Source organism: Pseudomonas sp. T1.Ur, assembly GCF_023516725.1.
In the GTDB taxonomy this organism is placed as follows: Bacteria; Pseudomonadota; Gammaproteobacteria; order Pseudomonadales; family Pseudomonadaceae; genus Aquipseudomonas; species Aquipseudomonas alvandae.
The window spans coordinates 1,644,680-1,702,350 of sequence record NZ_JAMGSN010000001.1 but is presented as its reverse complement, the minus strand read 5'-3'; the positions used below and the strand labels follow the sequence as shown (position 1 = coordinate 1,702,350).

General features: G+C 61.9%; 47 protein-coding genes and 1 pseudogene (2 of these 48 running past the window's edge). 36 read left to right on the top strand and 12 right to left on the bottom strand.

Annotated features, from left to right (window positions below; all coding sequences use genetic code 11):
- Both M8Q45_RS07910 and infA read left to right on the top strand, forming a co-directional pair.
- A protein-coding gene (locus M8Q45_RS07910; protein WP_030141338.1) for an arginyltransferase crosses the window boundary here: on the top strand, positions 1-603 show its 3' portion. The gene continues 105 nt to the left of window position 1, outside the view; only the last 603 of its 708 coding nucleotides appear in the window; its start codon lies beyond the left edge, outside the window; it ends in the stop codon at positions 601-603.
- A gap of 301 nt (positions 604-904) precedes the next feature.
- Positions 905-1,123, top strand: coding sequence for a translation initiation factor IF-1 (gene infA / locus M8Q45_RS07905; protein ID WP_002553999.1), 219 nt, complete (start codon positions 905-907; stop codon positions 1,121-1,123).
- Positions 1,124-1,404: 281 nt separating this feature from the next.
- Here the strand turns inward: infA and clpA are convergent, their stop codons facing one another.
- Together clpA and clpS are read right to left on the bottom strand one after the other, a co-directional pair.
- Complete coding sequence (clpA, locus tag M8Q45_RS07900) at positions 1,405-3,675, bottom strand: ATP-dependent Clp protease ATP-binding subunit ClpA (RefSeq protein ID WP_249874214.1); 2,271 nt, start codon at positions 3,673-3,675, stop codon at positions 1,405-1,407.
- A 28-nt stretch (positions 3,676-3,703) separates the two neighbouring features.
- A complete protein-coding gene (gene clpS, locus M8Q45_RS07895) occupies positions 3,704-4,066 on the bottom strand; it encodes an ATP-dependent Clp protease adapter ClpS (RefSeq protein WP_030141336.1) in 363 nt (120 codons plus the stop codon).
- A 243-nt stretch (positions 4,067-4,309) separates the two neighbouring features.
- Here clpS and cspD point away from each other — a divergent pair, with 243 nt between their 5' ends.
- On the top strand, positions 4,310-4,600 hold the full coding sequence (cspD, locus tag M8Q45_RS28390) for a cold shock domain-containing protein CspD (protein ID WP_283939020.1): 291 nt from the start codon (positions 4,310-4,312) through the stop codon (positions 4,598-4,600).
- Positions 4,601-4,669: 69 nt separating this feature from the next.
- On the opposite strand, the gene icd is transcribed toward cspD, so the two are convergent.
- The gene (gene icd, locus M8Q45_RS07885) at positions 4,670-5,926 is read right to left on the bottom strand and encodes an NADP-dependent isocitrate dehydrogenase (protein WP_030141334.1); all 1,257 of its coding nucleotides are present in this window, start codon (positions 5,924-5,926) and stop codon (positions 4,670-4,672) included.
- A gap of 484 nt (positions 5,927-6,410) precedes the next feature.
- Between icd and M8Q45_RS07880 the strand changes: the two genes are divergently transcribed.
- From M8Q45_RS07880 to aceA, 9 genes are all read left to right on the top strand, one after another.
- Positions 6,411-8,636: an NADP-dependent isocitrate dehydrogenase gene (locus M8Q45_RS07880; protein WP_249874213.1), complete on the top strand. Its 2,226-nt coding sequence runs from the start codon at positions 6,411-6,413 to the stop codon at positions 8,634-8,636.
- 158 nt (positions 8,637-8,794) lie between these two features.
- On the top strand, positions 8,795-9,241 hold the full coding sequence (locus M8Q45_RS07875; RefSeq protein WP_249874212.1) for an NUDIX hydrolase: 447 nt from the start codon (positions 8,795-8,797) through the stop codon (positions 9,239-9,241).
- 59 nt (positions 9,242-9,300) lie between these two features.
- Complete coding sequence (gene mnmA / locus M8Q45_RS07870) at positions 9,301-10,425, top strand: tRNA 2-thiouridine(34) synthase MnmA (protein WP_249874211.1); 1,125 nt, start codon at positions 9,301-9,303, stop codon at positions 10,423-10,425.
- On the top strand, positions 10,422-11,045 hold the full coding sequence (gene hflD / locus M8Q45_RS07865; RefSeq protein WP_030141330.1) for a high frequency lysogenization protein HflD: 624 nt from the start codon (positions 10,422-10,424) through the stop codon (positions 11,043-11,045). Before mnmA ends, hflD begins: the two co-directional genes overlap by 4 nt.
- A gap of 379 nt (positions 11,046-11,424) precedes the next feature.
- On the top strand, positions 11,425-12,795 hold the full coding sequence (gene purB / locus M8Q45_RS07860; protein ID WP_030141329.1) for an adenylosuccinate lyase: 1,371 nt from the start codon (positions 11,425-11,427) through the stop codon (positions 12,793-12,795).
- An 84-nt stretch (positions 12,796-12,879) separates the two neighbouring features.
- The gene (locus M8Q45_RS07855) at positions 12,880-14,046 is read left to right on the top strand and encodes a ribosomal protein uL16 3-hydroxylase (RefSeq protein ID WP_249874210.1); all 1,167 of its coding nucleotides are present in this window, start codon (positions 12,880-12,882) and stop codon (positions 14,044-14,046) included.
- Positions 14,039-14,464 (top strand): GNAT family N-acetyltransferase, encoded by a 426-nt coding sequence (locus M8Q45_RS07850; protein ID WP_030141327.1) that lies wholly within the window; start codon positions 14,039-14,041, stop codon positions 14,462-14,464. The genes M8Q45_RS07855 and M8Q45_RS07850 overlap by 8 nt, the downstream gene beginning before the upstream one ends.
- Positions 14,465-14,730: 266 nt before the next feature.
- The gene (locus tag M8Q45_RS07845) at positions 14,731-15,492 is read left to right on the top strand and encodes a secretin N-terminal domain-containing protein (protein WP_249874209.1); all 762 of its coding nucleotides are present in this window, start codon (positions 14,731-14,733) and stop codon (positions 15,490-15,492) included.
- Positions 15,493-15,997: 505 nt separating this feature from the next.
- Entirely contained in the window at positions 15,998-17,323 is a 1,326-nt protein-coding gene (gene aceA / locus M8Q45_RS07840; protein ID WP_030141325.1) for an isocitrate lyase, read from the top strand.
- Between the two features lie 110 nt (positions 17,324-17,433).
- On the opposite strand, the gene M8Q45_RS28570 is transcribed toward aceA, so the two are convergent.
- Positions 17,434-18,138 (bottom strand): methyl-accepting chemotaxis protein, encoded by a 705-nt coding sequence (locus tag M8Q45_RS28570; protein ID WP_502940546.1) that lies wholly within the window; start codon positions 18,136-18,138, stop codon positions 17,434-17,436.
- 198 nt (positions 18,139-18,336) lie between these two features.
- Positions 18,337-19,221: pseudogene (locus M8Q45_RS28565) on the bottom strand (methyl-accepting chemotaxis protein); the annotation flags it as partial.
- Positions 19,222-19,989: 768 nt separating this feature from the next.
- Here M8Q45_RS28565 and M8Q45_RS07830 point away from each other — a divergent pair.
- The 23 genes from M8Q45_RS07830 (at position 19,990) to M8Q45_RS07720 (ending at position 48,576) form a co-directional block, all read left to right on the top strand.
- Positions 19,990-20,403: an NADH-quinone oxidoreductase subunit A gene (locus M8Q45_RS07830; protein ID WP_030141323.1), complete on the top strand. Its 414-nt coding sequence runs from the start codon at positions 19,990-19,992 to the stop codon at positions 20,401-20,403.
- A 10-nt stretch (positions 20,404-20,413) separates the two neighbouring features.
- Entirely contained in the window at positions 20,414-21,088 is a 675-nt protein-coding gene (locus M8Q45_RS07825) for a NuoB/complex I 20 kDa subunit family protein (protein ID WP_249874207.1), read from the top strand.
- Positions 21,089-21,161: 73 nt separating this feature from the next.
- Positions 21,162-22,946: an NADH-quinone oxidoreductase subunit C/D gene (gene nuoC, locus M8Q45_RS07820; RefSeq protein WP_030141321.1), complete on the top strand. Its 1,785-nt coding sequence runs from the start codon at positions 21,162-21,164 to the stop codon at positions 22,944-22,946.
- Between the two features lie 2 nt (positions 22,947-22,948).
- Positions 22,949-23,446, top strand: coding sequence for an NADH-quinone oxidoreductase subunit NuoE (gene nuoE / locus M8Q45_RS07815; RefSeq protein ID WP_018609201.1), 498 nt, complete (start codon positions 22,949-22,951; stop codon positions 23,444-23,446).
- Complete coding sequence (gene nuoF, locus M8Q45_RS07810) at positions 23,443-24,801, top strand: NADH-quinone oxidoreductase subunit NuoF (RefSeq protein ID WP_181287771.1); 1,359 nt, start codon at positions 23,443-23,445, stop codon at positions 24,799-24,801. The genes nuoE and nuoF overlap by 4 nt, the downstream gene beginning before the upstream one ends.
- Positions 24,802-24,943: 142 nt before the next feature.
- Entirely contained in the window at positions 24,944-27,658 is a 2,715-nt protein-coding gene (nuoG, locus tag M8Q45_RS07805) for an NADH-quinone oxidoreductase subunit NuoG (RefSeq protein WP_249874206.1), read from the top strand.
- Positions 27,655-28,650 (top strand): NADH-quinone oxidoreductase subunit NuoH, encoded by a 996-nt coding sequence (nuoH, locus tag M8Q45_RS07800; protein WP_249874205.1) that lies wholly within the window; start codon positions 27,655-27,657, stop codon positions 28,648-28,650. The genes nuoG and nuoH overlap by 4 nt, the downstream gene beginning before the upstream one ends.
- A gap of 3 nt (positions 28,651-28,653) precedes the next feature.
- Entirely contained in the window at positions 28,654-29,202 is a 549-nt protein-coding gene (gene nuoI, locus M8Q45_RS07795; protein WP_003180051.1) for an NADH-quinone oxidoreductase subunit NuoI, read from the top strand.
- 9 nt (positions 29,203-29,211) lie between these two features.
- The gene (gene nuoJ / locus M8Q45_RS07790) at positions 29,212-29,712 is read left to right on the top strand and encodes an NADH-quinone oxidoreductase subunit J (RefSeq protein WP_249874204.1); all 501 of its coding nucleotides are present in this window, start codon (positions 29,212-29,214) and stop codon (positions 29,710-29,712) included.
- Positions 29,713-29,716: 4 nt separating this feature from the next.
- A complete protein-coding gene (nuoK, locus tag M8Q45_RS07785) occupies positions 29,717-30,025 on the top strand; it encodes an NADH-quinone oxidoreductase subunit NuoK (RefSeq protein WP_003180046.1) in 309 nt (102 codons plus the stop codon).
- The gene (gene nuoL, locus M8Q45_RS07780) at positions 30,022-31,875 is read left to right on the top strand and encodes an NADH-quinone oxidoreductase subunit L (RefSeq protein ID WP_249874203.1); all 1,854 of its coding nucleotides are present in this window, start codon (positions 30,022-30,024) and stop codon (positions 31,873-31,875) included. The genes nuoK and nuoL overlap by 4 nt, the downstream gene beginning before the upstream one ends.
- 39 nt (positions 31,876-31,914) lie before the next feature.
- The gene (nuoM, locus tag M8Q45_RS07775) at positions 31,915-33,447 is read left to right on the top strand and encodes an NADH-quinone oxidoreductase subunit M (protein WP_030141315.1); all 1,533 of its coding nucleotides are present in this window, start codon (positions 31,915-31,917) and stop codon (positions 33,445-33,447) included.
- A 7-nt stretch (positions 33,448-33,454) separates the two neighbouring features.
- On the top strand, positions 33,455-34,918 hold the full coding sequence (nuoN, locus tag M8Q45_RS07770; RefSeq protein WP_217859904.1) for an NADH-quinone oxidoreductase subunit NuoN: 1,464 nt from the start codon (positions 33,455-33,457) through the stop codon (positions 34,916-34,918).
- A 316-nt stretch (positions 34,919-35,234) separates the two neighbouring features.
- On the top strand, positions 35,235-37,625 hold the full coding sequence (locus M8Q45_RS07765) for a type VI secretion system Vgr family protein (RefSeq protein WP_249874202.1): 2,391 nt from the start codon (positions 35,235-35,237) through the stop codon (positions 37,623-37,625).
- 11 nt (positions 37,626-37,636) lie between these two features.
- Positions 37,637-38,401 (top strand): toxin Tle1 chaperone Tla1, encoded by a 765-nt coding sequence (gene tla1 / locus M8Q45_RS07760; protein WP_349654637.1) that lies wholly within the window; start codon positions 37,637-37,639, stop codon positions 38,399-38,401.
- Positions 38,402-38,512: 111 nt separating this feature from the next.
- Positions 38,513-39,037, top strand: a complete 525-nt coding sequence (gene tli1a, locus M8Q45_RS07755; protein WP_502940242.1) for a Tli1a family immunity protein — start codon at positions 38,513-38,515, stop codon at positions 39,035-39,037.
- A gap of 38 nt (positions 39,038-39,075) precedes the next feature.
- Positions 39,076-39,582, top strand: coding sequence for a Tli1a family immunity protein (gene tli1a, locus M8Q45_RS07750; protein WP_249877285.1), 507 nt, complete (start codon positions 39,076-39,078; stop codon positions 39,580-39,582).
- Positions 39,570-41,951 (top strand): T6SS phospholipase effector Tle1-like catalytic domain-containing protein, encoded by a 2,382-nt coding sequence (locus tag M8Q45_RS07745; protein WP_249874200.1) that lies wholly within the window; start codon positions 39,570-39,572, stop codon positions 41,949-41,951. The genes tli1a (M8Q45_RS07750) and M8Q45_RS07745 overlap by 13 nt, the downstream gene beginning before the upstream one ends.
- Positions 41,948-42,211 (top strand): PAAR domain-containing protein, encoded by a 264-nt coding sequence (locus tag M8Q45_RS07740; protein WP_249874199.1) that lies wholly within the window; start codon positions 41,948-41,950, stop codon positions 42,209-42,211. The genes M8Q45_RS07745 and M8Q45_RS07740 overlap by 4 nt, the downstream gene beginning before the upstream one ends.
- Positions 42,208-43,329, top strand: coding sequence for a KPHS_23130 family T6SS system protein (locus M8Q45_RS07735; protein ID WP_502940241.1), 1,122 nt, complete (start codon positions 42,208-42,210; stop codon positions 43,327-43,329). The genes M8Q45_RS07740 and M8Q45_RS07735 overlap by 4 nt, the downstream gene beginning before the upstream one ends.
- Positions 43,316-46,693, top strand: a complete 3,378-nt coding sequence (locus M8Q45_RS07730) for an ImcF-related family protein (RefSeq protein ID WP_249874198.1) — start codon at positions 43,316-43,318, stop codon at positions 46,691-46,693. Before M8Q45_RS07735 ends, M8Q45_RS07730 begins: the two co-directional genes overlap by 14 nt.
- Before the next feature lie 98 nt (positions 46,694-46,791).
- Positions 46,792-47,901: an NAD(P)/FAD-dependent oxidoreductase gene (locus M8Q45_RS07725; RefSeq protein ID WP_249874197.1), complete on the top strand. Its 1,110-nt coding sequence runs from the start codon at positions 46,792-46,794 to the stop codon at positions 47,899-47,901.
- Between the two features lie 198 nt (positions 47,902-48,099).
- On the top strand, positions 48,100-48,576 hold the full coding sequence (locus M8Q45_RS07720; RefSeq protein WP_249874196.1) for a PA2171 family ribosome-binding persister protein: 477 nt from the start codon (positions 48,100-48,102) through the stop codon (positions 48,574-48,576).
- A gap of 51 nt (positions 48,577-48,627) precedes the next feature.
- On the opposite strand, the gene M8Q45_RS07715 is transcribed toward M8Q45_RS07720, so the two are convergent.
- The 7 genes from M8Q45_RS07715 to M8Q45_RS07685 all read right to left on the bottom strand — a co-directional run bounded on the left by M8Q45_RS07715 (position 48,628) and on the right by M8Q45_RS07685 (position 55,439).
- Positions 48,628-49,506 carry a LysR family transcriptional regulator gene (locus M8Q45_RS07715; RefSeq protein WP_249874195.1) on the bottom strand — a complete coding sequence of 293 codons (879 nt, stop codon included), beginning with the start codon at positions 49,504-49,506 and terminating at the stop codon, positions 48,628-48,630.
- A gap of 254 nt (positions 49,507-49,760) precedes the next feature.
- Positions 49,761-50,390, bottom strand: coding sequence for an isochorismate family cysteine hydrolase YcaC (gene ycaC / locus M8Q45_RS07710; RefSeq protein ID WP_030141308.1), 630 nt, complete (start codon positions 50,388-50,390; stop codon positions 49,761-49,763).
- Between the two features lie 143 nt (positions 50,391-50,533).
- Positions 50,534-52,372 (bottom strand): amidohydrolase, encoded by a 1,839-nt coding sequence (locus M8Q45_RS07705; protein WP_249877283.1) that lies wholly within the window; start codon positions 52,370-52,372, stop codon positions 50,534-50,536.
- Between the two features lie 118 nt (positions 52,373-52,490).
- Positions 52,491-53,129 carry an antibiotic biosynthesis monooxygenase gene (locus M8Q45_RS07700; RefSeq protein WP_249874194.1) on the bottom strand — a complete coding sequence of 213 codons (639 nt, stop codon included), beginning with the start codon at positions 53,127-53,129 and terminating at the stop codon, positions 52,491-52,493.
- Positions 53,122-53,535, bottom strand: coding sequence for a DoxX family protein (locus tag M8Q45_RS07695; RefSeq protein WP_030141305.1), 414 nt, complete (start codon positions 53,533-53,535; stop codon positions 53,122-53,124). Before M8Q45_RS07695 ends, M8Q45_RS07700 begins: the two co-directional genes overlap by 8 nt.
- Positions 53,532-54,485 carry a LysR family transcriptional regulator gene (locus M8Q45_RS07690; RefSeq protein WP_249874193.1) on the bottom strand — a complete coding sequence of 318 codons (954 nt, stop codon included), beginning with the start codon at positions 54,483-54,485 and terminating at the stop codon, positions 53,532-53,534. The genes M8Q45_RS07695 and M8Q45_RS07690 overlap by 4 nt, the downstream gene beginning before the upstream one ends.
- A 132-nt stretch (positions 54,486-54,617) precedes the next feature.
- Positions 54,618-55,439 carry an alpha/beta fold hydrolase gene (locus M8Q45_RS07685; protein ID WP_249874192.1) on the bottom strand — a complete coding sequence of 274 codons (822 nt, stop codon included), beginning with the start codon at positions 55,437-55,439 and terminating at the stop codon, positions 54,618-54,620.
- A 378-nt stretch (positions 55,440-55,817) separates the two neighbouring features.
- Between M8Q45_RS07685 and M8Q45_RS07680 the strand changes: the two genes are divergently transcribed.
- Positions 55,818-57,671, top strand: the 5' portion of a protein-coding gene (locus M8Q45_RS07680; protein ID WP_249874191.1) for an ATP-binding protein. It continues 957 nt past the right edge of the window; 1,854 of the gene's 2,811 nt are visible here — the first part of the coding sequence; its start codon is at positions 55,818-55,820; the stop codon falls past the right edge of the window.

The window sequence follows — 57,671 nt, the reverse complement described above, 5'->3', positions numbered from 1 at the left end:
ATGGATGTGCATGTCTACGCAGATCTGTCGGAGATGGGCTTTCGTCGCAGCGGCGATCACCTCTACCGGCCCCATTGCCAGCATTGCAATGCGTGCGTTCCGGCGCGCATCCCCGTGGCCCGATTCACCCCCAACCGGCAGCAGAAGCGTATTTTCAAGCGCAACGCCGACGTACAGGTCCGCCCCGCCAAGCCGCAGTTCACCGAAGAATATTTCGACCTGTACCAGCGCTACATCGAACAACGCCACGCCGACGGCGACATGTACCCGCCCAGCCGGGACCAGTTTTCGACCTTTCTGGTACGCGACCTGCCGTTCTCACGTTTTTATGAGTTCCGCCTCGAGGGTCGGCTGGTGGCCATCGCCGTCACCGACCTGCTGCCCAACGGACTCTCGGCGGTCTACACCTTCTATGAGCCCGACGAAGAAAAGCGCAGCCTCGGACGTTACGCGATCCTCTGGCAGATCAATGAATGCCGACGCCTGGGCCTGGAAGCGGTGTACTTGGGCTACTGGATCAAAAACTGCAAGAAAATGAACTACAAGACCCAATATCGGCCCATTGAATTACTCATCAACCAGCGGTGGGTTGTCCTGAACTAGGGTTTGTACGAAAAGTCGCCGAGCGGCGATCAGGTAAGGCGAAAACAGGCGAGGAAGCGGAGTTGACTGGTTGTCAATGAGCATTCCGAGCCTGTTTTCAACGCAGCATGATCGTCGCGCAGGCACTTTTCGGACAAAGCCTAGGGGCCGCTCGTAGTCTGCGCCTTATCCACGCGCCGCATTCATTGAGTAACTCCGAAGAACCCCTTGGCTTGCCCCCCCTTTTTCGGGCACAATGCACGCCGCTTTTGCCTGGCGCAGTTGCACCGGGCCATTCACTGGATACCGAGGGCTTTACTGCATGTCGAAAGAAGACAGCTTCGAAATGGAAGGCACTGTCGTCGACACCCTGCCCAACACCATGTTTCGTGTGGAGTTGGAAAATGGGCACGTCGTAACCGCGCATATCTCCGGCAAGATGCGCAAGAACTACATTCGTATTCTTACCGGTGACAAAGTGCGCGTCGAGCTGACGCCCTATGACTTGAGCAAAGGGCGCATCACTTACCGCGCTCGCTAACAAGTCAATACAAAACGCCCGGCTCATGTCGGGCGTTTTTGTTTGCCTGCTATTTGCTCCAATCTTCAGAAACACACGCCCCCCTGTGGGAGCGAGCTTGCTCGCGAAGGCGGCGGCACAAGCACCGTTGATGCAAGCTGCCCCACCGCTATCGCGAGCAAGCTCGCTCCCACAGGGACTGGTGATGAAACCCAATCTTGTGCCATGCCCACAGCAGCGCATGGTGTGGGCACAGCAAAAAGGCGCCTTTCGGCGCCTTTTTGCCTTGTTGCAGCTAACGATCAGGCCATTTCGGCCGTGGTTTCGAAGTCGAAGGTCAGCTCGCCGTCCTTGATGTCGATGTGAACCACACCGCCATGCTCGGCCAGTTCGCCAAACAGGATCTCCTCGGCCAGTGGACGCTTGATCTTGTCCTGGATCAGGCGAGCCATCGGCCGCGCACCCATCGTCACGTCGTAACCACCTTCCGCCAGCCAGCTGCGCGCCGCATCGGTGACTTCCAACAACACACGCTTGTCTTCGAGCTGCGCCTGAAGTTCGGTAAGGAACTTGTCCACCACGCTCTTGATGACCTCATGGCTGAGGCGACCAAACTGGATAATGGTGTCCAGGCGGTTGCGGAATTCAGGCGTGAAGCTCTTCTTGATCACTTCCATCGCATCGGACGAGTGGTCCTGATGGGTGAAACCGATCGAAGCGCGCGCCGCGGTCTCGGCACCGGCGTTCGTGGTCATGATGATGATCACGTTGCGGAAATCCGCCTTGCGCCCGTTGTTGTCGGTCAACGTACCGTGATCCATGACCTGCAGCAGCAGGTTGAAGACTTCCGGATGCGCTTTCTCGATCTCATCGAGCAACAGTACGCAGTGAGGTTGCTTGGTGATCGCCTCGGTCAACAGGCCGCCCTGGTCGAAACCGACATAGCCCGGAGGCGCACCGATCAGACGCGATACGGTATGACGCTCCATGTATTCGGACATGTCGAAGCGAACCAGCTCGATGCCCAGCGCCTTGGCCAACTGCCGCGCCGCCTCGGTCTTGCCGACACCGGTAGGCCCGGCGAACAGGAAGGAACCGACCGGCTTGTCTGGCGACTTGAGCCCGGCACGGGACAGCTTGATGGCGGTCGAGAGCGAGTCGATGGCCGCATCCTGGCCGAACACCGTCAGCTTCAGGTCACGCTCCAAGTTACGTAGCAGTTCCTTGTCGGAGCTGGTGACGTGTTTTGGCGGAATCCGCGCGATTTTGGCGACGATGTCCTCGACTTGCGGCACCTCGATACGCTTGACGCGATTCTCCACCGGCTGCAGCCGCTGGTAGGCGCCCGCCTCGTCGATGACGTCGATGGCCTTGTCCGGCATGTGCCGATCATTGATGTAGCGTGACGCCAGCTCGGCAGCGGCGCGCAATGCCTCGTCGCTGTATTCGATGTTGTGGTGCAGCTCGAAACGCCCTTTCAGGCCACGCAGGATACCAATGGTGTCTTCCACCGACGGCTCCGACACGTCAACCTTCTGGAAACGCCGCGCCAAGGCACGGTCCTTCTCAAAGATCCCACGGAATTCCTGGAACGTGGTCGAGCCGATGCAACGGATATCACCCGAGGACAGCAGCGGCTTGAGCAGGTTCGAGGCATCCATGACGCCACCCGAGGCAGCGCCCGCACCGATGATGGTGTGGATCTCGTCGATGAACAGGATCGCTTGCGGGCGTTTTTTCAGCTCGCCGAGCAGCGCCTTGAAGCGCTTCTCGAAATCGCCACGGTATTTGGTACCGGCCAGCAAGGCGCCCAGGTCGAGGGAATACACCACGCTGTTGGCCAGCAGATCCGGCACCTGGTTGTCGACGATGCGCTTGGCCAGGCCTTCGGCGATCGCGGTCTTGCCCACGCCAGCCTCACCCACCAGCAACGGGTTGTTCTTGCGGCGCCGGGCGAGAATCTGCGCAACGCGTTCGACTTCCGCCTCGCGCCCAACCAGCGGATCGATGCGGCCCTGGCGGGCCAGCTCGTTCAGGTTGCTGGCATACGCGTCCAGCGGATTGCCTGAGGAAGAAGACTCACCGCCCTCGTCGTCCTGCATATCCTGTTCACCCTCGGAATGATCGCCATGCCCCGGCACTTTGGAAATGCCATGGGCAATGTAGTTGACGACATCGATACGCGCGACGCTCTGCTGCTTGAGCAGGAACACCGCCTGGCTTTCCTGCTCACTGAAGATGGCGACCAGCACGTTGGCCCCGGTCACTTCACGCTTGCCCGAGCTCTGCACATGGAAGACAGCACGCTGCAACACCCGCTGGAAGCCCAGGGTTGGCTGGGTTTCGCGGTCCTCGTCGTGAACGGGGATCAGTGGCGTGGTGGAGTCGATGAACTCCTGCAAATCGTGCTTGAGTTTGTCGAGGTTCGCGCCGCAGGCACGCAAAACGGTGGCGGCAGCCTCGTTATCCAGTAGGGCCAACAGCAGGTGTTCGACAGTCATGAACTCATGACGCTTCGAACGGGCCTCCTTGAAGGCAAGATTGAGGGTGACTTCGAGCTCGCGGTTTAACATGGTTCACCTCATACCCAAGTGGTCGGCGTTAACCGTCCTTCTCGATTTCACAGAGTAGCGGATGCTGGCTTTCCCTGGCGTACTGGTTGACCTGCATGGCCTTGGTTTCCGCGATGTCGCGGGTAAACACACCACACACTGCCCGTCCCTCTGTATGAACGGCCAGCATGACCTTGGTCGCCAGCTCACGATTCAGGTTGAAAAACACCTCGAGCACTTCGACGACGAAATCCATCGGTGTGTAGTCATCGTTGAACAAAACCACCTTGTACATCGGTGGAGCCTGTAAAGCGGGCTTTGATTCCTGAACAGCAATGCCCGCTGAATCGTCGTCATGTTGATCCGGGCGATCCTGATTGAATGTTAGTCGAATCTGGCTGATTGCATGCATGGAAAGAAAGGTTCGTTTAGTTGGCAAATACAGTGATGGGGCCGCTTGCGGGCGATTTCAACCGCTACCGCCCGATCACCTTGACTAACGGCAAATCGGTGTTACAACCAATAGAGCCCACCGTGGGTTAAAAAGGTCCGCGAAGTCAATCCGATTTCCATTGATCGACGGCGGATGATCAGGATGATACTCCGTTGCCGGGGTGTGTTGCAGAGGGAAATTGGTATGTCAGGTACCACCAGCATGCGAGTCAAGGGAAAGGTCAAATGGTTCAATAATGCCAAGGGCTACGGTTTCATTATCCAGGACGGGAAGGACGAAGACCTCTTCGCTCATTACTCCGTCATCCAGATGGACGGCTATAGAACCCTGAAGGCTGGTCAGCCGGTGACGTTCAGCATGATACAAGGGCCAAAGGGTATACATGCCGTTGAAATTCGTCCGGTCGCCGTCGACGCCGAGAGCACTCCGGCCAGCGAAAAGCCAGAGCCGACCAGGGTCCACATCAACCCTCGGGTCACCGAAGACCACTAAACCTGCCCCACCCATGAAAATGCCCGGTTTCGATCGCTCGAACCGGGCATTTTTGTGTCCAGGCTTCGCTTACATATGGGAAATCAGCGCATCGCCGAAGCCGGAAGACGACACCAGCTTGGCACCGTCCATCAGGCGTTCGAAGTCATAGGTCACGGTCTTGGCCGAAATCGCGCCGTTGGTGCCCTTGATGATCAGGTCGGCCGCTTCGGTCCAGCCCATGTGGCGCAGCATCATTTCCGCCGACAGGATCAGCGACCCCGGGTTGACCTGGTCCTTGCCTGCGTATTTGGGCGCGGTACCGTGGGTGGCTTCGAACATAGCCACGGTGTCGGACAGGTTGGCGCCCGGCGCGATGCCGATACCGCCCACTTCCGCCGCCAGGGCATCGGAGAGGTAGTCGCCGTTGAGGTTCAGGGTGGCGATCACGTCATATTCAGCCGGACGCAGCAGGATCTGCTGGAGCATGGCGTCGGCGATGGCGTCCTTGACCACGACATTCTTGCCGGTCTTCGGGTTCTTGAACTGCATCCATGGCCCGCCGTCGAGCAGGGTCGCGCCGAACTCTTCGGCCGCCACTTCGTAGGCCCATTCCTTGAAGGCACCTTCGGTGAACTTCATGATGTTGCCTTTGTGCACGATGGTCAGCGAGTCGCGGTCGTTATCGACGACATATTGCAAGGCCTTGCGCGCCAGGCGCTTGGTGCCCTGCTTGGAAACCGGCTTGACACCAATGCCGCAATCTTCATCGAAGCGGATCTTGGTGACGCCCATTTCTTCCTTGAGGAACTTGATGACTTTGGTGGCTTCGGCCGAACCGGCCTTCCACTCGATGCCGGCATAGATGTCTTCGGAGTTCTCGCGGAAGATTGTCATGTCCACGTCGCCAGGCTTCTTGACCGGACTGGGTACGCCTTCGAACCAACGCACCGGGCGCAGGCAGACATACAGGTCGAGCTGCTGGCGCAGCGCCACGTTCAGCGAGCGGATACCGCCACCGACCGGCGTGGTCAGCGGACCCTTGATGGAAACCACGTAGTCCTTGACTGCGTCCAGGGTTTCCTGGGGTAGCCAGGTGTCCTGGTCGTAGACCTGGGTGGCTTTTTCACCGGCGTAGACTTCCATCCAGGAAATCTTGCGCTTGCCGCCGTACGCCTTCTCGACCGCGGCGTCGACCACCTTGATCATGACCGGACTGATATCAACGCCAATGCCGTCGCCTTCAATGAAGGGGATGATCGGATTGTCGGGAACATTAAGAGAATGGTCTGCGTTGACGGTGATTTTGTCACCGACGGCCGGAACCTGAATCTTTTGATACCCCATGCTGAACTCCATTGCTTGGATTGAACATCTGGCTTGCGTTCGAGCGTAACCCAGTTGAATCGGCACGCAAACCCTACGTTAGGCTCATCAAGGACGAAAGTGCCGCAGTTCGCGATGTACAAGCCTGAAAACCAAGGGAAAAGCGCCAAACATGAGCATAGTCCACCGCCCTTGGCATGCGACGTTTAGACCAATGGACGTGTACGGAAGTCTATGAACCGTCGGCAGATCGCCAGCTACCTATGTATAATGCCGCCGCTGACCACAGGGTCACGACGGCTGACGGCTCTATAACGAGACTTTCCGCCATTTTGAAAGCCGGACCGTTACCGCGGCCCGACCGCTTGACGCTCGACTGATGCACCCAACATCACCGCGAAGAAACCTCGACATTCGGCTCACGGATGACTTTGAACGAACGCGCTTACCCGGCGCCCCTCGAGTTTCTGCGCATGCTTTAGCAAAGAAGAGAGTTAATCCGAATATGCCCACCCGCTCGAAGATCATCTATACCTTCACCGACGAAGCGCCTGCCCTCGCCACCTATTCGCTGCTGCCGATCGTCGAAGCCTTCACCGCTTCGGCCGACATCGCCGTGGAGACCCGCGACATCTCCCTCGCAGGGCGCATCCTGGCCAGCTTCCCCGAGCAACTGGGTGACAAAGCCGTAGCCGACCACCTCGCCGAACTGGGCGACCTGGCCGTCACGCCTGAAGCAAACATCATCAAGCTGCCGAACATCAGCGCCTCGGTGCCGCAACTGCAGGCCGCGATCAAGGAGTTGCAGGCCCAGGGCTACGCACTGCCGGACTACCCGGAAACCGTGACCACCGACGCCGAGAAAGAAGCTCGCGCTCGCTATGACAAGGTCAAGGGCAGCGCCGTGAACCCGGTCCTGCGCGAAGGCAACTCCGACCGCCGCGCACCGCTGTCGGTCAAGAACTATGCCCGCAAGCACCCGCATAAAATGGGCGCCTGGGCTGCCGACTCCAAGTCCCACGTCGCTCACATGAGCGCCGGCGATTTCTACGGCAGCGAAAAAGCCGCCCTGATCGACGCCGCGGGCAGCGTGAAGATCGAGCTGATCGCCAAGGACGGCACCGCCACCGTCCTGAAGGAAAAAACCACCGTACAAGCCGGTGAGATCCTCGATTGCGCCGTGCTGAGCAAGAATGCCCTGCGCAACTTCATCGCCGCTGAAATCGAAGACGCCAAGCAAAAAGGCGTCCTGCTGTCGGTCCACCTGAAAGCCACCATGATGAAGGTCTCCGACCCGATCATGTTCGGCCAGATCGTGGCCGAGTACTACAAGGACGCGCTGGCCAAGCACGCCGAAGTGCTGGAGCAGATCGGTTTCAACCTGAACAACGGCATCGGCGACCTGTACGCCCGCATCAAGGCCCTGCCGGCCGAGCAGCAGGCCCGGATCGAAGCCGACATCCAGGCGGTCTACGCCATTCGTCCAGCACTGGCGATGGTCAACTCCGACAAGGGCATCACCAACCTGCACGTGCCGAGCGACGTCATCGTCGACGCCTCGATGCCAGCCATGATCCGTGACTCCGGCAAGATGTGGGGCACCGACGGCCAGCTGCACGACACCAAGGCCGTGATCCCGGATCGCTGCTACGCCACCATCTACCAGGCGGTGATCGAAGACTGCAAGCAACACGGCGCCTTCGATCCGACCACCATGGGCAGCGTGCCAAACGTTGGCCTGATGGCCAAGAAAGCCGAAGAGTATGGCTCCCACGACAAGACCTTCCAGATCAAGGCGGACGGTGTGGTCCGTGTCTCGGACAACAACGGTCGCACCCTGCTGGAGCAGAACGTCGAGGCTGGCGATATCTTCCGCATGTGCCAGACCAAGGACGCGCCGATCCAGGATTGGGTCAAGCTGGCCGTCAACCGTGCCCGCGCCAGCAGCACCCCGGCGATCTTCTGGCTCGACCCGATGCGCGCCCATGACGGCGTGATGATCGAGAAGGTCCAGGTTTACCTGAAGGACCACGACACCAGCGGCCTGGACATCCGCATCATGTCGCCTGTCGACGCGATGAAGTTCACCCTGGCCCGCACGCGCGAAGGCAAGGACACCATTTCGGTGACCGGCAACGTACTGCGCGACTACCTGACCGACCTGTTCCCGATCATGGAACTGGGCACCAGCGCCAAGATGCTGTCGATCGTACCGCTGATGAACGGTGGCGGCCTGTTCGAAACCGGCGCCGGCGGTTCGGCTCCCAAGCACGTGCAGCAACTGCTGGAAGAAAACTTCCTGCGCTGGGATTCCCTGGGCGAGTTCCTGGCCCTGGCCGCCTCCCTGGAACACCTGGGCGTGACCTACAACAACCCCAAGGCGCTGGTGCTGGCCAAGACCCTCGACCAGGCGACTGGCGAGTTCCTGGACCGCAACAAGTCGCCTTCGCGCAAGGTCGGCGGCATCGACAACCGCGGCAGCCACTTCTACCTGACCCTGTTCTGGGCCCAGGCATTGGCCGCCCAGGATGACGACGCAGCCCTCAAGGCGCAGTTCACCACCCTGGCCAAGACCCTGACCGACAACGAAGAAAAAATCGTTGCCGAGCTCAATGCGGTCCAGGGCAAGCCCGTGGACATCGGCGGCTACTACTTCGCCAACCCCGAGCTGACCAGCAAGGCCATGCGTCCGAGCAACACCTTCAACGCGGCGATTGCTGCGCTGGTGTAAGGTTGCAAGGAAGCACCACGAACCCCGGCCTTGTGCCGGGGTTTGTGTTTCTGCCACACCCAGTTTCCCCTGACAATATAATCCCCCACAGTTGGGTTGAAGTAGAGCCAGCAGAGACAGGCCGGCTGTCATCCCAACCTGGGAAATAAAGGACTCTTATGGACTGGAACCCCCACATCACCGTCGCCACCATCGTCGAGGACAACGGCCGCTTCCTGATGGTGGAAGAATCCAAGGGCGGACGCGCAGTGCTCAACCAGCCCGCCGGCCACCTGGATCCGAACGAGACACTGATCGAAGCCGCCGTGCGCGAGACGCTGGAAGAAACCGGCTGGGACGTCGAACCCACCGCCGTGGTCGGCATCTACCTGTACACCGCCCCCAGCAACGGCGTGACCTACCAACGGGTCTGCTTCGCCGCCAGGGCCTTGAAACATCACCCCGACGACCCACTGGACGACGGCATCCTCGGCGCCAAATGGCTGTCCCGCGACGAACTGCTCGAACAGCGCGACCACTGGCGCAGCGAGCTGATCATCCGCTGCATCGACGATTACCTGGCCGGCCATCGCCATAGCCTGGCGCTTATCCGCCCTTCTCTTTAGCCTTGCGCGCCCGGGCCTGATAGAATCGCGTCCTTTTTCAAGACACTCATTGAATTCCTATGCGTGATCCAGCCTCTTCGAACACCCCAAAGCAACGCGTCATCGTCGGCATGTCCGGTGGCGTGGACTCTTCCGTTTCCGCCCTTCTGCTGATGGAGCAGGGTTATGAGGTGGAAGGCCTGTTCATGAAGAACTGGGAAGAAGACGACGGAACCGAATATTGCACCGCCATGGACGACCTCGCGGACGCCCAGGCCGTGTGCGACAAGATTGGCATCAAGCTGCACACCGCCAACTTCGCCGCCGAGTACTGGGACAATGTGTTCGAGCACTTCCTGGCCGAATACAAGGCCGGCCGCACGCCGAACCCGGACATCCTCTGTAACCGCGAAATCAAGTTCAAGGCATTCCTCGACTACGCGATGATGCTCGGCGCCGACCTGATCGCCACCGGCCACTACGTGCGCCGCCGCGACATCGATGGCCGCACCGAACTGCTCAAGGGCCTGGACCCGAACAAGGACCAGAGCTACTTCCTGCATGCCGTCGGCGGCGAGCAGATCGCCAAGACCCTGTTCCCGGTCGGCGAGCTGGAAAAGCCCGAAGTGCGCGCGATTGCCGAGAAACACCAGCTCGCCACCGCCAAGAAGAAGGATTCCACCGGCATCTGCTTCATCGGCGAGCGTCGTTTCAGCGACTTCCTCAAGCAGTACCTGCCGGCCCAGCCGGGCGAGATCAAGACAACCGAAGGTGATGTCATCGGCCGTCACCATGGCCTGATGTACCACACCATCGGCCAGCGCCAGGGCCTGGGCATCGGTGGGTTGAAAGATGCCGGCGAAGAGCCGTGGTACGTGCTGGTCAAGGACCTGGAGCACAACGAGCTGATCGTCGGCCAGGGCAACGACCACCCCTGGCTGTTCTCCGGCGCCCTCCTCGCCTCCGACATCTATTGGGTCAACCCGATCGACCTCAGCGAACCGCGCCGCCTGACGGCCAAGGTTCGTTATCGCCAGAGCGACCAACCCTGCACCCTGGAAAAAACCGCCAGCGGTTATCGCGCCACGTTCGATGACCCACAGCGAGCGGTCACGCCCGGCCAATCCGTGGTGTTCTACGACGGCGAAACCTGCCTGGGCGGCGGCGTGATCGAAGTCGCCGAGCCATGGAGCAGCAAGGCATGACGCCGATCCAGGAACAACTGACGGCGCTGGGCGGGGTGTTTCTCGCCGCCGTGCTGGTGGATCGCATCGCCAAGACCGGCCAGACCAACGAAGCCGGGCTGGGCTGCATGCTCGGCAGCCTGCTGGTGCGCGACCCCAAGGACACCCTGGAAGTCTACGGCGGCGATGACCTGAACCTGCGCGAAGGCTATCGCGCCTTGATTGGCGCCCTGGAACGCGACCCCAGCGCCCTGCAACGTGAACCGCTGCGCTACGCCTTGTCGATGCTGGGCCTGGAGCGTCAGTTGGCCAAGCGCGACGACCTGCTGGAAACCATCGGCAAGCGCCTGCCGCAGATCCAATCCCAAGTCGAACATTTTGGCCCGTCCCACGAAAACGTGATCGCCGCGTGCGGCGCGCTGTACCAGGACACCTTGAGCACACTGCGCCAGCGTATCCAGGTGCATGGCGACATGCGCAACCTGCAACAACCGAGCAATGCCTCGAAGATCCGCGCCCTGTTGCTGGCCGGGATCCGCTCGGCACGCCTGTGGCGGCAGTTGGGCGGCCATCGCTGGCAACTGGTGATCAGCCGACGCAAATTGTTGAAAGAGCTTTACCCGTTGATGCGCAACGAATAAGTCGCCTCGACCTTTTTTTGTAGCAAGGGAGCTTGCCTCACTGAACCGTAGGAGCTGTGTAGGAGCGTGTAGGAGCTGCCGAGCGAGGCGAGGCTGCGATCTTTCCCCTGACACTTGAATCTCAAGCGAAAGATCAAAAGATCAAAAGATCAAAAGATCAAAAGATCGCAGCCTCGCTCCGCTCGGCAGCTCCTACACAGCTCCTACACGGCTCCTGCACGGCTCCTGCAAGCCCAACGGGAGCAAGCTCCCTTGCCACAGGTAATAAACAGCTTTATCTCGTTACGCGTAACACGCCGGTCAGTTGGCGACGGACCGGCGTCTGTTTTCATGTATGATACGCGCCCCATTTCGTTGCCCGACTGTCCGAGAACACCCCATGCAGCTCTCTTCGCTCACTGCGGTTTCCCCTGTAGACGGCCGCTACGCCGGCAAAACCCAGGCCCTGCGCCCGATTTTCAGCGAGTACGGCCTGATCCGTGCCCGCGTCCTGGTTGAAGTGCGTTGGCTCCAGCGCCTGGCCGCTCACCCTGGCATTGGTGAAGTCCCGGCTTTTTCCGCCGAAGCCAACGCAGTACTGAACGCCCTGGCCGACAATTTCGCCCTGGAGCACGCCGAGCGCGTCAAAGAGATCGAGCGCACCACCAACCACGACGTCAAGGCCATCGAATACCTGCTCAAGGAGCAGGCGGCCAAGCTGCCGGAACTGGCCAACGTCAGTGAGTTCATCCACTTCGCCTGCACCAGCGAGGACATCAACAACCTGTCCCACGCCCTGATGCTGCGCGAAGGTCGTGACGACGTGCTGCTGCCCCTGATGCGCCAGACCGCCCAGGCCATCCGCGAGCTGGCGATCCGCTTCGCCGACGTGCCGATGCTGTCGCGCACCCACGGCCAACCGGCTTCGCCGACCACCCTGGGCAAGGAACTGGCGAATGTCGTCTACCGCCTGGAGCGCCAGATCGCCCAGGTTGCCGCCGTGCCACTGCTGGGCAAGATCAACGGCGCCGTGGGCAACTACAACGCCCACCTGTCGGCCTACCCGGACATCGACTGGGAAGCCAACGCCCGCGCCTTCATCGAAGACGAGCTGGGCCTGAGCTTCAACCCGTACACCACCCAGATCGAACCACACGACTACATCGCCGAGCTGTTCGACGCGATCGCTCGCTTCAACACCATCCTGATCGACTTCGACCGCGACATCTGGGGCTACATCTCCCTGGGTTACTTCAAGCAGCGCACCATTGCCGGCGAAATCGGTTCCTCGACCATGCCGCACAAGGTCAACCCGATCGACTTCGAAAACTCCGAAGGCAACCTGGGCATCGCCAACGCGCTGTTCCAGCACCTGGCGAGCAAGCTGCCGATTTCCCGTTGGCAGCGCGACCTGACCGACTCCACCGTGCTGCGCAACCTGGGCGTGGGTTTCGCCCACAGCGTCATCGCCTACGAAGCCAGCCTCAAGGGCATCAGCAAGCTGGAGCTCAACGAGCAGAAGATCGCCGCAGACCTGGACGCCTGCTGGGAAGTCCTGGCGGAGCCGATCCAGACCGTGATGCGTCGCTACAACATCGAGAACCCGTATGAAAAGCTGAAAGAACTGACCCGTGGCAAGGGCATCAGCCCTGAAGCGTTGCAGACTTTCATCGATGGCCTGGACATGCCAGCCGACGCCAAGGCCGAACTGAAGAAGCTGACCCCGGCCAGCTACATCGGCAACGCGGCGGCACAAGCCAAGCGCATCTGATCCATCGCTTCACCTTTGAGACGCCCGGCCGCGCCGGGCGTTTTTATTCGCGTCTGAAAAGTATATTTTTTCAATAGGTTACACATGAATCCTGATATTCCACTGCAACTCCTGGGCGGTATTACGGCACGGGAGTTCCTGCGCGACTACTGGCAGAAAAAACCCCTGCTGATCCGCCAGGCGATTCCTGATTTCGAAAGCCCGATCGATGCCGACGAACTGGCCGGCCTTGCGCTGGAGGAAGAGGTCGAATCGCGCCTGGTGATCGAGCACGGCGAGCGCCCGTGGGAGTTGCGTCGCGGCCCGTTCGCCGAAGATGAGTTCAGCAAACTGCCCGAGCGCGAGTGGACCTTGCTGGTGCAGGCCGTCGATCAATTCGTCCCGGAAGTCAGCGAGCTGCTGGAACATTTCCGCTTCCTGCCGAGCTGGCGCATCGACGACGTGATGATCAGCTTCGCCGCCCCGGGTGGCGGCGTGGGCCCGCACTTCGACAATTACGACGTGTTCCTGCTGCAAGGCCATGGCAAGCGCAACTGGAAGATCGGCCAGATGTGCGACTCCGAAAGCCCGCTGCTGCCCCACGCAGACCTGCGCATCCTCGCCGATTTCGAGGCCACCGACGAGTGGGTCCTGGAACCCGGTGACATGCTCTACCTGCCGCCACGCCTGGCTCACTGCGGCATCGCCGTGGACGATTGCATGACGTACTCGGTCGGTTTCCGCGCACCGAGCGCCGCCGAAGTCCTGACCCACTTCACCGATTTCCTCAGCCAGTTCTTGCCGGATGAAGAGCGCTACACCGATGCCGATGCGCGCCCGGTGGCCGACCCGCACCAGATCCAGCACGACGCCCTGGACCGCCTCAAGGGCCTGCTGGCCGAACACATGAGTGACGAGCGTTTGCTGCTGACCTGGTTCGGCCAATTCATGACCGAGCCGCGATACCCGGAGCTGGTGGTCGGCCCGGAACTGGAAGAAGACGACTTGCTGGCCGGCCTGGAACAGGGCGCGGTGATCATCCGCAACCCGAGCGCGCGCCTGGCCTGGTCGGAAGTCGATGACGACCTGCTGCTGTTCGCCAGTGGCCAGAGCCGTTACCTGCCAGGCAAGCTGCGTGACCTGTTGAAGATGATCTGCGCCGCCGACGCGCTGCACATCGAAAACCTCGGCCCATGGCTGGCCGATGAAGACGGTCGCGGCCTCATCCATGAATTGGTCAAGCAAGGCAGCCTGGGGTTCGCCGATGAATAAAATTCACGTTCGTGTCGCAGACTGGCAAAAGGATAACGCCGAGATCCGGCGCATTCGTGAAGCGGTGTTCATTGCCGAGCAATCCGTGCCACCGGAGCTGGAGTGGGATTCGGATGATCAGGACGCCGTGCATTTCCTGGCTCTCGAAGGCGATTTTCCGATCGGCACCGCGCGCCTGTTGACCGATGGCCATATCGGCCGCGTGTCAGTCCTCAAGGACTGGCGCGGGCTGAAGGTCGGCGACGCGCTGATGCAGGCAGTGATCGCCGAAGCCGAGAAGCGCGGGCTCAAGCAGCAGATGCTCAGTGCCCAGGTGCATGCCACGCCGTTCTATGAGCGACTGGGGTTCGCAGTGGTCAGCGAGGAGTTCCTGGAGGCCGGGATTCCTCATGTGGACATGGTGCGGCGCTCGGCCTGACACCCGCAGGATGTAGGAGCTGGCGAAGCCTGCGATCCTTAGATCTTGTTCTTTCGCTTCAGCCTCAATTGGCAAGGGAAAGATCGCAGCCTCGTTGCACTCGTCAGCTCCTACAGGCTGCTCCCTTGCCACAGAGCATCATCAGCACCCTTGAAACGCCCCGCCATCCTCCAATGCCGGGGCGTTTTGCCGTCTACCCTTCAACTTGCCCCACCCGGGGCCGACAAACTGGCAATATCAAGCCTTTGTCTCGCGGAGAAATGGACATGTCCCTACGTACCTTGCTGACCACCCTGCTGCTCGGTTGCAGCCTGTCAGTCATGGCCGACACGCAAATCGTGCCACTGAACTACCGCACCAGCGCCGACCTGCTGCCGGTGGCGCAGAACTTCATCGGCAAGGACGGCCAGGTCAGCGCCTACGGCAACCAACTGATCGTCAACGCAGAGCCGGGCAAGATCGAAGAACTCCGGCAGTTCCTGGCTCAATTGGACACCGCGCCCAAGCGCCTGCTGATCACCGTCGACACCAACGAAAACAACCTCCAAGGCGACCAGGGCTACTCGATCAACGGCGCCGCCCCCAGCCAGACCCGCATCATCAACCGCAGCACCGCCAGCCGTGACGGCGGCGTGCAGCAAGTGCAGGCCAGCGAGGGCCAGCCGGCGCTGATCCAGGTCGGCCAGAGCGTGCCCTTTACCAGCAACCAGACTGACGGCTACGGTCGCATGCAAAGCCAGACCGAATACCGCAACGTCACCCAAGGCTTCTACGTCACCGCCAGCGTCACCGGCGAGACCGTTCATCTGAGCATCAGCACCAACCGTGACCGCATGAGCCAGGAACGTCCCGATGTAGTGAACGTGCAAAGCACCGACACAACCGTCAGCGGACGCCTTGGCGAATGGATCACCCTGGCCGGGGTGAATCGCCAGACACAAGCCGATAAACAAGGCCTGACCCGCAGCTACTCGACCCAAGGCCGGGATGACATGATTCTGCGGGTGAAGGTCGATACCCTGAACTGAAGCACCAGAAACTGACTGATGATTCGTATTAGACCAAAGATGTAGTGCTCGCAAAAAAGCACTACAAAACGTTTGACGAGCCAAAAAACCGAAGGCATGATGGCCTCGCTCCCGCTAATCAGGGGCCCTGGCAAGGGCCTTCGGGTCGATGCTTGCAACCACCCTGCGAGCCGATTCGTGTCTGTACCGCCCACAAGGTGTGTTTGACGAGGTTGCGACTGGAACGAAGTTGTCCCGAGGGACGGAAGCGTAACTAGGTAACCCGGCATCACTCTGAGTTCGTATGAAGGCCCACGACGCCCGAATGCGCCCGCAGTTCGCCTCTACCTGCTCACTTTCCCCTCGAGCCCATCGTTCATCCCGTCGCCACCCCGCCTTAACCGACTTGTATGCCAGCCTCCTGGTCAGCGAGCAGCCCTTCACACCCATGACGGGTGCGATTGGCAAGCTGGAATCTTCCAGCCCAGAACGACCATCCATACAAGACGCGACGAGGTTTATTTCCATGGCACTGACACGCGAACAGCAAATTGCAGCCCTTGAAAAAGACTGGGCTGAGAACCCGCGCTGGAAAGGCGTGAAGCGCAATTATTCCGCTGCTGACGTCGTCCGTCTGCGTGGCTCGGTTCAACCTGAGCACACCTTCGCGAAGATGGGCGCCGAGAAGCTGTGGAACCTGGTGACCCAGGGCGCCAAGCCAGCCTTCCGTCCCGAGAAAGATTTCGTCAACTGCATGGGCGCCTTGACCGGCGGCCAGGCTGTGCAGCAGGTCAAGGCCGGCATCCAGGCCATCTACCTGTCGGGCTGGCAAGTGGCCGCGGACAACAACTCCGCCGAGTCCATGTACCCTGACCAGTCGCTGTACCCGGTGGATTCGGTTCCAACCGTGGTCAAGCGCATCAACAACTCGTTCCGTCGTGCCGACCAGATCCAGTGGAAAGCCGGCAAGAACCCAGGCGACGAAGGCTACATCGACTACTTCGCGCCAATCGTGGCTGACGCCGAAGCCGGCTTCGGCGGCGTGCTGAACGCCTACGAGCTGATGAAGAGCATGATCGAGGCAGGCGCCGCTGGCGTTCACTTCGAAGACCAACTGGCCTCGGTGAAGAAATGCGGCCACATGGGCGGCAAGGTACTGGTCCCGACCCAGGAAGCCGTACAGAAGCTGACCGCTGCCCGCCTGGCCGCCGACGTGGCCGGCGTACCGACCATCATCCTGGCCCGTACCGACGCCAACGCCGCTGACCTGCTGACTTCCGATTGCGACCCATACGACCAGCCGTTCGTGACGGGCACCCGCACTCCGGAAGGCTTCTACAAGGTACGCGCCGGCCTCGACCAGGCCATCGCCCGTGGCCTGGCCTACGCGCCATACGCCGACTTGATCTGGTGCGAAACCGCCAAGCCGGACCTGGACGAAGCCCGTCGTTTCGCTGAAGCGATCAAGAAGGAATACCCGGACCAACTGCTGTCGTACAACTGCTCGCCTTCCTTCAACTGGAAGAAGAACCTGGACGACGCGACCATCGCCAAGTTCCAGCGCGAGCTGTCCGCCATGGGCTACAAGCACCAGTTCATCACCCTGGCTGGCATCCACAACATGTGGCACAGCATGTTCAACCTGGCGCACGACTACGCCCGCAACGACATGACTGCCTACGTGAAGTTGCAAGAGCAGGAGTTCGCTGACGCCGCCAAGGGTTACACCTTCGTGGCTCACCAGCAGGAAGTGGGCACTGGCTACTTCGACGACATGACCACCGTGATCCAGGGCGGCGCTTCGTCCGTGACCGCGCTGACCGGGTCGACCGAAGAAGAACAGTTCCACTGATCCAAAAAGCAAACGGCCCTTGCGGACCGAATAAAAACTAACCGCAAAGCCGACGATCTGAAGCCCCGACTGGTTCGGGGCTTTTTTTGCCGGTTTCCCCGGCTCGCTTTTCACACCTTGAAATGACTGACCAACTGCTGCAACTGGTTGCCCAGCCGCGCCAGCTCGACGCTGGAGGCTGCGGTTTCTTCGCTGGCCGAAGCGGTCTGCTCGGATACATCGCGCACGCTCAGGATACTCCGGCTGATTTCCTCGGCCACCGAGCTTTGCTGCACCGCAGCGGCGGCAATCTGTTGGTTCATGGCCTGGATGCCAGACACCGCCTGGGTGATGTTGCCCAGGGATGCGCCAGCCTTGCCCGCCAATTCCACGCTGCTGTCGGTCAGCTCGCGGCTATTTCGCATCATGCTCGATACCTGGCGCGTGCCGTTCTGCAAGCCCGCCACCAGGCTTTCAATCTCTTCGGTGGAATGCTGGGTACGCTGGGCCAGCCCACGCACTTCGTCGGCGACCACGGCAAAACCGCGCCCGGCGTCGCCCGCGCGGGCGGCCTCGATGGCCGCGTTGAGGGCCAGCAAGTTGGTCTGTTCAGCCACTGCCCTGATCACGTCCATGATCGTGCCGATGCGCCCGCTTTCCTGTTCCAGCTCGCTCATGGCTTCGACTGAGCGACCGACCTCGCTGGCCAGGCGCTCAATCTGAACGATGGCTTGCGCGACCACCTGGTCGCCAATACGGGCTTGCGCATCGGCCTCAGATGCGGCCGCGCGCGCTTGTTCGGCATTACGCGCGACCTCATGCACAGTGACCGACATTTCGTGCATGGCGGTCGCCACCTGATCGGTCTCGGTCTTCTGGCTGTTGACCCCTGCGCTGGTCTGCTCGGTGACAGCCGACAGCTCTTCGGCGGCACTGGCGATTTGGGTAACACCGTCACGAATGCCAGCGATCAGGTCACGCAAGGTGGCGCCCATGCGCTGAATACCCTGCTGCAACATCCCCAGCTCATCACGACGGGTCACGACCCTGTGTTGTGTAAGGTCGCCTGCGGCAATGCGATCGACCACCGCCAATGTGTCTCGCAACGGCCGGGTAATCTGGCGGGTAATGATCAGGGCGGCAAAAACCCCCAACACCATCGCCAAGGCAGCACAGCTCAACTGCAGGACGCGCGCCTGGGCGCTGTCTTCGTCCCGGGAGACGAGTTGACTGGCATACATCTCGTCGCACAGGCGGGTGATGGTTTCACCCAGATCGACCGTGTCCTGCACGGCCTTGCCAATGGCCTGGGTGCTGGCCGTGAAGTCCTGCACCGAACGGCGGTAAGCAACCAGCGCGGCTTCCAGTTGCTTGAAGGTGTCGGCGTAGGCCGGACCGAAGGCGCTGTTGAGCGTTTCGATGCCCTTGAGCGCATTATCGAGCTGACGGTTGGCGGCCTGCTCGGTGACGCTGTTGGGGTTGCCGGTATAGCCACGCACTTCGTAACGCACCAGCGCCACGTCCTCTTTTGCCTTGAGGATGATCCTGTACAGCTCAAAACGGCGCTCATCCGAGGCAGGCATTGCTTGTACATCTTCAATGACCTTGGCAATCAGCGCGGCGCCCTTGACGGCATTGACGCCCATCTCCTTGCGCATGGCTGCGTCATTGCGATACGCCTCGCGCATCGTATTCAGCGCCACCTGATACTGCGTGCTGGCTTGTTCGATCAGCGCAAGCTTCTTCAGGTTCTCAGGTTTTTTCAGCTCGCTTGCGAGGCTTTTCTGCTTGGCGACAAACTGCTCCAGCGAGGCCTGGATCAATGCGCCCTTTTGCTCATCGCCCCTGTCGACCTGGTACTGCAAGCGGGCCCTGCGCAAGTGATCAAGGCGGTTGCCGAGTTCGGTGATGCTGGTCATGCGATCGGTACGCTCGATCATTTTCCCCAGGCTGAACCAACCGGTCGCGGCGAGAATGGCGGTCAGAAGCAGCACAACGGCAAAGCCCAAAGCCAGCTTGAGCATAACGCTCATATTCGCGATCCAAGAGTTCATGACGTTCCTTACGGTACTCAGCCGCGAACAAGGAAGGCCGGCGCGGCTATCCAGGAAGCGGGCGTTAGCCTAATCACGTATTGATATAGATGATTAGATGAATGAGCCGCAAAGATAGCCATTTGATATCAGATCTTCAAGACAAGTTGACGATGTCCGGCTGGCGCGGAGGGCTGGCCGTCAAAAACCGGCAAGAGATTGGGCTGAAGCACTGAAGCGTGTTGATCGAATGAAAATTGATCGAACGCAGTATCGGGGTGTCTGAAAAGGAGTAAAACGTCCGGCGCTGACAATTGCAGTAGCGGCGATGTAAGAAAGACTCTCATGCACGGCAGTAAGTGCATCGTGGAAAGGTCGCCACAGATAATAATAATTATCATTTGGAAGGCATTATCATTGTTACATTCCGCGCGAAATATTATTGATGAAGTGACGTCCAGTGCCCACCCGGCCTGGGTTGCGAGGTCATGGAGGCACGCTATGTCCTTATTCCAATAAATAATTTCGCTATAGGAATTTTACTTGCCCGGTGTTTAGCCATAAAATCACCGCGATTGATTGCTGCGACATATCGTCACTGCGTTATTTCTTTTCAAGCTCAGAGACCATTGCTCTCTGTTAAGGATTTCCAGCATGCCCGAAGCGACAGGACTCATGGCCCACAACTGGGGCTTTGCCATTTTCCTTCTGGGCGTGGTCGGCCTGTGTGCCTTCATGCTCGGCGTGTCGAGCCTGCTCGGGTCAAAAGCCTGGGGCCGCAGCAAGAATGAACCGTTCGAGTCCGGCATGCTGCCTACCGGTGGCGCCCGCTTGCGGCTCTCAGCCAAATTCTATCTGGTCGCGATGCTCTTCGTGATCTTCGATATCGAAGCCCTCTTTCTCTTTGCCTGGTCTGTGTCCGTCCGCGAAAGCGGCTGGACCGGATTTGTCGAAGCTCTCGTTTTCATAGCAATTCTGTTGGCAGGTCTTGTCTACCTTTACCGGGTGGGGGCTCTTGATTGGGCTCCGGAAGCTCGGCGCAAGCGGCAAGCGAAGCTGAAACAATGAGGCTTTGGCAATGCAATACAATCTCACCCGGATCGACCCCGATGCTCCTAACGAGCAGTATCCGATCGGCAAGCGGGAAACCGTCGCCGATCCGTTAGAAGATCAAGTCCACAAGAACATCTTCATGGGCAAGCTCGAAGACGTGCTGAACAGCACGGTCAACTGGGGTCGCAAGAACTCCCTGTGGCCGTACAACTTCGGCCTTTCGTGCTGCTACGTGGAAATGACCACCGCCTTCACGGCGCCCCACGACATCGCGCGCTTTGGCGCCGAGGTTATCCGGGCATCGCCGCGCCAGGCGGATTTCATGGTTATCGCCGGTACCTGCTTCATCAAGATGGCGCCGATCATCCAGCGCCTCTACGAGCAGATGCTCGAACCCAAGTGGGTTATCTCCATGGGTTCGTGCGCCAACTCCGGTGGCATGTACGACATCTATTCCGTTGTTCAAGGGGTGGACAAGTTCCTGCCCGTGGATGTCTACGTGCCCGGCTGCCCTCCTCGCCCCGAAGCGTTCCTGCAAGGCTTGATGCTGCTGCAGGAATCGATTGGCCAGGAGCGTCGCCCTCTGTCCTGGGTCGTTGGTGATCAAGGCGTCTATCGCGCCGAGATGCCGTCGCAAAAGGAACAGCGCCGCGAACAGCGTATCGCAGTCACCCACCTGCGCAGCCCCGACGAAGTCTGATCCAAGCTCTGTTCTGAAGAAGAAACGAGAACCTGGCTTCATTCTTTACGTTGACCGAAAGCGATAAATAACCATGACTACAGGCAGTGCTCTGTACATCCCGCCTTACAAGGCAGACGACCAGGATGTGGTCGTCGAACTGAACAACCGTTTTGGCCCCGAGGCGTTCACCGCCCAGCCGACCCGCACCGGCATGCCGGTGCTTTGGGTTGCCCGTGCCAAACTCGTCGAAGTCCTGACTTTCCTGCGCAACCTGCCCAAGCCGTACGTCATGCTCTATGACCTGCACGGCGTGGACGAGCGCCTGCGCACCAAGCGTCAAGGGCTGCCCGACGGCGTCGACTTCACCGTGTTCTATCACTTGATGTCGATCGAACGTAATAGTGACGTAATGATCAAGGTCGCCTTGTCCGAGAGCGACCTCAGCGTGCCGACCGTGACCGGCATCTGGCCGAACGCCAATTGGTACGAACGCGAAGTGTGGGACATGTACGGGATCGATTTCCCCGGCCACCCGCACCTGTCGCGCATCATGATGCCGCCGACCTGGGAAGGTCACCCGCTGCGCAAGGACTTCCCGGCCCGTGCCACCGAGTTCGACCCGTTCAGCCTGTCCCTGGCCAAGCAACAGCTCGAGGAAGAAGCCGCGCGCTTCAAGCCGGAAGACTGGGGCATGAAGCGTTCGGGCGCCAATGAGGACTACATGTTCCTCAACCTCGGTCCGAACCACCCTTCGGCCCACGGCGCGTTCCGCATCATCCTGCAGCTGGACGGCGAAGAGATCGTCGACTGCGTCCCGGACATCGGCTACCACCACCGTGGCGCCGAGAAAATGGCCGAGCGCCAGTCCTGGCACAGCTACATTCCGTACACCGACCGCATCGACTACCTCGGCGGCGTGATGAACAACCTGCCGTACGTGCTCTCGGTCGAGAAACTCGCCGGGATCAAGGTGCCGGACCGGGTCGATGTCATCCGCATCATGATGGCCGAGTTCTTCCGCATCACCAGCCACCTGCTGTTCCTGGGGACCTACATCCAGGACGTGGGTGCGATGACGCCGGTGTTCTTTACCTTCACCGACCGCCAGAAAGCCTACACCGTGATCGAAGCCATCACCGGCTTCCGCCTGCACCCGGCCTGGTACCGCATCGGTGGCGTGGCCCACGACCTGCCGCGCGGCTGGGAAAAACTGGTCAAGGATTTCGTCGAGTGGATGCCCAAGCGCCTGGACGAATACACCAAGGCCGCCTTGCAGAACAGCATCCTCAAGGGTCGCACCATCGGCGTCGCTGCCTACAACACCAAGGAAGCCCTGGAATGGGGCGTCACCGGTGCCGGCCTGCGTTCCACCGGTTGCGACTTCGACCTGCGCAAGGCGCGCCCGTACTCCGGCTACGAAAACTTCGAGTTCGAAGTTCCGCTGGCCGCCAACGGCGACGCCTATGATCGCTGCATGGTTCGCGTCGAGGAGATGCGCCAGAGCGTCAAGATCATCGAGCAATGCATGCGCAACATGCCGGAAGGCCCGTACAAGGCGGATCACCCGCTGACCACGCCGCCGCCGAAAGAGCGCACGCTGCAACACATCGAGACCCTGATCACGCACTTCCTGCAGGTTTCGTGGGGCCCGGTCATGCCGGCCAACGAATCCTTCCAGATGATCGAAGCGACCAAGGGCATCAACAGTTATTACCTGACGAGCGACGGCGGCACCATGAGCTACCGCACCCGGATTCGCACCCCAAGCTACCCGCACCTGCAGCAGATCCCTTCGGTGATCAAAGGCAGCATGGTCGCGGACTTGATCGCGTACCTGGGTAGTATCGATTTCGTTATGGCCGACGTGGACCGCTAAGCATGAACAGCACGCTTATCCAGACAGACCGTTTCGCCCTGAGCGAAACCGAGCGCTCGGCCATCGAGCACGAGCTGCATCACTACGAAGACCCGCGCGCGGCGTCGATCGAAGCCCTGAAGATCGTCCAGAAGGAACGTGGCTGGGTGCCTGACGGCGCGCTCTACGCCATCGGCGAGATCCTTGGCATCCCGGCCAGCGACGTCGAAGGCGTCGCTACCTTCTACAGCCAGATTTTTCGCCAGCCGGTAGGCCGTCACATCATTCGTGTCTGCGACAGCATGGTCTGCTACATCGGCGGCCACGAATCGGTGGTCAGCGAGATCCAAGGCAAGCTGGGCATCGGCCTGGGCCAGACCACCGCCGACGGCCGCTTCACGCTGCTGCCGGTGTGCTGCCTGGGCAACTGCGACAAGGCACCGGCGCTGATGATCGACGACGACACCTTTGGTGACGTCCAGCCTGACGGCGTCGCCAAACTGCTGGAGGGCTACGTATGACCCTGACTTCCTTCGGGCCCGCCAACCGCATCCAGCGTTCGGCCGAAACCCATCCCCTGACCTGGCGCCTGCGCGACGACGGCGAGGCAGTCTGGCTGGACGAATACCAGGCGAAGAACGGCTATGCCGCCGCGCGCAAGGCATTCGCCGACATGGCCGCCGATGACATCGTCCAGACCGTGAAAGACGCTGGCCTCAAGGGCCGTGGCGGTGCGGGCTTCCCCACCGGCGTGAAGTGGGGCCTGATGCCCAAGGACGAGTCCATCGACATCCGCTACCTGCTCTGCAACGCGGACGAGATGGAACCCAACACCTGGAAAGACCGCATGCTGATGGAGCAACTGCCCCATCTGTTGATCGAAGGCATGCTGATCAGCGCCCGTGCGCTGAAGACCTACCGTGGCTACATCTTCCTGCGTGGCGAATACACCACCGCCGCCAAGCACCTGAACCGTGCCGTGGAAGAAGCCAAGGCCGCGGGCCTGTTGGGCAAGAACATCCTGGGCAGCGGCTTCGATTTCGAGCTGTTCGTCCACACCGGCGCCGGGCGTTACATCTGCGGTGAAGAAACCGCGCTGATCAATTCCCTGGAAGGTCGCCGCGCCAACCCGCGCTCCAAGCCGCCCTTCCCTGCCGCCGTTGGCGTGTGGGGCAAGCCGACCTGCGTGAACAACGTCGAGACCCTGTGCAACGTGCCGGCGATCATCGCCGACGGCGTGGACTGGTACAAATCCCTGGCCCGTGACGGCAGCGAAGACATGGGCACCAAGCTCATGGGCTTCTCCGGCAAGGTCAAGAATCCTGGCCTGTGGGAATTGCCGTTCGGCGTCACCGCGCGCGAGCTGTTCGAGGACTACGCCGGCGGCATGCGCGACGGCTACAAGCTCAAGTGCTGGCAGCCCGGCGGCGCCGGTACCGGTTTCCTGCTGCCGGAGCACCTGGACGCACAAATGTACGCCGGCGGCATCGCCAAGGTCGGCACCCGGATGGGTACCGGCCTGGCGATGGCGGTGGACGACAGCGTCAACATGGTCTCGCTGCTGCGCAACATGGAGCAGTTTTTCTCCCGTGAATCCTGCGGTTTCTGCACCCCTTGCCGCGACGGCCTGCCCTGGAGCGTCAAGCTCTTGATGGCCATCGAGAAAGGCCAAGGCCAACCCGGCGACATCGAGACCCTGCTGGGCCTGGTGGGTTTCCTCGGCCCAGGCAAGACCTTCTGTGCTCACGCACCGGGTGCCGTGGAGCCGTTGGGCAGCGCAATCAAATACTTCCGCCCTGAATTCGAGGCCGGCATCGCGCCAACCCGCGCGGGCGATCTCAATCAGGTGGTCACGCCGACCATGGTCGGCGCGTAACGACGCTTAAAAAGGCGAAGGGTCCGTGCCCTTCGCCTTTCGTTCGATGACGCCTTTTCACCGAGGCTGTTTGGATTCGGACGAATGACAAGATTCCATTAGCCACGCCCGCTGACACCGGGCCAACGAAGAACTTTGAACCATGGCCACTATCCACGTAGACGGCAAAGAGCTCGAAGTCGATGGCGCAGACAACCTGTTGCAGGCATGTCTGTCGCTGGGCCTCGACATTCCTTATTTCTGCTGGCACCCCGCCCTTGGCAGCGTTGGCGCCTGTCGCCAATGCGCAGTCAAGCAGTACACCGACGAGAACGACAAGCGTGGTCGGATCGTCATGTCCTGCATGACCCCCGCCACCGACGGCAGCTGGATCTCCATCGACGACGAAGAAGCGAAAGTGTTTCGCGCCAGCGTCGTCGAATGGCTGATGACCAACCACCCTCACGACTGCCCGGTCTGTGAGGAAGGCGGTCATTGCCACCTGCAAGACATGACCGTGATGACCGGCCACAACGAGCGCCGTTATCGCTTCACCAAGCGTACCCACCAGAACCAGGACCTCGGCCCGTTCATTTCCCACGAGATGAACCGCTGCATCGCCTGCTACCGCTGCGTGCGTTTCTACAAGGACTACGCCGGCGGCACCGACCTGGGCGTGTTCGGCGCCCACGACAACGTGTACTTCGGTCGCGTTGAAGACGGCACCCTGGAAAGCGAGTTCTCCGGCAACCTCACCGAGGTCTGCCCGACCGGTGTGTTCACCGACAAGACCCACTCCGAGCGCTACAACCGCAAGTGGGACATGCAGTTCGCGCCAAGCATCTGCCACGGCTGCTCCAGCGGTTGCAACATCAGCCCGGGCGAGCGCTACGGCGAACTGCGTCGCATCGAAAACCGCTACAACGGTTCGGTGAACCAGTACTTCCTGTGCGACCGTGGCCGTTTCGGCTATGGCTACGTCAACCGCAAGGACCGTCCACGCCAGCCGCTGCTGGCCAATGGCGCCAAGCTGAGCCTGGACGAAGCCCTGGACAAGGCCGCCGAACTGCTGCGCGGACGCAACATCGTCGGCATCGGCTCGCCTCGCGCCAGCCTGGAAAGCAACTACGCCCTGCGTGAGCTGGTCGGCGCCGAGCACTTCTACAGTGGCATCGAGGCCGGCGAGCTGGAACGCATCCGCCTGGTGCTGCAAGTGCTCAAGGACAGCCCGCTGCCGGTGCCGACGATGCGCGACATCGAAGACCACGACGCGGTGTTCGTCCTTGGCGAAGACCTGACCCAGACCGCCGCCCGCATGGCCCTGGCCCTGCGCCAGTCGGTCAAGGGCAAGGCCGAGGACATGGCCGATGCCATGCGCGTCCAGCCTTGGCTCGACGCCGCCGTGAAGAACATCGGCCAGCACGCGCTGAACCCGCTGTTCATCGCCAGCCTCGCTGAAACCAAGCTCGACGACGTGGCCGAAGAATGCGTCCACGCCGCCCCGGACGACCTGGCGCGCATCGGTTTCGCCGTGGCCCACGCCCTGGACGCCAGCGCCCCGGCCGTCGACGGCCTGGACAGCGAAGCCGCCGCCCTCGCCCAACGCATCGCCGATGCCCTGCTGGCCGCCAAGCGTCCGCTGATCATCGCCGGCACCTCGTTGGGCTCCAAGGCGCTGATCGAAGCCGCCGCCAACATCGCCAAGGCCTTGAAGCTGCGCGAGAAGAACGGTTCCATCAGCCTGGTCGTGCCGGAAGCCAACAGCCTTGGCCTGGCCATGCTCGGTGGCGAATCGGTCGATGCAGCCCTGCAAGCCGTGATCGACGGCAGCGCCGACGCCATCGTGGTGCTGGAGAACGATCTGTTCACCCGTACTGACAAGGCCAAGGTCGATGCCGCGCTGAACGCCGCCAAGGTTGTGATCGTTGCCGACCACCAGAAAACCGCCACCAGCGACCGCGCCGACCTGGTGCTGCCGGCGGCGAGCTTCGCCGAAGGCGACGGTACGCTGGTCAGCCAGGAAGGCCGCGCCCAGCGCTTCTTCCAGGTTTTCGACCCGCAATACCTGGACGCCAGCATCCTGGTCCACGAAGGCTGGCGCTGGCTGCACGCCCTGCGCGCCACCCTGCTGGACCAGCCGATCGACTGGACGCAACTGGACCACGTCACCGCCGCCGTCGCTTCGAGCAGCCCGCAACTGGCGCGCATCGTCGATGCCGCGCCGTCCGCCGCGTTCCGCATCAAGGGCCTGAAATTGGCCCGTGAGCCGCTGCGCTATTCCGGTCGCACGGCAATGCGCGCCAACATCAGCGTCCACGAACCTCGCACCTCCCAGGACAACGACACGGCGTTCTCGTTCTCCATGGAAGGTTACTCGGGCTCCGCCGAACCGCGCTCGCAAGTGCCGTTCGCCTGGTCGCCGGGTTGGAACTCGCCACAAGCCTGGAACAAGTTCCAGGACGAAGTCGGCGGTCACCTGCGTGCCGGTGATCCGGGCACTCGCCTGATCGAAAGCCAGGGCGATGGCCTCGGCTGGTTCGCCAGCGTCCCACGGGCCTTCAATCCGGCACCGGGCACCTGGCAGGTCGTGCCGTTCCATCACCTGTTCGGCAGCGAAGAGAACTCTTCCAAGGCCGAACCGGTGCAGGAACGCATCCCGGCCGCCTACGTGTCGCTGGCCAAGTCCGAAGCCGATCGCCTCGGCGTCAACGACGGTGCCCTGCTGAGCCTGAACGTGGCGGGCCAGACCTTGCGTCTGCCGCTGCGCATCAATGAAGAACTGGGCGCCGGCCTGGTGGCCCTGCCGGCTGGCCTGGCGGGTATTCCACCGGCGATTTTCGGCAAGACTGTCGACGGTCTGCAGGAGGCAGCGCAATGAGCTGGTTCACCCCTGAAGTGATCGCTGTGATCCTGACGGTCCTCAAGGCCATCGTGATCCTGCTGGCCGTGGTGGTCTGCGGCGCGTTGCTGAGCTTCGTCGAACGTCGCCTGCTGGGCTGGTGGCAGGACCGCTACGGTCCGAACCGCGTTGGCCCGTTCGGCATGTTCCAGATCGCCGCCGACATGATCAAGATGTTCTTCAAGGAAGACTGGACACCACCGTTTGCCGACAAGGTGATCTTCACCCTGGCACCGGTCGTGGCCATGAGCGCCTTGCTGATCGCTTTCGCGATCATCCCGATCACCCCGACCTGGGGCGTGGCGGACCTGAACATCGGCCTGCTGTTCTTCTTCGCGATGGCCGGCCTGTCGGTGTACGCGGTGCTGTTCGCCGGCTGGTCGAGCAACAACAAGTTCGCCCTCCTCGGCAGCCTGCGGGCCTCGGCCCAGACCGTGTCCTATGAAGTGTTCATGGGCCTGTCGCTGATGGGCATCGTGATCCAGGCCGGCTCGTTCAACATGCGCGACATCGTCGAATACCAGGCCCAGAACCTGTGGTTCATCATTCCGCAGTTCTTCGGCTTCTGTACCTTCTTCATCGCTGGCGTTGCCGTGACGCACCGTCACCCCTTCGACCAGCCGGAAGCGGAACAGGAACTGGCCGACGGTTACCACATTGAATATGCCGGCATGAAATGGGGCATGTTCTTCGTCGGTGAGTACATCGGCATCATCCTGATCTCGGCGCTGCTGGTGACGCTGTTCTTCGGTGGCTGGCACGGTCCGTTCGGCATCCTGCCGCAACTGTCCTTCGTCTGGTTCGCCCTGAAGACCGCGTTCTTCATCATGCTGTTCGTCCTGCTGCGCGCCTCGATCCCGCGCCCACGCTACGACCAGGTGATGGATTTCAGCTGGAAATTCTGCCTGCCGCTGACCCTGATCAACATGCTGGTGACCGCTGCGATCGTTTTGAGCTCAGTGAGGATTTGACCCATGTTCAAATATATTGGCGACATCGTTAAGGGTACCGGTACCCAACTGCGAAGCCTGGTCATGATCTTCGGCCATGGCTTTCGCAAGCGCGACACCCTGCAATACCCGGAAGAGCCGGTCTACCTGGCGCCGCGTTATCGCGGTCGCATCGTCCTGACCCGCGACCCCGACGGCGAAGAGCGCTGCGTGGCCTGCAACCTGTGCGCCGTGGCCTGCCCGGTGGGTTGCATCTCGCTGCAGAAAGCCGAGACCGAAGACGGTCGCTGGTACCCGGACTTCTTCCGCATCAACTTCTCGCGCTGCATTTTCTGCGGCCTCTGCGAGGAAGCGTGCCCGACCACCGCGATCCAGCTCACGCCGGATTTCGAGATGGCCGAGTTCAAGCGTCAGGACCTGGTGTACGAGAAAGAAGACCTGCTGATTTCCGGTCCCGGTAAAAACCCTGATTACAACTTCTATCGTGTTGCAGGTATGGCCATTGCCGGAAAGCCGAAAGGCGCCGCGCAGAACGAAGCCGAACCGATCAACGTGAAGAGCTTGCTGCCTTAAGGAAGAAAGATGGAATTCGCTTTCTATTTCGCATCGGGTATCGCGGTGGTGTCCACGCTTCGTGTGGTCACCAACACCAACCCCGTGCACGCCCTGCTCTACCTGATCATTTCGCTGATCGCCGTGGCCATGACCTTCTTCGCCCTCGGCGCACCGTTCGCCGGTGCCCTGGAAGTGATCGCCTACGCCGGTGCCATCATGGTGCTGTTCGTCTTCGTGGTAATGATGCTCAACCTCGGCCCGGCGGCGATCCAGCAGGAACGCTCCTGGCTCAAGCCCGGCATCTGGGCGGGACCGGTGATCCTGTCCGCCCTGCTGCTGGGTGAACTGCTGTATGTGCTGTTCGCCCACCAGAGCGGCCAGGCCATCGGCCACACCACCGTGGGCGCGAAAGCCGTGGGCATCAGCCTGTTCGGTCCGTACCTGCTGGTGGTCGAACTCGCCTCGATGCTGCTGCTTGCCGCAGTCGTCACGGCGTTCCATTTGGGCCGTAACGAGGCGAAGGAGTAATCACATGCCTGCTATCCCTCTCGAACATGGCCTGGCGGTTGCCGGCATCCTGTTCTGTCTCGGTCTGGTCGGCCTGATGGTCCGCCGCAACATATTGTTCGTGCTGATGAGCCTGGAGGTGATGATGAATGCCTCCGCCCTGGCCTTCATCGTCGCGGGCGCTCGCTGGGCGCAGCCGGATGGACAGATCATGTTCATCCTGGTGATCAGCCTGGCAGCCGCCGAGGCCAGTATTGGCCTGGCGATCCTGTTGCAGCTGTATCGCCGCTTCCACACTCTCGATATTGACGCTGCCAGCGAGATGCGCGGATGAACCTTCTTTTCCTGACTTTCATATTCCCCCTCATCGGTTTCCTGCTGCTGTCGTTCTCCCGTGGACGCTGGTCGGAAAACCTTTCGGCGCTGGTTGGCGTGGGTTCCATCGGCCTGTCCGCCATCGTCACGGCCTACGTGATCTGGCAGTTCAACGTCGCCCCACCGGAAGGCGGCGCGTACGTGCAGGTGCTGTGGCGCTGGATGGCGGTAGAAGGCTTCACGCCGAACTTCGCCCTCTACCTGGACGGCTTGTCGGTGACCATGCTCGGCGTGGTGGTCGGCGTCGGTTTCCTGATCCACCTGTTCGCCTCCTGGTACATGCGCGGTGAAGCCGGTTACTCGCGCTTCTTCGCCTACACCAACCTGTTCATCGCCAGCATGCTGTTCCTGGTGCTCGGCGATAACCTGTTGTTCCTGTACTTCGGCTGGGAAGGCGTGGGCCTGTGCTCGTACCTGTTGATCGGTTTCTACTACAGCAACCGCAACAACGGTAACGCCGCACTCAAGGCCTTCATCGTCACCCGTATCGGCGACGTGTTCATGGCCATCGGCCTGTTCATCCTGTTCCAGCAACTGGGCACGCTGAATATCCAGGAACTGCTGGTCAAGGCCCCCGAGCACTTCAAGGCCGGCGACTTCTGGATCGTCCTGGCGACCCTGATGCTGCTGGGCGGTGCGGTCGGTAAATCCGCGCAACTGCCGCTGCAAACCTGGTTGGCGGATGCGATGGCCGGCCCGACGCCGGTTTCGGCACTGATCCACGCCGCGACCATGGTGACCGCCGGTGTCTACCTGATCGCCCGTACTCACGGCCTGTTCGCCCTGGCGCCGGACATCCTGCACCTGGTCGGCCTCGTGGGCGGCGTAACCCTGGTGCTGGCTGGTTTTGCCGCACTGGTCCAGACCGACATCAAGCGCATCCTCGCCTACTCGACCATGAGCCAGATCGGCTACATGTTCCTGGCCCTGGGCGTCGGCGCCTGGGAAGGCGCGATCTTCCACCTGATGACCCACGCCTTCTTCAAGGCCCTGCTGTTCCTTGCCTCCGGTGCGGTCATCGTGGCCTGCCATCACGAGCAGAACATCTTCAAGATGGGCGGCCTGTGGAAGAAACTGCCGCTGGCCTATGCCAGCTTCATCGTTGGCGGCGCGGCCCTGGCGGCCCTGCCACTGGTCACCGCCGGCTTCTACTCCAAGGACGAAATCCTCTGGGAAGCGTTCGCCAGCGGTAACCAGGGTCTGCTTTACGCCGGTCTGGTGGGTGCGTTCATGACCTCGCTGTACACCTTCCGCCTGATCTTCATCGCGTTCCACGGTGAGGCCAAGACCGAAGCCCACGCCGGCCATGGCATTGCCCATTGGCTGCCGCTGTCGGTGCTGATCGTGCTGTCGACCTTCGTCGGCGCCATGATCACCCCGCCGCTGGCCGATGTGCTGCCGCAAAGCGTCGGCCATGCCGGCGGCGAAGCCAAGCACAGCCTGGAAATCGCCTCGGGTGCCATCGCCCTGGCGGGTATCCTGCTGGCCGCCCTGCTGTTCCTGGGCAAGCGTCGCTTCGTCACGGCCATCGCCAACAGCGGCATCGGGCGTTTCCTCTCGGCCTGGTGGTTCGCCGCCTGGGGCTTCGATTGGATCTACGACAAACTGTTCGTCAAGCCATACCTTGCGATCAGCCACATTCTGCGCAAAGACCCGCTCGACCAGACCATTGGCCTGATCCCGCGCATGGCCAAGGGCGGCCACACCGCCCTGAGCCGTACCGAGACCGGTCAACTGCGTTGGTATGCGGCTTCCATGGCGGCTGGCGCCGTGCTGGTTATCGGCGCCATCGTGCTGGTAGCGGTCTGATATGAACCTTGCGAACTTGCGAAAGGAAACGAGCCCGTCATGATTCTGCCCTGGCTAATCCTGATCCCCTTCATCGGCGGCCTGCTGTGCTGGATGGCGGAGCGTTCCAGCTCTACCCTCCCGCGCTGGATTGCGCTGCTGACCATGTCCCTGGAACTCGCGCTCGGCCTCTGGCTGTGGGCGACCGGCGACTATTCATTTGCACCGGCCCCTGGCGCCGATCCGACCTGGGCGCTTGAGTTCAAGCACACCTGGATCGCGCGCTTCGGCATCAGCGTGCACCTGGCCCTCGACGGCCTGTCGCTGCTGATGATCCTGCTGACCGGCCTGCTGGGTATCCTCTCGGTACTCTGCTCCTGGAAAGAGATCCAGCGCCACGTCGGTTTCTTCCACCTGAACCTGATGTGGATCCTGGGCGGTGTCGTCGGCGTGTTCCTGGCGCTGGACCTGTTCATGTTCTTCTTCTTCTGGGAAATGATGCTGGTGCCGATGTACTTCCTCATCGCGCTTTGGGGTCACAGTTCTTCGGACGGCAAGAAAACCCGGATCTACGCGGCGACCAAGTTCTTCATCTTCACCCAGGCTTCCGGCCTGATCATGTTGGTGGCGATCCTTGGCCTGGTCCTGGTGAACTTCAACAACACTGGCGTGATTACCTTCAACTACGCCGACCTGTTGAAAGTGCAAATGTCCAAGACCACCGAGTACGTGCTGATGCTGGGCTTCTTCATCGCCTTCGCGGTGAAGCTGCCGGTGGTGCCGTTCCACTCCTGGCTGCCGGACGCCCACGCCCAGGCACCGACCGCCGGTTCCGTGGACCTGGCCGGTATCCTGTTGAAGACGGCGGCCTACGGCCTGCTGCGCTTTGCCCTGCCGCTGTTCCCGAATGCCTCGGCCGAGTTCGCGCCGATTGCCATGACCCTGGGCCTGATCGGGATTTTCTACGGTGCGTTCCTGGCCTTCGCCCAGACCGACATCAAGCGCCTGATCGCCTTCTCCAGCGTTTCGCACATGGGCTTCGTGTTGATCGGGATCTACTCCGGCAGCCAGCTGGCCCTGCAAGGCGCGGTGATCCAGATGTTGGCCCACGGCCTGTCGGCGGCGGCGCTGTTTATCCTCAGCGGCCAGTTGTACGAGCGCCTGCACACCCGTGACATGCGTGAAATGGGCGGCATCTGGTCGCGCATCGCCTACCTGCCGGCCATCAGCCTGTTCTTCGCGGCTGCGTCCCTGGGCCTGCCGGGTACTGGCAACTTCGTCGGCGAGTTCCTGATCCTGATCGGCTCGTTCGTCAGCGCGCCATGGATCACCGCAATTGCCACGTCCGGCCTGGTGTTCGGTTCGGTCTACTCGCTGATCATGATCCACCGCGCCTACTTCGGTCCGGCCAAGTCGGACGAAGTGCTGCGTGGCATGGACGGTCGCGAACTGATCATGGTGCTTGGCCTTGCGGTGCTGCTGGTTTACCTCGGCGTCTATCCGCAGCCGTTCCTCGACACTTCCGCCGCCACGATGCATGGCGTGCAGCAGTGGCTCGGCACCGCCTTCTCTCAACTCGCTTCGGCCCGGTAAGAGCGCTATGGAATTCACGATTCAACACTTTATCGCGCTTGCGCCGCTGTTGATCACCAGCGCCACGATCATCGTGGTGATGCTGGCGATCGCCTGGCGCCGCAATCACGCACAAACCTTCCTGCTGTCGGTGGCGGGGCTGAACCTGGCCTTGCTGTCGATTCTGCCGGCCCTGAAAGTCGCGCCATTGGCGGTCACGCCGTTGATCCAGATCGACAGCTTCGCCTGCCTGTACATGGCGCTGATCCTCGTCGCCACCCTGGCCTGCGTCACCCTCGCCCACGCCTACCTGGGTGATGGCGGTTCGGGTTACCCGGGCAACCGCGAAGAACTGTACCTGCTGATCCTGATGGCCGCCGCCGGTGGCCTGGTCCTGGTCAGCGCGCAGCACCTGGCCAGCCTGTTCATCGGCCTGGAGCTGCTGTCGGTGCCGGTCTACGGCCTGGTGGCCTACGCCTTCTTCAACAAGCGCTCCCTGGAAGCCGGCATCAAGTACATGGTGCTGTCGGCAGCCGGTTCCGCGTTCCTGTTGTTCGGCATGGCCCTGCTCTACGCCGAAGCCGGCACCCTGAGCTTCGTCGGCATCGGCCAGGCCCTGGCGGCCACCGGCCTGCCGAGCCCGATCGCGCAACTGGGCCTGGGCATGATGCTGATCGGCCTGGCGTTCAAGCTGTCGCTGGTTCCGTTCCACCTCTGGACCCCGGACGTCTACGAAGGCGCCCCGGCGCCCGTGGCGGCGTTCCTCGCCACCGCATCGAAAGTGGCGGTGTTCGCGGTCATGGTGCGACTGTTCCAGATCTCCCCAGTGGCGAGCAGCGGCGTGCTGAGCAACGTGCTGACCATCATCGCCATCGCGTCGATCCTGTTCGGTAACCTGCTGGCACTGACCCAGAGCAACCTCAAGCGTCTGCTGGGTTACTCGTCCATCGCCCACTTCGGCTACCTGCTGATCGCCCTGATCGCCAGCAAGGGCCTGGCCGTGGAAGCCATCGGCGTGTACCTGGTCACCTACGTGATCACCAGCCTCGGCGCGTTCGGCGTGATCACCCTGATGTCCTCGCCGTACAACGGCCGCGACGCCGACGCCCTGTACGAATACCGCGGCCTGTTCTGGCGCCGTCCGTACCTGACCGCCGTGCTGACCGTGATGATGCTGTCCCTGGCCGGCATCCCGCTGACCGCCGGTTTCATCGGCAAGTTCTACATCATCGCCACCGGCGTCGAGGCCCACCAATGGTGGCTGGTCGGCTCCCTGGTGCTGGGCAGTGCCATCGGCGTGTTCTACTACCTGCGCGTCATGGTCACCCTGTACCTGATGGAACCGAACCTGCGTCGTCACGACGCCGAGTTGCACTGGGAACAGAAGGCAGGCGGCGTGATGCTGCTGGCCATCGCCATCCTGGCGTTCTTCCTCGGTGTGTACCCGCAGCCGTTGCTGACGTTGGTTCAGCAGGCTGGTTTGACCGGCTGATTGCCTGAGCGTCATCGGTAACAAAAATGCCCGTATCGTGAGATGCGGGCTTTTTTTTTGCTTGGGATTCGAGCGGATCCCACCTGAAGCCCAACAGCCTCCTCCACCCATATTCGTCCCCTCCCCCACTTTTTTCCGTGTGTAATCGGCTCCTTGTAGGCAACTTCCTAAGGAATAGGAAGCCGCCTCTATAGGACGCTTCTGATTTTTCAGAACGGGCGGTTTGCCTATGGTATCTGCCCTTCGCCGTGAGCCAATCTGGTCCCCTCGACAACAAAAAACCACGCGCCATGAGCGTGGTTTTCCAGGGGCATCCATGACTAACCCACTCCCGACCTTCTTCGACCACAGCCGCCACACCCTGCGAATCTCCGGCCTCGACGCCCACCTCGACGTCCTCGCCTTCACCGGCGAGGAACACCTGAGTCGTCCCTACCTCTACCGCATCGAATTCACCTGCACCGAGCGCGACCTGGCGGCCACCGACGTGCTCAACCGGTGGGGTTATTTCAACCTGTACGCCGTGCCGCCACCGCCGACGCCCAAGGGCTTCACGCCGCCGGTGATCAAGCCGCTGCGCGCCTTTCATGGCGTGATCTCAGGCTTCAAGCGCCTGTCCGGCTCCAACGACGAAGCCCGCTATGAAATCACCTTGCAACCGCGTTTCGCGCGGCTTGGGCGCGGCAAGCAGTTTCGGATCTACCAGCAGCAGTCGGTGCCCGAGATCGTCGAGCACATCCTGCGCACGCGCCACGATTTTCGTGGCGAGGAGTTCTATTTCAACCTGGTGCGCCAGTACCCTCGGCGCGAACAGGTCATGCAATACGACGAGAGCGACCTGGCCTTCGTCGAGCGCCTGCTGGCCGAGGTCGGCATCTGGTACCGCGTCACCAGCGACGATCGCCTGAACATCGACGTGGTGGAATTTCACGACGACCAGCGGCACTACCAGCGCGGCGTCACGTTGCCGTGTCGCCCGCCGTCGGGCTTGTCCGCCGATGGCCAGGACGCCGTCTGGAACCTGCAGACCGCCCACCGGATGGTCGAGCAAAGCATCAATTTCCGCGCCTACCATCACCGCGAGGCCCATGCCTTCCTGGACGGCGAAGTCGACCACACCCGAGGCGCCAAGGGCACCTACGGCGAGGCCTATCACTACGGCGAACCCTACACGGTGCTGGGCGAGCGCTACGCCCTGGACGAAGACCTGCAAAGCGAAAGCGGCTTCTTCTACGCCCGCCTGCGCCATGAGCTCTACCTCAACGACCAGACCCGCCTCAGCGGCACCACCAGCAGCGCCATCCTGGCCCCGGCGCAGCGCCTCGACATCACCGGCGGCCCGCCGAAGGCCTTCGAGCCCGGCGCGGTGATCGTCAGCCTGCGCACCGAAGCGGCCCGCGACCGCAGCTTCGTCGCTCACTTCCAAGCCATTCCCTACTCGGAAACCGTGTGCTTTCGCCCAGCGCTGCTGCCCAAGCCGCACATGAGCGGCACCATTCCCGCCCGCGTCAGCCACCCGGTGGTCAACCCGCCGTACGCCGACCTCGACTTCGAAGGCCGCTACAAAGTGCGCTTCCTGTTCGACCGCGACACCTGGCAACCCGGCCGCGAAAGCGCCTGGCTGCGCCTGGCCCGACCCTACGGCGGCGACACCCACGGCCTGCACTTCCCGCTGCAGGCCGGCACCGAAGTGGCGATCGCCTTCGAACACGGCGACCCCGACCGCCCCTACATCGCCCACGCCCTGCACGATGACCGCCACCCCGACCCGGTCACCGCCCGCAACGAACGCCGCAACGTCCTGCGCACCCCGACCAACAACAAACTGCGCCTGGACGACACCCGCGGGCAGGAACACATCAAGCTCAGCACCGAACACAGCGGCAAGAGCCAGTTGAATCTGGGGCATCTGGTGGACGCCGAGCGGCAGAAGCGCGGGGAAGGGTTTGAGTTGCGCACCGATGGCTGGGGCGCGATTCGGGGTGGCAAGGGGGTGTTTATCAGTGCGGATGAGCAGGTCAAGGCGCAGGGTGATGTCCTCAGCATGGACCCGGCCACCGCCCAGATCGAAGGCGCCAAACGCCAGATGGCCGAGTGGCAACACATCGCCCAGGCCCATCACAGCCGCACACCTGACCTGGATGGTTTGCAGCAACTCCAGGCCAACGCAAAGGACCTCAGGGCCGCCGCCCTCCTGCTCAGCGCTCCCCAGGGCATTGGTGCCGTCACGCCGGCCAGCCTGCTGCTCAAAAGCGGCGACGCGCTCTACCTGCAAAGCCACGACGACATCAACCTCGCCGCCGCCAAGCGCCTGTCGGCCCACGCCAACCAGGCCATTTCGCTGCTCGCCCAACAGGAAGGCCTGCGCCTCGTCTCGGGCAAGGGCCCGCTTGAAATCGAATCCCACGGCGACGTGCTGGCCATGAAAGCCCAGCAGGACATCAGCGTGCAGTCGGTACAAGGGCACGTGCAAGTGACGGCCAAGAACGGCATCACCCTGGCCTGTGGCGGTGGGTTCATCCGGATCAACCCGAGCGGCGCGATCGACATCCACAGCCCCGGCAAGCTGAACCTCAAGGGGCAGCATGTCTGGGAACTGCCGGCCGGACAGAGTTTTGCGTTGCCGGAGTTGCCGCAGTCGGTGTGTGAGGACTGCCTTCAAAGGGCACGTAAAAACGCCGTTGGCCTAGTGCCGCGCGAAGGCTAAAACAAGGAGATATACAGATGGCGACACCAAGTGAATGGCAAGACCAAATTGAACACGTTTGCGCCGCAGCGGATATATCGCGTGTGGATCTTCTACTGGACCAGACTGGCTGGAACAACTGTGCCATTCCGGCCTTGAAGCAAATAAGGCCAGAGATTCCATGGCACTCGTTGTTCAGCGGTACGCCGGAGGAAAACCTGTTGGAGCATGCACCGCTGTTGATGCGCTTGGATCTGGCGCATTGGCAACACCGCGCCTGGCTGGAGCAACTCATGACGCATTGTGCAACCGACGCACGGTTGCTGATCGCGATCTCGCCATTGCCCTTCGATGCGCTCAGCCAAGCCCTGCAAGCCCTGTCCCAAATGAAGTGGGGCGGGCAACCCGGTTTGTTGCGGTACTACGACCCACGAATCTTCCCTCTGCTGATCTCCTCCATCTTGAGCGACGAGCAACGTATTCAGTACCTGCTCCCCGTCAGTTATTGGACCTGGCTGGACCGGGATGACCAGCCGCAATGGCGACGGGGCGCCAGTCAGGCACGGGGCAGCATCGAAGTGCCGCCCTTTGTCGAACTGAGCGATGAACAATGCGACCTGATCGGTCGCATTTCCGATGCGCAGCAGATGTTGAATGGCGGCGAATTTGACCATCTTGAGGACAGTAAGGAAGAGCGTTTCGCCTTGTTATATCGACTGGCCGTGCAGGCTGGCAAAGAGAATTACTTCGGAAATCTCGATGAGTACGTGAAGGGAACTGCGCTTGTTAGTTCTTAAAGTCGGCTCGGCGTTGATAGCGAAAAATATTGCTGCGTAACAGATCGCATGGAAGGAGCCGTGCGGACGAGACGGTTCTGCGTTTGAAATTTAAATAAAAAGGACTTTGCCATGAGGCAGTTGATGTTCTGTAAGTCGATGGCGCGAGGCTCTTATGCCTTGCTGGGATTGATGCTGTATGGGTGCTCTTCCGCGGAAAATGGAATGGCGGGAGGGAACATAGAAGCCGTCAACCATACTTTGAGCGCGATCAATTGGTTGTCCGTCAATGGATATAGGGCTGACGGGGGCGGTGGTAGTTCGTGTTGCATCATTATGCCGACGAAGTGGCGTCCCGGTTTGATGGCTCATATCGAATGGGAGGTCGATCCTAATCGTTTTGCAAAAATAAAGCGAAAGACCACTGGATTTGGTTTCGATGAGGAGGCCTGGGCTGCGCACAAGGCTAAATTTCAACGTCATAGCGCCACGGTGGAAATTCCGGAGTGGCCGGGAACGCAGTCCTGTGATTTGAAAGTGCATTTTTTGACTTGCAACCGCGTGAAGGTTACCACCGCATGCGCGGTATACGGTCAGCCTAACTATCCCATAAAAGAAACAAAGCAAATGAAGGAGCCTGCCGTATGCCCGAAATAGAAACTAACTCGAAAACAGACAAAAAACTGAGGTTGTCGATGCTAAGGAAATGGACGCAGTGGGTACTCTACGCCTTGTTGGGATTGATGCTGCATGGCTGCTCTTCTGCGGACAATGAAATGGCGGGAGGGAACTTGGCAGCGGTCAACCACACCGTGGGCGCAATTAATTGGTTCTCAGTTAATGGTTATAGGGCTCACGGCGGAGGAGGCAGTTCGTGCTGCATTATTATGCCGACCAAATGGCGTCCCGGCTTGCTGGCTTATATCACGTGGGAATTTGATCCTGATCCTTTTGCGGCTGCGCCGCCTTTAGGAACCGATGAATTCCGAGCTTTTATGGTTAAACATAAAGCTAACTATCAGCACCACAGCGCCACGGTAGAAATTCCGGAGTGGCCAGGAACGCAGTCCTGCGATTTGAAAGTGCATTTTCTGACTTGCAACCAGGTGAAGGTTACTACTGCGTGCGCGGTATACGGTCAGCCCAACTACCCAATTAAAGAAGCAAAACAAATGAAGGAGCCCGCCGTATGCCCAGCGTAAAAAATATGGACCCGAAGGCCAAGGCCTGGGCGCCGCCGATTTTTCCAATCGGTGGACGTTTACCCATAGAAATACGAAAGGTGACCGAGAACTACAATAAGCAGACTGCTGAAGAAAATGCATTTCGTCGAACGACCAACGCTCGTGGACAAAGACGGCATTCCGCCTGCTGCTACAGTTTGCACATCAGCCTGTTTTTTGATGGGACAAACAATAACGAGGACAACGATACCAAGAAAGAACACCCCAGCAATATTGCCAAGCTGTTTCACGCGTCGATTCAAGACGACGATGCCAAAAGAAATGGTTACTTCTCTTACTACATGCCCGGTGTCGGCACCCCCTTTCCAGAAATTGGCGAACTGGATTACAGCGAGGATGGATTGAAGTTCGCCACGGGTGGCGAAGACCGTATCAATTGGGCCTTGGTCTCTTTGGCTGATGCCTTGCACACAGCCCTGATCAAAACGCCGTTGTCACAAGATCGACGGGCGAAAGCCGTCGAATCCATGGATACGTACAAAGCTCCGATGATGAGCATCTTCGGAGCCGGTCGGCGGCGCCAAGTCATGAAGGGCCTGCTGGAACCATTGAGGCCCTACGTCCCCAAAACCAGACCTGAGGTGCTGGGCGTCAAACTCTTCGTCTACGGTTTTTCCCGCGGCGCGGCGGAAGCGCGCACTTTCGTGAGCTGGCTGAGCCAGCTGTTCGACACGCCGGACGGGGCCGAGAATCCGGAACAGACACTGCTGGGCCTGCCGGTAAGCATCGAGTTCCTCGGCCTGCTGGACACCGTGGCGTCGGTGGGTATTGCCCATGTCACGCCGTTTTTTGCCGGGCACATGGACTGGGCCGATGACACCCAATTGTTGCCGGACGCGAAGACATTTCCCGACTTCGTCAAATGCTGCCGGCACTTTGTCGCGGCGTTCGAACAACGTGCCTGTTTCCCGCTGGACTCGGTCCGTAACGAGGATGGCACTTACCCGCCCAATACTTATGAAGTGGTGTACCCCGGCGTGCACTCCGACGTGGGCGGTGGCTACCCGAAAAATGATCAGGGCAAGGCGCGTGGCGGTACGAATGAACTGGTGTCCCAGATCGTCCTGCACGATCTGTATGCCGCAGCCTTCGCTGCGGGGGCGCCGTTGCAGGTACCGGAGGCAGTATTGTCGGACAGCCTGAGACCCGATAAAAGTTGGCGGGCCCTAGGGCTGGACGTGACAGAAGAATTCGATATAAGCCCTCTAGTCATCGAACGCTTCAACGCCTGGCACCACCAAACCCTGCACACCGTCCCACCCGAAGATCAGAACTGCAGCCCCCCCACCGACGGCTACCACCCTCTGCTCCTCACCACCACCGTCGAAGACACCCTGGCCGATCAATTGGGCTGGATCACCGGCTGGCGCATTGGCCGTTTTGCCAACGACCTCGAAGAGGTCGATGGCCGCTATCAATACAACGACAGCTACAAGCATCAACCGTTCTTCACCGAGGCCAACGAAGCCACCGCCTACGATACGGCCGAACAGCGTCGCGAATATGAAGACCAGAAACAGACCGCGCTGAAAAACCGCCAGAAAGCGCCCGCCGCAGCGATGAACCATCCCGGCCCGCCGATCTACGAGCCGCAGATCGATCAGACCCAGCTCAGCCAGGCCGCCACTGAGTTCAAGCACGACTATCTGGACATCGGTCGCGAGCAGACCAGTTGGAAGGGCTCTGTCCTGGACGTGGTTCTGCGCGACACGATGTACCTGCTCAACGAGAACGACGAGGTGCGGGACCACGCGAGCATCAAGGCAGCGGGCGAGCTGCGCAAGGAACAGCTGTTCCTGGACAGGTTCGGTTTGCCCAGCCGGAAGCCGGGCCTGGCGTTGCTGGTGGCGTTGTTCGATGACCACATCCACGATTCGCGGGCCTGGTTCATGCACGACAAGTTGGCGTCCCGAGAGCTGTGGGCCGGTTACTTTTTCTATCGCATGACCTATTTCGGCAACGAGAACAGCCGTGCCCTGTCGCCGGTGGTGGTGGCCGGGCGGATGCTGGGCGTGGCGGTGCTGGCGGGCGCCACGGTGTATGGCATCAAGCGCAGCGGCACGCTGGGCGCGGTGGGTGGGCTGGCCGCCGGCATGGGCGCGGCGACCATTGGTTATCAGGTGATCGACAAGGTCAGCGGTGAGGTGGTGCCGTTCCTGCCGGGCGCGGAAAAGATCCTGCAGCCGACGCGTCATATTGGCGAAGTGGTGATCGAGCAGAAGAAACAGATCGCCCTGGACGACCATCTGCAGCGCCTCGAACGGACCGACGAAATACTGCGGCTGGCCGGCGTGCTGGTGGAGTTTGATGGGGAGGTCGCCTCATGATGCCCTTGATACGTAGAGGCGACCCCCTGCGCCCCTTCGGCGGCGAAGTGCTCGAAGGCCGTTTCCTGGCATTCGGCCAAGGGCTGTCCTGCGCAGGGGACAAGGTTCGCTGCGATAAGCATGGCGAGAATCGCATCGTCCAGGGCGCGACAGGTTTCAGCTTCAACGGGCAGTTGTTGGCCTTGGACGGGTACCGCTGTGAGTGTGGTTGTACGTTGGTCAGCACACTGCCGCTGTCGTCCATATCGGTGAAACCATGAACCGCCCGCCGCGCTATCCGTCGTTCGCCGAGCCATGCGAACCGCGCTGGGGCCGTTGGTGGCTGGCGTTGCCGTTGCTGTGGGGGATGCAGTCGGCAGTCCTGTTGTCGCTCTGGCCACAAGACCAGCCACGTTTGGAGTTATGGCTGTGGAGCGCCGTGCTGCCCTTGGGTTGGGGGCTGGCATTGGCGTTGCGGGTGTTGCCCTGGCAGATCGGTTTGTTCAGGCGCGACGTCTTTCGCCGCACCCAGGACGACGACACTCGACGCTGGTGGCGTTGGCGAAGCCTGGCGTTGCCGGTGGAAGAGATGCTGTTGTTGGGGCCGTCCGGGGACGATCAAACACACTTTCAGAACCTGATGAACGACACGCCCCTGCCGACGCCCACGGCTGCATTGTCATTGAATTGCCCGGTGGTCCTCGGTCAGTCCGCCGAGCGTGCTCCGGCACTGGCGCAACATTTGGCCCGGTTGGTCCTGGAACTTGCCACGGTGTCGGAGCGCTGGTCGAGGCTGCGGGCGATTGCCTGGGCGGGCGGCGAGAGCGATTGGGCTGCCTTCGAGAAGATGCTGGGCAGCCAAGGTAACGAGCTGCCCAACGTACGCTTGCCGTTGCAGGACCTGGCGGACCTGGACGAACTGATCGACATCTTCAACCAAGAATGCCGTCACGCAGACGACTGGCTGCTGTGCGCCGGCGTGGTGTCGGCGCAGCGCGGCGAAGCAGCCGCGCCACCCGGCGAAGGCGGTTTTTTGTGGGTGGTGAGTCGACAGGGACGGCAGCTACTGCATCGGAGTGAATACCTGTCCGGCGAGACTCATGAACCGGCCGCAGAACTCTGCTCACAAATACAGCGTTACGCCGGGCTGCAAGCACCGCCGCCGACTTGTCTGGCCATGGACCAGGCCAGCCAGGAGGCGTTCTTGGCCGGCGGTTGGTCGGCGCTCGAACATCAACTGGCGGGACACTGGGGCGCCTTGGCGCATCTGGCGCCGTTTATCGGCATGTCGTTGGCGTTGTTGCAAGCAAAGGAGGCCGGACAGCCCTGTGGCTGGCTGAGCCAGGATGCGGACAAGCGATTGGCAATAGGAGTGGCACAACCTCATGGCAACGGATAAACACGAGCGCAAGGGCTCATTGATAGGGCTGGGATCGGGCTACCTGTTTTGCATCACCTTCGTGGTGATGCTCGGTTGCCTGCTGTATCGCTTGGGGGGTGATGACCTCGGCTGGCCGGCGTTGACCTTGAAACAATTGGGCGCATGGGGGCTGGGCGTATGGTTAGCGCTCGTTTTGCTCTGCCCATTGATTCTGTTGGCCTGGGACCTGTTGGCGGTACGCCAGGCGCAGCGGACCACATTGGGGGGCGATGGCAGCGTCGCTGCGTCCCGGTTGAATCCGCCGCCTGATTTGAAGGACGACGAAGAGAAGCTGGCCAGGCTCCGCGAAACCCTCCGTCACCAATACGGCCCCCTCTGGCGCCACAAAGTCCGCCTCCTGCTCATCGTCGGCGAACCCACCGAAATCACCGCCATCGCCCCGCAGCTGGCGGAGAAGAAATGGCTCGAAGGCCAGCGCACCGTGCTGCTTTGGGGCGGCAGCCTCCAAGAGAACCTGGAAAACCCATTGCTGGATCATTGGCTTGGCTTACGCCGTTGGCGCCCCTTGGACGGCGTGGTCTGGGCACTGACCCCAGAGCAAAGCGCCGATGCAGTGCCGCTGGCCAAGGGCATGCGCCATTTGCAGGGGCTGGCCCGTCGGATGCGGCGGCAGGTGCCGTTGCACCTGTGGCAGGTGTGCGAGGCGACGTGGTCGCAGGAGGGGCGCGAGCGTCAGCCGGTGGGGTGTCTGCTGCCGGCGAAGGTCACCCCAGCGATGCTGGAAGAATGCCTGGAGGAACTGGTCGAGCCTTTGCGTCACCAGGGCATCGTGCAGATGAAGCTCAAGAAGCAACTGCACCACGATTTCCTGCTGCGCTTGTCCCGGGATTTGCACGCCGATGGCATCGCCCGTTGGCGTCAGGCGCTGGCGCCGTCGTTGAGTGGGTTCAATCCGGGGGTGAGGCTGCGTGGGCTGTGGTTCAGCCAGCCGCTGCGCGAGGTCCGGAGCGCTGACGGCGAGCATTTCTGGTGGCCGGATCCGGTGTGGCAGGGCGTGCAGCACGACAAGGCGGTTGGCGCGCGGCTGGGCTGGGGGGCGCCGCGGGTCGTTTATGCGTTGTGCCTGGGGTTGGCCGTGGTGTGGGGCGTGGGAATGGCGCTGTCCTTTGTCGGCAATCGGGCGCAGATCGTTCAGGTGCAAGCGGTGTTGGCGGGGCTGGACGCGTCGTCGCGGGCCGATGAGCAATTGCTCGCCTTCAACGAGCTGGTTCACGTGCTGGCGCGCCTGGATCACCGTGCCGTGGCCGGTGCGCCGTGGCATCAGCGCTTTGGCTTGAACCGCAATCCCGTCCTGCTTGAAAGGCTCTGGCCGCGTTATGTCGAGGCCAATAATCGCCTGGTGCGCGACCCGGCGGCGGCGCGGTTGCGCGAGCAACTGGAGGCGTTGGTCAAGTTGGCGCCGGGCAGTGCCGAGCGCGTCGAGCGCTCGGCGGTTGCCTATGATCAGCTCAAGGCGTACCTGATGATGGCGCGGCCGGAAAAAGCCGAGGCGGACCTCCTGGCCAAGACGCTCGCCCATGCCGAACCCACCCGGGAAGAGGTGGCCCCCGCGCTCTGGCGAACGCTGGCGCCCGGCTTCTGGCAGTTCTACGCCGAGCAGCTGGCCGCGCACCCCGACTGGCGCATCGAGGCCGATCCTCGGTTGGTGGCGCAGGTGCGCCAGGCCTTGCTCGATCAACTGGGCCAGCGCAACGCCGAGGCCAGCCTGTACCAACAGGTGCTGGATGACGTCGGCCAGCATTATTCGGCCCTGGGCCTGGCGCAGATGGTCGGCGACACCGAGGCCACCGGGCTGTTTTCCAGCAAGGCCAGCGTGCCGGGGGTGTTCACGCGCCAGGCCTGGGAGGGCCAGGTGCGCCAGGCCATCGATGACATCGCCCAGGCGCGGCGTGAGGAAATCGATTGGGTGCTCAGCGACAGACCCGGCGAGGTCGATCCCCGGTTGACGCCGGACGAGCTGAAGACGCGCCTGACCGAACGCTATTTCCAGGACTACGCCAGCGCCTGGCTCGGGTTTCTCAACAGCCTGCGCGCCCGCCAACCGAAAAACCTGGACGGGGTGATCGAGCAACTGACGCTGATGAGCGACGTACGTCAGTCGCCGCTGATCGCGTTGATCAATACGCTGGCTTACCAGGGGCAGGCCGGCACTCGCGGTCAGGCCTTGAGTGATTCGCTGATGAAGTCCGCGCACAAGCTGATCGGGCCGGACAAGGCGCCGGTGATCGATCAATTCGTGGATCTGCCCGGTGGACCGCTGGACGCCACCTTCGGACCGTTGTTGACGCTGCTGGGCAAGGGCGCCGAAGACCGAAACGCCAGCGACCATCTGAGCCTGCAGGCCTACCTCACCCAAGTGACCCGCGTGCGCCTGAAGCTGCAACAGATCAGCACCGCCACCGACCCCATGGAAATGACCCAGGCGCTGGCGCAGACGGTGTTCCAGGGCCGCGGCATCGACCTGACCGACACTCAGTCCTACGGCCGATTGATGGCTGCCAGCCTTGGCGCGCAATGGGCCGGCGTTGGCGAGACGCTGTTCGTCCAGCCGCTGGAACAGGCCTGGCAGCGGGTGCTGCAACCGTCGACGGCGGGCCTCAACAGCCAGTGGCAGCGCTCGATCGTCGAGCACTGGAACGCGGCCTTCGCCGGGCGCTACCCGTTCGCCGCGACGGCCAGCGATGCTTCGCTGCCGATGCTGGGGCAGATGATCCGCGCCGACACGGGGCGCATCGAGCGCTTCCTGCACAGCCAGTTGAGCGGCGTGCTGCGCAAGGAAGGCAACCGCTGGGTGGCCGATCCGCGTCATGGCCGCGGCTTGCGGGTCGATCCGCAGTTCCTGACGGCAATCAACCAACTCGGCGACCTGGCCGACGTGCTCTTCACCGACGGCGGCCTGGGCTTGAGTTTCGAGCTGAGCGGCAAAGGCGTGCGCGATGTGGTGCAGACCACCTTCATCCTCAACGGTGAAAAACACGAATACTTCAACCAGAAGGAACGCTGGCAGCGCTTCGGCTGGCCAGGGCGCAGCGACTATCCCGGGGTCAGCCTGACGTGGACCAGCGTCCACACCGGCGAGCGGTTGTTCGCCGACTACGCCGGCACCTGGGGGCTGATCCGCTTGCTGGAACAGGCCAAGTTCACGCCGCTGGACGACGGCGACAGCCGCTACCGCATGGTGCTCAAGGCCCCCGATGGCCTGGGCCTGACCTGGCACTTGCGCACCGAACTCGATGCCGGGCCGATGACGCTGCTGAAGTTGCGGGGGTTCAAGTTGCCGGGGCGGATATTCCTGGAGGGACGCGAGGCGGCGGAGGGATAGGTGCGCGGGGCGATGCCTGTATCATCCGCGGAATAAATATCATCAGTGTGTGGGGCTATGCTTGAACGCCATCATTTGCTCATGAAGGAGACCCAGCGTTGAGTGTCGATATCGATTGCATAGTCGTCGGCGCAGGCGTCGTCGGCCTCGCTGTGGCGCGGGAGATGGCGCGTGCCGGGCATGAAGTGCTCGTCATCGAAGCAGGCGATGCCATCGGCATGGGCATCAGCTCACGCAATTCCGAAGTGATCCATGCTGGCCTCTATTACCCGCCGGGCAGCCTCAAGGCGCAGTTGTGCGTCGAGGGCCGGCGACGGCTGTATGAGTATTGCGACAGCCACGGCGTCGAGACTCGCCGCCTGGGCAAGCTGATCGTGGCCAAGGATCAGGCACAGTTGGCCGGGCTTGAGACGCTGCTGGCGCGCGGCCTGCTCAACGGTGTGGACGATCTGCGCCTGCTCGATCAGGAACAAGCACAGGCACTGGAGCCGGCGCTGTCCTGTGTCGGCGCGTTGTACTCGCCCTCCACCGGTATCGTTGACGCCCATGCCTTGATGTTGGCGCTGCTGGGCGATGCCGAGGCGGCCGGTGCCAGCGTGGTGTTTCGCACGCCCTTGCTGGAGGCTCGTGTTATCGACGATGGCTTCAGCCTGGCGCTGGGCGGCACGGCGCAGATGACATTGGCCTGCCGCCGGCTGATCAACGCCGCCGGCCTCCAGGCCCCTGCCCTCGCCCGCCGGATCGAAGGCCTCGACCGGCAATGGATTCCCGATGATTACCTGTGCAAGGGCAACTACTTCCAACTGACCGGGCGGGCACCGTTCCGCCATCTGGTCTATCCCGCGCCGGAAGCCGCTGGCCTGGGCATCCACATGACCCTCGACCTGGCCGGCCAGGCGCGCTTCGGTCCTGACACCGAATGGGTCGATGCGCAAGATTACCGAGTGGATCCGGCTCGGGCCGTAGCCTTTTACCAGGCCATTCGAAATTACTGGCCAGGCCTGCCCGATCAGAGCCTGCAACCTGCCTACAGCGGGATTCGCCCGAAAATTTCTGCACCGGGGGAGCCGGCTCGGGACTTTCTGATCAGCGCTGCCGCCGAGCATGGGATACGGGGGCTGGTCAACCTGTTCGGCATCGAATCGCCCGGACTGACATCTTGCCTGGCGCTGGCGGAACGGGTTCGGCAACAGATCGACAACTCCTGACCCGGCAGCGCAAAGTGCAAGGCGTTTTAACCGCGGCTCATGCAGCCTGCACGATGACAAAATTCGACTCCTTCATAACCACCTGTTTTTAAAGAGAATTTAAAAGCGACTCGGCTGGCACGAGGGATGCACCTTTCATGTCACGTGGCGTCGGCGCTCGAAGCCGGCCCGCATCCGTGAATGACCGAGGAGCAGCACATGAATGCCATCGACCTGTTGAAAGCCGACCATGAACGCGTCAAAGCCATTCTCACTCAGCTGAGTGAATCGACTGATCGCGCCATCAAGAAACGCACCGAGCTCCTGGCGAAGCTGGAAATGGAAGTGTCCATCCACACCCGCCTGGAAGAAGAAATCCTTTATCCGGCCTTCAAGCAGGAAGGCGGCAAGGAAGAAGCCGAGATGTACTACGAAGCCAAGGAAGAGCACCGTACCGTCGACTCGCTGGTGCTGCCCGACCTGAAAACCACCGATCCTTCCCAGCCGGAATTCGCAGGCCGGGTGAAGGTGGTCAAGGAGCTGCTGGAGCACCACATCGAGGAAGAAGAAAAGGAAATGTTCCCGAAAGCCAAGAAGGTACTGGGCAAGGCCAAGCTGGACGCCCTGGGTGAGCAGATGGAAACCATGAAGGCGCAGTACAAGAAAGAATTGAGCAGCGCCAACCTCGCCGCTTGATCGAAGGCCGCGAACGCTTCAGCCACTCATCAGGTTGAAGCGTTCCGGCCTTTATTGCATCTGCTCGCGCAGAAACTCCACCAGCGCCTGCACCGGTCGCGAAGCCTGGCGATGTTGCGGGTAGACCGCCGACAGCGCCAACGGCTCGGTTTCAAAGCCCTCCAGCAGCTTGACCAGCCGGCCATCCTTCAACGCGTCCCCCAGGATAAAAGTTGGCAGGTAGGTGATCCCCATCCCGGCGATCGCCGCATCCCTGAGCAGGTCGCCGTTATTGGCCCGCATCCGCCCCGCCACTTCCAGGACCAGCGGTTTGCCATTGCCCTCGAAACGCCACTGCACCTGACGGCTGTGTCCATAGGGCAGGCAGTCGTGATTGCGCAGGTCTTCAGGTCGTGCGGGCGTGCCTTTCTCCGCGAGATAAGCCGGGCTGGCGCAGTACACCCGTTCGATGCTCGCGATGCGCCGGGCGATCAGGGTTGAATCCTCCAGCACGCCGATCCTCAGCGCCAGGTCGTAGCCTTCGCCGAGCAGGTCCACCGAGCGATCGCTCAGGTCCACCTCGACGCTGACGTCCCGGTAGCGCTGCAGGAACAGCGGCAGCAGGCAGCCCAGGTGCGCCACGGCGAACGACAACGGCGCGCTGAGCCGAATGGTCCCGCGCGGCTCGCTGGTCTGGCCGCTGATGCCCTGCTCCACTTGCTCGACTTCACTGAGCAGGCGCAACGCCGCCTCGTAGTAGCGCTGGCCGAGCGGCGTCACGTCCAGCCGGCGCGTCGAGCGGTTGAGCAGGCGCACGCCCAGCCGTTGCTCCAGTTCCATGAGCTTGCGGCTGACGAATTGCTTGGACAGCCCGAGCTTGTCCGCCGCCGCGGTGAAACTGCCCGACTCCATGACCTGGGCAAAGATGCGCATTTCTTCGAAGGGGTTCATTGTCATTCCATGGGTGGACAGTCTGCCGGTTCAGGTGGGCATTGTGATCTGGGTGAATCAGGTTGCATAGCGGTTGGATGTGCTGACGCTTTCGTCGGATCGCCGCCCGGAGCAAGCTCGCTCCCACAGGTTTTGTGAACGACTCGAACATCGTGGGAGCGAGCTTGCTCGCGATAGCGGTGGGTCAGCTGCAAGGCTCTGATGCCGGGCGCAAAAACGCCCGCACAAGGCGGGCGTCATTGAGCATGAACCGCTTACTTGGCCGTCAGCGCCGAGTAGCTGTTCATCAGGTTGCGGTAGTTCGGAATGCGCTGGGACAGCAAGTTGCCCAGGCCTTCGATGTCGTTGCGCCAGTCGCGGTGCAGCTCACAGGCCACCGAGAACCAGTTCATCATCTGCGCGCCAGCGGCGGTCATGCGCACCCAGGCGGCTTGTTGCACGGTTTCGTTGAAGGTACCCGAGGCGTCGGTCACGACGAATACGTCGAAACCTTCGGCCAGGGCCGACAGGGTCGGGAATGCCACGCAGACATCAGTCACCACGCCGGCGATGATCAGTTGCTTGCGGCCAGTGGCCTTGATCGCCTTGACGAAGTCTTCGTTGTCCCAAGCATTGATCTGGCCTGGACGTGGGATGTACGGCGCGTCCGGGAACATTTCCTTGAGCTCCGGCACGATCGGGCCGTTGGGGCCTTGTTCGAAGCTGGTGGTCAGGATGGTTGGCAGGCCGAAGAATTTAGCCAGGTCAGCCAACGCCAACACGTTGTTCTTGAACTCGTTGGGCGAGAAATCCTGGACCAGGGAGATCAGGCCCGTCTGGTGGTCGACCAGCAGGACCACCGCGTCGTCTTTGTTCAGGCGGTTGTAGGCGGGAACGTTGCTCATGGGATGACTCCTTTGGGATGGATATTACGAAACCTGTGGGAGCGAGCCTGCTCGCGAAAGCGGTGTGTCAGTTGGCGACAATGTCGGATGTACCAACGTCTTCGCGAGCAGGCTCGCTCCCACAGGGAGAATCGGTTTGTCAGTTAAAAGGCGAAGCACGAACAGCCAAACGCGCCCCAGAAACCCTGGAAGTCGCTGACCGGAACGTTCGACAAGCGCGCCCGTTCGTGGCTGTGGGAGTGCACCGTGCACGGACCGCTGCACTGGTGGACCTGGGCCTGCAACGGTGAGGTCGGACGCCAGTGGCCCGGGACCTTGACCACTGGCGACCAGTCCGGCAGCACCGGGACGCTGGCCGGGCCGAGCTTCTCGAAGTCGCCGGCGGCGTAGACCACCTTGCCGTCGACCACGGTCAGCACCGACTCGATCCACTTGATGGCTTCTTCCTCGACGCTGAAGAAGTCCGCGCTCAGGGCCGCCAGGTCCGCCAGTTGGCCGACCTTGATCTGGCCTTTCTTGCCCTGCTCGGACGAGAACCAGGCGCTGCCATGGGTGAACAGTTCCAGGGCGGTCAGGCGCGGCAGGCCTTCTTCGTGCAACGACAGGCCGCCAACGGTGCGACCGCTGACCATCCAGTACAGCGAGGTCCACGGGTTGTAGCTGGAGACGCGGGTGGCGTCGGTGCCGGCGCCCACCGGCACGCCTTCGGCGAGCATGCGCTTGATCGGCGGCGTGGCTTCGGCGGCCTTGGCGCCGTAGCGGTCGACGAAGTACTCGCCCTGGAAGGCCATGCGGTCCTGGATTGCGATACCGCCGCCCAGTGCTCGCACGCGTTCGATGTTCTTCGGCGTGATGGTCTCGGCGTGGTCAAAGAACCATGGCAGGCCGTTGAACGGGATGTCGCGGTTGACCTTCTCGAACACGTCGAGCATGCGGCTGATGGATTCGTCGTAGGTCGCGTGCAGGCGGAATGGCCAGCGCTGCTCCACCAGATGACGAACCACCGGTTCCAGGTCCTGCTCCATGCCTGGCGGCAGGTCCGGGCGCGGTTCGAGGAAGTCTTCGAAGTCCGCTGCGGAGAACACCAGCATTTCGCCGGCGCCGTTGTGCCGCAGGAAGTCGTCGCCCTGGTGCAGCTTGACGCTGCCGGTCCAGTTCTTGAAGTCGGTGAGTTCTTCCTTGGGCTTCTGGGTGAACAGGTTGTAGGCGATGCGCACCGTCATCTGTTGCTCGCGGGCCAATTGTTCGATCACCGCGTAGTCGTCCGGGTAGTTCTGGTAGCCGCCGCCCGCGTCGATGGCGCTGGTCAGGCCCAGGCGATTGAGCTCGCGCATGAACTGGCGGGTGGAGTTGACCTGGTATTCCAGCGGCAGCTTCGGCCCTTTCGCCAGCGTCGAGTAAAGGATCATCGCGTTGGGACGCGCCACCAGCATGCCGGTAGGTTCGCCCTTGCTGTCACGGACGATCTCGCCGCCCGGCGGGTTCGGCGTATCACGGGTGTAGCCGGCCACGCGCAGGGCGGCACGGTTGAGCAAGGCGCGGTCGTAGAGGTGCAACACGAACACCGGAGTGTCCGGCGCGGCCTGGTTGAGTTCTTCCAGGGTCGGCATGCGTTTTTCGGCGAACTGGAATTCATTCCAGCCGCCCACTACGCGTACCCATTGTGGCGTCGGCGTGCGGTCGGCCTGGTCCTTGAGCATGCGCAAGGCATCGGCCAAGGACGGCACACCTTCCCAGCGCAATTCCAGGTTGTAGTTCAAGCCGCCACGGATCAGGTGCAGGTGCGAGTCGTTGAGCCCGGGAATGACGGTGCGGCCCTTGAGGTCGATGACCTGGGTGCCGCTGCCACGCAAGGCCATGGCCTCGGCGTCGGTGCCCACGGCGACGAAGCGCCCTTGGCTGATGGCAACCGCGCTGGCGCGAGGCTTCTCGCGGTCGACGGTGTGGAATTGGCCATTGAACAGAATCAGATCGGCGTTCATAGGGTTTCCTTGTGAATGGGAAGAAGCAAGGGACAGGCGCGGCCAGAAAGCCGCGGCAGCGCTGAGCAAGGAGCCGGCGGCGAGCAATTGGCGGCGCAGCGGATCGGTCGGGTCGTCGTTATTGGCCATGGCCGGGCTCCAGGTGTTCGTGGGCCTTGGACGCTTCGAGCCAGGGCGCGAACAGGCGGGTCGCCAGTGGCATGCACACGTACACCACCGAGAGCACGATGGTCACGGTGATCAGGAACGTGGCGACCACGTAGTTGGACAGGAACGCGTTGAGTTGCAACAGCGGGCCCCAGAGCAAGGGCACCAGCAGCGTGTGCGGCAGGATGACCAACAGCGTCACCACCGATTGTTTCCAGCGCGGTGGCGGCGTAGCGGCATCGGCCAGCGGGGCGAACCAGAATTCCTTGTGGGAGGCGACTTCAGTCTGGTCGCCGTCGGCCAGCAGCGGTGCGGCCTCATTCACCAATTCGCGACGCTCGGACGAATCCAGCCAGCGCTGCATGGCCTCGGTGGAACAGAAACGCAGCACGCAGGTAAACAGCGACAATCCACCCTGCTTGCCCCGGACCACATCCACGCCCAGGTGCCCCGGCCACTGGCCGGCGACGCTGACGATGCGTCGCAACCAGGCCTCATAGGCGCCGTCCTGGCCGGCCTTGATCCGGTGCTTGACCACCAGGGTGACGATTTCGTCGGAGCCGGGCATGGCCGGCTTCGTGGTGGATTCGAGGGTTGGGGATTCAGACATGGCGAAGCACTCCATCAAAACGCGTGTTCATCGCCAGGCGTCCGGGGCCGGCAATGAATACGCTGGTAAATATGATCAGCAGTAACCAACCGAACTGCCCTTCTTCCAGGCTCCACTGCGGATGCACCACCAGCAACGCCACGGCCAGCAGGAACAGGATCGGCAGGCACGCCAGCCGCACCAGCACGCCGGCCATGATCAGCAACGGACACAGCACCTCGGCGAAAATCGCCAGGATCAGCGTGGGTGCGGCGCCGAGGTGGAACGGGTCTTCGATGCGGGTCAGCTCGGCGCTGTAGTTCAGCAACTTGGGCAAGCCATGCACCCACAGTAGGAACAACGCGCCGCTCAGGCGCAGGAACAGCAGGCCCAGGTCCTGCATGCGGCGTTCATCAGTGCTATTCATCGGTGGGCTCCGGCCGGGTCCGTCGAGACGGCCGCGGCGGCAGGCAACGGTTGGGACATGTGGGTGGCGATGCGCGAACGCAGCCAGCGCTCGGCGGGGTCGTTGTCATGCACGCCGCTCCAGACCATCGACAACTCGGCGGCATTGATTTCGAACGGCGGGTCTTCGGCGCGCAACGCGCAGCCTTCCACCAGTGCACAGGCGGCGTAGTCAGGCACGGTGGCGATCAGCTCGGTGCCGGCCAGCAAGGCGCGCAGGCCGCTGAATTGCGGCACCGCCAGCACGACCTTGCGCGCCCGGCCGATGCGGGCCAGGTCCAGGTCGATGTTGCCGCTCAGGTCGCCCGAGAACGAAACCATGGCGTGGGGCCGCGCGCAGTACTCGTCCAGGGTCAACGGCCCCGGGCGCTTGTCGCCGCGCAACACCTTGCAGGGAATGTCCCGCAGTTTCTTGCGCTTGGCATTGGCCGGCAGGTCGGTGGTGTAGCTGACGCCGACGCTGATCTCGCCGCTGGCCAGCAGCGACGACATCAGCAGGAAATTGGCCCGGCGCACCACAACGATGATGCCCGGCGCTTCTTCGCGCAGTTGACTCAGCAGTGGCGGGAACAGGCCGAACTCGGCATCGTCCGACAGACCGACGCGGAACACGTCGCAACTGGTGGACGGGTCGAACGCCTTGGCCCGGCTGACCGCGCTGGAAATGGTGTCCATGGCCGGCTGCAATTCCTGCAGGATCGCCAGGGCCCGAGGCGTGGGTTCCATGCCTCGGCCGTGACGGATCAGCAGCGGGTCATCGAACAGATCCCGCAGCCGCCCGAGCGCCGCGCTCACCGCCGGCTGGCCCATGAACAGCTTTTCGGCGACGCGGGTCAGGTTCTTCTCGAACATCAACGCCTCGAAGATCACCAGCAGGTTCATGTCGAGACGACGTAGGTCATTGCGGTTCATGGGTGTTGTTCCTGTTCAATACCGATCTTGTGGGAGCGATCTTGCTCGCGATGGCGTCATCACATCCAACATCGATGCAAGCTGACTCACCGCCATCGCGAGCAAGCTCGCTCCCACAGGTTTGCGCCCTGATCAGCCTCGGATGAACGCCAGCAAGTCAGCGTTCAGTTGGTCCTTGTGGGTATCGGTCAGGCCGTGGGGCGCGCCTGGGTAAACCAGCAGCTGCGAGTTCTTGAGCAACTTGGCGGCCGCGATGCCGGCGGTTTCGATCGGCACCACCTGGTCGTCATCGCCATGGACCACCAGGGTCGGCACGTCGATGTTGCGCAGGTCTTCGGAAAGGTCGGTCTCCGAGAACGCCTTGATGCAGTCGTAGGTGTTCTTGTGGCCGGCGAGCATGCCTTGCATCCAGAACCAGTCGATCATGCCTTGGGAGACTTTGGCGCCCGGACGGTTGGCGCCGAAAAATGCGCTGGCCACATCCTTGTATAGCTGGGAACGGTCGGCCAGGGAGGCTTGGCGGAAACCGTCGAAGACTTCGATGGGCAAGCCACCAGGGTTGGCCGGGGTCCTGAGCATCAGCGGCGTGACGGCCGAGATCAGGCCGAGCTTGGCGACGCGGGCGGCGCCATGGCGACCGATGTAGCGCGCCACTTCGCCACCCCCCGTGGAGAAACCGAGCAACACCGCGTCCTTGAGGTCCAGGCGCTCGATCAGTTCGGCCAGGTCGTCGGCGTAAGTGTCCATGTCATTGCCATCCCACGGCTGGCTGGAACGCCCGTGGCCACGACGGTCGTGGGCAATCACCCGGTAGCCGTTGGACGCGAGGAACATCATCTGCGCCTCCCAACTGTCGGAGTTCAACGGCCAGCCGTGGCTGAAGACCACCGGTTGGCCAGTGCCCCAGTCCTTGTAGTAGATCTCTGTGCCGTCGCGGGTGATGAACGTGCTCATGACATGACTCCTTGAGGTGGGTGGATCGCTCAATGGTCCGGCCAGGGGAGATAGTTGCGTGAGTTAAACGTTGTTAATTTTTTCGGGACTGACGTGCTTTTGTGACGAGGGAGCTTGCGCCCGCTGGGCTCTGTAGGAGCTGGCGAAGCCTGCGATCTTTTGATCTTGATTCGCTTGAGACTCAAGTGTCTGGGGAAAGATCGCAGCCTCGCTTCGCTCGGCAGCTCCTACGAAAGCCCAGCGGGAGCTTGCTCCCTCGCCACGGGTTTGGCATTGCGCAAGGACATGGCAACACCACCCGCCGTTGCGCTTGACATAAAACCTGAGGAATATACTCGGGTACAGCCCATCTCCAGGGGACAGAACCATGAGCACGCCATGAGCCAATACCTCAGCCTGCCCGTCGAGAAGACGGTGCATTTCGGCCCCTATCGGGTCCATCCGCGCCAGCGCCTGGTGCTGGAGGGCGGGCAACCATTGCGCCTGGGTCGGCGGGCGGTGGAGATTCTGCTGGTGCTGCTCGAACACGCCGGCCAGGTGGTGAGCAAGCAGCAATTGATCGCCCGCGTCTGGCCCAAAAGCGTGGTGGAAGACACCAACCTGCGGGTTCACGTGGCGGCCCTGCGCAAGGCCTTGGGCGACGGCCAGGCTGGCCAGCGCTACATCGTCACCGTGGCGCAGCGCGGCTACAGTTTTGTCGCGCCGGTCACCAGCGAACCGCCCGAACAACTGGCCCGTATTCCCCACCCTTCCCTGGCCGGCAACCTGCCGCCGCGCCGCACCCGCGTGATCGGACGCCAGGGCCTGGTGGAAAGCCTGGTCGCCCAGTTGCCGCGAAAACGCTTTATCACCCTGGTCGGCAGTGGCGGCATCGGCAAGACCACCGTTGCCTTGCGCGTCGCCGAGCGGCTGATCGGACAATATCGCGATGGTACCCACCTGCTGGACCTGGGCTCGCTCAACGACCCGGCCATGATCGCGCCGAACCTCTGCGCCCTGCTGGAGCTGTCGCCGCAAGACGGCGCACCGCTTGAAACGATCCTGCGACCGCTCAAGGATCGCCATTTCCTGCTGGTGATTGACACCTGCGAGCATTTGATCGACGCCGTCGCCCTGCTCTGCGAGACCTTGCTGCGCGGCGCTCCTCACCTGCACATCCTGGCCACCAGCCGCGAGGGCCTGCGCGCCGAGGGCGAACATGTGCAGCGCCTTGATTCGCTGGCGCTGCCGCCACAGGGAATGGCCATCGAAGGCTACCCGGCCCTGGAATACCCGGCACTGCAACTGTTTGCCGAGAGGGCGATGGCCAGCCAGGACGACTTCGAGCTGACCGACCGTGAGGTACCGCTGGTCGTCGACATCTGCCAGCGGCTGGATGGCATTCCCTTGGCCATCGAGCTGGCGGCCGCACAAGTGGGACGCCTCGGGCTGGACGAGCTTCACCGGCAATTGCAGGACAGCGTCGCCCTGCTTGCCCATGACAATCACGCCAGCGCACCGCGCCAGCAAACACTGCGCGCCACGCTGGACTGGAGCTTCGCGCTGCTCACGGGGTGCGAGCAGACTTGCCTGCGACGGCTGGCGGTGTTCATGGGCAGCTTCAACCTGGCGTCGGCGGCAGCGGTCATCGTCGGCCAGCATGTCGCGCCCGAACAGGTGCTGGTGTCGGTCAGTCAACTGGTCGCCAAATCGCTGCTCAACGTCGAGATCGGTGACGAAGAGGTCCGCTATTGCCTGCTGGATACCACCCGCAGCTACGCCCTGGAGAAATTGATCGCGGCAGGCGAGCTCGCCGCCAGCCAGGCGCGCCACGCCGAGCGCTGCCTGACCCTCATGGAGCAGGCTGAAAAAGATTGGGAACAGACCCCGACGCGGCTGTGGATTGCGCGCTACGCGACCTACCGCGACGACATTCGCGCGGCGCTGGACCGAGGGCTGGGCCCGCACGGTTCCCACAGCGTGGCGATCCGCTTGACAGCGCGCACCCTGCCCCTCTGGCAGGAATTGTCACTCCTCAAGGAGCATGGCCTTTACGTCAACAAGGCCCGGGAACTGCTGCACGGCAGCGCCTCGCCATGCCCCAGGCTGACCCTCGCCCTGGAGCTGGCCCATGCCAGTCTCAACTACCACACCGAGGGCGGCACGCCCGCCACCGTCGCGGCGTTTGTCACGGCTCGGCGCCTCGCCCAAGCGTATCAAGACCTGGCCGGTGAACTACGGGCCCTGTCCGGG

Excerpts from the sequence above, each read along its gene's own strand:
- M8Q45_RS07740 (WP_249874199.1), top strand. The coding sequence starts at position 41,948 with ATGATGCCCTTGATACGTAGAGGCGACCCCCTGCGCCCCTTCGGCGGC.
- M8Q45_RS07735 (WP_502940241.1), top strand. The coding sequence starts at position 42,208 with ATGAACCGCCCGCCGCGCTATCCGTCGTTCGCCGAGCCATGCGAACCG.
- nuoN (WP_217859904.1), top strand. The coding sequence starts at position 33,455 with ATGGAATTCACGATTCAACACTTTATCGCGCTTGCGCCGCTGTTGATC.
- M8Q45_RS28570 (WP_502940546.1), bottom strand. The coding sequence starts at position 18,138 with ATGTCGGTCACTGTGCATGAGGTCGCGCGTAATGCCGAACAAGCGCGC.
- M8Q45_RS07700 (WP_249874194.1), bottom strand. The coding sequence starts at position 53,129 with ATGTCTGAATCCCCAACCCTCGAATCCACCACGAAGCCGGCCATGCCC.
- nuoC (WP_030141321.1), top strand. The coding sequence starts at position 21,162 with ATGACTACAGGCAGTGCTCTGTACATCCCGCCTTACAAGGCAGACGAC.
- M8Q45_RS07690 (WP_249874193.1), bottom strand. The coding sequence starts at position 54,485 with ATGAACCGCAATGACCTACGTCGTCTCGACATGAACCTGCTGGTGATC.
- infA (WP_002553999.1), top strand. The coding sequence starts at position 905 with ATGTCGAAAGAAGACAGCTTCGAAATGGAAGGCACTGTCGTCGACACC.
- ycaC (WP_030141308.1), bottom strand. The coding sequence starts at position 50,390 with ATGAGCAACGTTCCCGCCTACAACCGCCTGAACAAAGACGACGCGGTG.
- clpA (WP_249874214.1), bottom strand. The coding sequence starts at position 3,675 with ATGTTAAACCGCGAGCTCGAAGTCACCCTCAATCTTGCCTTCAAGGAG.
- purB (WP_030141329.1), top strand. The coding sequence starts at position 11,425 with ATGCAGCTCTCTTCGCTCACTGCGGTTTCCCCTGTAGACGGCCGCTAC.
- nuoG (WP_249874206.1), top strand. The coding sequence starts at position 24,944 with ATGGCCACTATCCACGTAGACGGCAAAGAGCTCGAAGTCGATGGCGCA.
- M8Q45_RS07830 (WP_030141323.1), top strand. The coding sequence starts at position 19,990 with ATGCCCGAAGCGACAGGACTCATGGCCCACAACTGGGGCTTTGCCATT.
- M8Q45_RS07695 (WP_030141305.1), bottom strand. The coding sequence starts at position 53,535 with ATGAATAGCACTGATGAACGCCGCATGCAGGACCTGGGCCTGCTGTTC.
- tli1a (WP_249877285.1), top strand. The coding sequence starts at position 39,076 with ATGCTAAGGAAATGGACGCAGTGGGTACTCTACGCCTTGTTGGGATTG.
- nuoI (WP_003180051.1), top strand. The coding sequence starts at position 28,654 with ATGTTCAAATATATTGGCGACATCGTTAAGGGTACCGGTACCCAACTG.
- M8Q45_RS07745 (WP_249874200.1), top strand. The coding sequence starts at position 39,570 with ATGCCCAGCGTAAAAAATATGGACCCGAAGGCCAAGGCCTGGGCGCCG.
- M8Q45_RS07705 (WP_249877283.1), bottom strand. The coding sequence starts at position 52,372 with ATGAACGCCGATCTGATTCTGTTCAATGGCCAATTCCACACCGTCGAC.
- icd (WP_030141334.1), bottom strand. The coding sequence starts at position 5,926 with ATGGGGTATCAAAAGATTCAGGTTCCGGCCGTCGGTGACAAAATCACC.
- mnmA (WP_249874211.1), top strand. The coding sequence starts at position 9,301 with ATGCGTGATCCAGCCTCTTCGAACACCCCAAAGCAACGCGTCATCGTC.
- M8Q45_RS07880 (WP_249874213.1), top strand. The coding sequence starts at position 6,411 with ATGCCCACCCGCTCGAAGATCATCTATACCTTCACCGACGAAGCGCCT.
- tli1a (WP_502940242.1), top strand. The coding sequence starts at position 38,513 with ATGAGGCAGTTGATGTTCTGTAAGTCGATGGCGCGAGGCTCTTATGCC.
- nuoL (WP_249874203.1), top strand. The coding sequence starts at position 30,022 with ATGAACCTTCTTTTCCTGACTTTCATATTCCCCCTCATCGGTTTCCTG.
- nuoE (WP_018609201.1), top strand. The coding sequence starts at position 22,949 with ATGAACAGCACGCTTATCCAGACAGACCGTTTCGCCCTGAGCGAAACC.
- M8Q45_RS07730 (WP_249874198.1), top strand. The coding sequence starts at position 43,316 with ATGGCAACGGATAAACACGAGCGCAAGGGCTCATTGATAGGGCTGGGA.
- M8Q45_RS07825 (WP_249874207.1), top strand. The coding sequence starts at position 20,414 with ATGCAATACAATCTCACCCGGATCGACCCCGATGCTCCTAACGAGCAG.
- cspD (WP_283939020.1), top strand. The coding sequence starts at position 4,310 with ATGCGAGTCAAGGGAAAGGTCAAATGGTTCAATAATGCCAAGGGCTAC.
- M8Q45_RS07765 (WP_249874202.1), top strand. The coding sequence starts at position 35,235 with ATGACTAACCCACTCCCGACCTTCTTCGACCACAGCCGCCACACCCTG.
- nuoH (WP_249874205.1), top strand. The coding sequence starts at position 27,655 with ATGAGCTGGTTCACCCCTGAAGTGATCGCTGTGATCCTGACGGTCCTC.
- M8Q45_RS07855 (WP_249874210.1), top strand. The coding sequence starts at position 12,880 with ATGAATCCTGATATTCCACTGCAACTCCTGGGCGGTATTACGGCACGG.
- aceA (WP_030141325.1), top strand. The coding sequence starts at position 15,998 with ATGGCACTGACACGCGAACAGCAAATTGCAGCCCTTGAAAAAGACTGG.
- M8Q45_RS07875 (WP_249874212.1), top strand. The coding sequence starts at position 8,795 with ATGGACTGGAACCCCCACATCACCGTCGCCACCATCGTCGAGGACAAC.
- M8Q45_RS07720 (WP_249874196.1), top strand. The coding sequence starts at position 48,100 with ATGAATGCCATCGACCTGTTGAAAGCCGACCATGAACGCGTCAAAGCC.
- M8Q45_RS07845 (WP_249874209.1), top strand. The coding sequence starts at position 14,731 with ATGTCCCTACGTACCTTGCTGACCACCCTGCTGCTCGGTTGCAGCCTG.
- clpS (WP_030141336.1), bottom strand. The coding sequence starts at position 4,066 with ATGCATGCAATCAGCCAGATTCGACTAACATTCAATCAGGATCGCCCG.
- hflD (WP_030141330.1), top strand. The coding sequence starts at position 10,422 with ATGACGCCGATCCAGGAACAACTGACGGCGCTGGGCGGGGTGTTTCTC.
- M8Q45_RS07685 (WP_249874192.1), bottom strand. The coding sequence starts at position 55,439 with ATGAGCACGTTCATCACCCGCGACGGCACAGAGATCTACTACAAGGAC.
- nuoK (WP_003180046.1), top strand. The coding sequence starts at position 29,717 with ATGCCTGCTATCCCTCTCGAACATGGCCTGGCGGTTGCCGGCATCCTG.
- nuoF (WP_181287771.1), top strand. The coding sequence starts at position 23,443 with ATGACCCTGACTTCCTTCGGGCCCGCCAACCGCATCCAGCGTTCGGCC.
- M8Q45_RS07715 (WP_249874195.1), bottom strand. The coding sequence starts at position 49,506 with ATGAACCCCTTCGAAGAAATGCGCATCTTTGCCCAGGTCATGGAGTCG.
- nuoM (WP_030141315.1), top strand. The coding sequence starts at position 31,915 with ATGATTCTGCCCTGGCTAATCCTGATCCCCTTCATCGGCGGCCTGCTG.
- M8Q45_RS07850 (WP_030141327.1), top strand. The coding sequence starts at position 14,039 with ATGAATAAAATTCACGTTCGTGTCGCAGACTGGCAAAAGGATAACGCC.
- nuoJ (WP_249874204.1), top strand. The coding sequence starts at position 29,212 with ATGGAATTCGCTTTCTATTTCGCATCGGGTATCGCGGTGGTGTCCACG.